Raw genomic sequence first — 57,062 nt, 5'->3', positions numbered from 1 at the left:
CGCGAGGCGGAGGCCGCGCAGATCGCCGCGTCCCTGACCCCGGCGCAGGTCCGCGCCCGTCGGGCCGCCGCCCGGCGCGCGACGGCGCGGCGCCGCAACGTGCTCGGCGCCCTGGTGCTGGTCAACCTCGTCGTCGTCGGCCTCGCCGCCTTCGCGGTCGTCGCCTGGCCGTACGTCGCGATCCCCGCGGTTCTGCTCGTCGCCTGGCTGGTGCTGTGCCGGGTGATGGTCAGGGGTGAGCAGTGCGCGCTCCCCGCCCGGTCCGAGGACCGGACGACGGTCGAGCCGTCGACGGCGCCCACGCCGGTGGAGGCCGAGCACGAGACGGTCGACGAGCCCGACGAGGTGGCCGACGAGCCCGACGAGCCCGACGAGGTCGACCCGATGGAGGACACCTCCGCCGGCATCGCGGCGATCGTCGACCCGGCCATGTGGGACCCGGTCCCGGTCACGCTCCCGACGTACGTCACCAAGCCGGCCGCCACCCGGCGCACGGTCCGCACGATCGACCTCGACTCGACCGGCGTCTGGACGTCCGGTCGCACCGACGCCGACGCCCAGCTTGCCCGCGAGGCCGACGAGGCCGACAAGGCGGCGCGCTCGGGTCGCGACGGTGACGACACGCGCGCGGTCGGCTCTTAGGCCCTAGGCTGCGGGGACATGGACGCCCTCGAGCTCGCCCGCTCGCGCACCTACCCCGTCGGTGTCGCTCGCGCCTTCGACACGCTGCTGCCGCTCCCGCTGCCCCAGCTCTTCGCACGCCGGTACGCTGCGCTGCCCGCCATCCGAGAGGTCCGCGACCACAGCGGCGACCCGGGTGACGCCTGGGGGACCGTGGGGCAGAGCCGCACCATCGTGCTCGCCGACCGGAGCACGATGCGCGAGACCCTGACCTCGGTCGAACGGCCGGACTCGTTCGGCTACCGGATCGACCAGGTCCACGGACCGCTGCGCCCCCTCGCGTCGTCGATCGACGGTCGCTGGAGCTTCGAGAAGGCCGGCACCGGCGTACGCATCACCTGGACGTGGTCGGTGCGCCCGACCTCGGCCGCGACGGCGCTGCTGATGCCGTCGTTCGGCCGGATGTGGCAGGGCTACGCCCGTCAGGCACTCGAGCGCCTGGAGGACCTCCTGCTCACCTGAGGGTCGATTCGGTGACGGCCGTGAGCGGGTGCTAACGTTTCCCACCGCGTCCTCGGACGCGACAACCTGGGGCTGTGGCGCAGTTGGTAGCGCGTCTCGTTCGCAATGAGAAGGTCAGGGGTTCGAATCCCCTCAGCTCCACCAAAATCGCAGGTCAGACGGCAACTCCAAGCTCCTCCCCGAGGAGACAGAGTGAAAAGTCGGCACAAACTCGGCACTTCAGCCATCCACGGCCCGGCGCCTCGGCGTCGGCCGGATTGGTCTCGGCGTCTCTCGGCAGGGCTCGCGCACCTGAGGGTCATGGAGACCACCAACGCGAACCCCGCCCTCGAAGCCGTCCTGTCTATCTCGGAGCTGGCCGCTGACCTCGGCGTCAGCGTCCAGGCGATCTACGACCTGCGCAGCCAGGGCCGCGGACCGCGCGGGTTCCGGGTCGGCCGGCAGCTCCGGTTCCGGATCAGCGAGGTCGAGGCCTGGCTCACCGGGCTTGAGGAGGCCGACCAGCGGCGGCATCCGCGCCGGAGCGCGCTATGAGCGGCGGCCGGCCGCGGACGTCGATCGGCACCTACGGCGAGATCTACGTAATGACCCGCCGGGACCGGTGCGTGGCCGAGACCCGCATCCGCGACGCGGACGGTCGGCTGCGCAAGGTCACCGCTACTGCCGGCTCCCATCGGGCTGCCACGGCCCGCCTCAAGGAGCGGCTGCTCGAGCGGCCCTCCCGCGGGGTGAACGGCGCGCTGAGCCCGTCGACTCCGTTCCCCGCGCTTGCCCAGCTGTGGCTGGCCGACCTCGACCGGCGAGACCTGGCCGAAACCACCAAGAACGGATACCGCGACCACCTGCGCCTGCACATCGGGCCGGCCCTGGAACACTTCACTCTCGGTGAGATCACCACCGGCCGGGTCGAGTGGTTCTTGAAGTCCCAGGCGGCGGTCTCGACCGCGATGGCCCGGCGGTCTCGCACCCTGCTGAATCTGCTGTTCGGGTTCGCGCTCCGCCACGACGCCCTCGCCCGCAATCCGGTCGAGGGCACGTCCCCGCTGCCGTCGATCAAACGCGCCCCTCAGGCGCTCACCCTCGACCAGATCGCGGCGATCCGCGCCGCGGCCGCTTCCTGGCGGACCGTGCCGGGCCTTCCCGGCCCGAAGAGTGACGGCAACGTCCGGGACATCATCGAGGTGCTCCTCGGCACCGCGATGCGCCCCGGTGAGGCGCTGGCGCTGCGTCCCTGCGACGTCGCAGACAGCGACCGCGGGATGGTCGTGCACGTCACCGGCACGGTCGTCTACACACGGGCATCCGGCACCTACCGTCAGCCGCATCCCAAGACCCACGCATCGGCACGCAGCATCCCGGTCCCCGACTTCGCGGCCGAGGTGCTGCGTCGCCGACTGGCCGCGATCGGCCCGGAGGAGTCGGAGCGGACGATCTTCGCGAACCGGGTCGGCGGGCCGTTGAGCCCGTACAACGTGCGCCGTACCTTCCGTGACTTCCTCAAGCTGGCGGGCCTGGACGAGACGGGCATCAGCCTGCGCTGGTACCGCCGCACCGGCGCGACCGTGGTCGCCCGGGGAATGGGTAGCGAGGCCGCGGCCACCTTCCTCGGCCACACCTCGAGCGCGATCACCGAGGGCCACTACATCGAGAAGGACCTCAGCGTCGACCTCACCCCCGCCACGCACTTGCAACGGACGCTGCGCCCGCTCGGACCCGACGGCACCCTGCTCGACCGCCCCGCCGCCCGTGGCGAGGCCGACCTCTTGAAATTCGTCGACCAGGAGACCGACGAGGTGGCGTAGCGGAACCCCGCGATTGAACGAGATCGCCCGAGATGGCCCGAGGAACTGCTACTGGTGCCACGTGATCCTTGCCCCGCTTACTTGAGGCAGGATTGGCCGTTTCGCGCTCAAATTGGTCCTGATTTGGGCCGTTACAAGATGCGGATTGACATCGTTGGTCGCGGATTTCCGCGCCTCGTGTATCACTCTCGTGTATCACTCAGGCAGGGACAGATGGGGTCTGCTGCCTGCTGATCGGCGTCGGATGCCAGGGCCGTCTGCGGGGAAGCGTAGTTGTGAGGCTGGCGGTCAGGTGGATCGGCGACCTGGTCGCTTCGATGGCGGCAGGAGATTCGCCAGCTTCTCGTGCCGAGGCTCGCCTCCCGCCGCATCGGCTGAGGAAATCCTGCGTTCTTCCCATGCCATGAGCTGGTCCAAGCGCCAGCGGTCGGGATGGGTGACTGCAGGCGGGGGCACCTGATTGCGGTCCTTCAGGTTTCGGTAGCCCCTCGTCTTGCCCCATCCGTAGCGTTGCATCACCGCGCTTGCGTCGAGGAAAACGTGCCTAGGATCGGGCCCCGCAGAAGGATCGATATCCCGGAGATCGGCGGGGGTGCTGTTCACGGCCTTGCCTCCATGCGTTCGTGCTCGCCCATCGGGTCAGAGGCTCAGGTCGCTCGTACGGCGCTCAGGTCGATGGATGAGCGCTGAGTGGACCTCGGCCCGTGTCACGCCTGGGGTCGTGATCGTCTGGCTCTGACGAGGGATCAAGTCGCGGATGGTGCCGATCAGGCCGCGGTTGTCTGTGGGGTCGACCGGGGTCATCTGGTCCCGCGCCTTGGCGGCGAGGTCGTCTGTCTCGGCGGGGCGGGGGAGTCGGGTTCGCTGTGCGAACGCGCCGTGGTTCACTCCGTCTTCGACCAGGTCGACGATGTGCTGATCGAGTCGGTCGAACAGCAGTTGCAGACCGCCCAGGACCCGGGGTTCCACGATGGTGTCGACCGGCAGGCGTCGGAGCCGGTCGACGGCGTTGGCCCCTTCTGCGGCCGCCGCGCCGCCGCCGGTGCCGAGGAGTCCGCTGATGCTGCGGAAGTGGCGCTGGAGCTCGGCGTAGACGTCAGCGCGGGTGTTCCAGCGGGTAGCCAGCCGGTCGTCGAGCCTGTTCGCGAAGGGCACGAGGTGCCGCGAAAGGAGCCGTTGGGAATCGATCACGTAGCGCAGGTTGATGGTGCTCGGCAGGGATGACCCGAGCTTGACGACGAGGTTGTGCTCGGCTTGCAGCACCCCAAGGGCGCCCGGCCTTGCGGGCCCGGCGATGGGCTTGACCGGAGGGCGCCACCCGAGCCGGTCAACGGTGTAGTCCGGTCGCCCGAGGTGCACGTCGAGTGCCGCGGCCAGTGCTGCCCACCCGAGTCGAGCGCTGTGGGTTAGGTGTTCCCACTCGGGAGTGTTGCTATGGCGTTGGTCGAGGACGACCAGGGCTTGGACGATCGCGGCGACGTCCGCCACGACCATTTGAGCCTGTGGTGCCGTCATGATCGAGGCAACCGCCGGTGCCGTGTCGTGCTCGGCCAGTGCGGCCGCCCGAGCGACCTGACGCCACAGATCGACGTGCGGGTGACCGGCCGGAGTGGTGAGCTGCTCGAGTGAGGCGCCCGGAGCCGAGTCGCCGGTGAGGGCGAGATGGACCGAGCGGGCGAGCTCGCCAGCCGGCGTCGTGCCGCCGCCGGCGGCGGCCAGGCGGAAGGGGTTGGCCGGGACGGTCGGCTGGTTGGAGAACGTCAGCGGACTGACCGCGTACAGAGCTTGGCCACACCAGCTGAGGACGGTGTGGCGATACTGACGGATCTGCTGTCCGGCCGCGGCACGCTGCGTCGGCGAGTCGCCGAGGCGCCGTTGTACCCGGTGCTGCCGCAAGAGTTCGGCAAGCGGAGCGCGCATCGCGGCGCCGGTCTCGGCGTACATCAGCCGCGTTGCCCGGCGTCTGCGGCGTGGGCGTCGAGAAGCATCCAACAGATCAGCTCGACGCTGAGCGGCTCGACCCCATGCCGGGTCAGGTTCGCGATCGCCACGATGGCGAGCTCGAACCACAGATCGCGGTCGACGTCGGCGGCGTCGACGGCGAGGTCGGGGCTCTGGTCGTCGTGGAGACGGTCGAGCTCGATGAGGACGTGTTCGTAGGCCGAGGCCGCGTCCTCGGCGGCGGCGTGGTCGGCGAGGGCGGCCACGTAGGCGCGGCCGAGAGCCAAGGATCGAGCGTGTTCCAGTTGCATGGTGGCCTCCGGAGAAGTGCTTGCATGTTCAGGAGGATCGCTTCCGACCGCGCACGCCGCACGGCCGTCCTGTGGACAGGTAGCGCCGGTGCAGGCGTGGACGCGACGGTGGAGTCAGCCCAGGAGCTGCTGATCGACGACGGCCTGGATGCGTCGCCGACTGGCTACGTCGGCACGGACGAACTCCTCGAAGTCGGCCGGCCGGTCCTCGATCATCACCTCACCGCCCGACGGTTCGCCAGCCTCGCCCGGCCAGACGCTCTGCCTGCTAGGGCGGTCACGGTCGAGCCGCGTCCCGCAGGCGGACACCCATTCCCGCAGGCGGTGCCGAGCATCGGCGAAGTCGCGCATCCACGCAATCGGTGCCGACGGCGACGCCACCTCGTCGAAGCAGGCCAGGAAGTGCAGGTGAAGTGCGGAGAGCTCCCATATCAGCTCGTCGTGACGGTGCCAGTACGGCGGCACGATCGCCGGCGAGAGCCCGAACGCGGTCTTGAGCCACATCACGAACCGGTCGAGGTCTCGCCACTCCGCCTCAGCCTGGTCGGCGTCGAGGAGGTTCCAGTTGATCGGCCCGGGCGGTTCGTCGCGGCCCATTGCGCTCGACATCACTGACACCGGACGTCAGAAACCGATCGCCGGATCGGCAGGCTTAGTGGCTGGCGACGAAGCATCGGGCGCGAGCCGGCGGCGCTGAACCTCGTAGGCGGTCTTGTTGACGTTGTGTCCGATCTTCCGAGCCACGAACTCCTCCTTGACCACGCTGCCGCCGTCGCGCTCGACCTCGTACTCGTGCACGTAGCCGCTTGCCACGAACGAGTCGCCCTTGCGGAACCTCGCGTGGAGCTCCCTGGCGGTGCTCTCGAAGGCGACCATGTCGTGGAACGTCGGATCGAGCTTGGTCAAGCTCCCGTCGACCGGCTCCTTGCGCCACTGCTCGACCCCGACTCGCAGGCGGACGTACTCCGCGCCGGCGGTGGTGAAGTGAAGGTCCGCATCGGACGCGATGAAACCGGCCAGGCTCATCTGGGTGGGAATGGACATGGGAACTCCCGATCTCTCGCGGCTCCTGCATGGCGCCGCTCCTGTCCCTTCAGGTGCGAGCGCCTCGACAGCGCGGAAGAAGCAGCGCGACGACGGCTCTGATCGGCCGGGCTACTCCCTCGAACGGCTGAACGGCATGATCACGCGCAATCGGGGTAGGACTGCCCTATCAACCTGCCCTCTCGGGAGATCCCATGCGAGTGTCAGTTCCTGGCCGCCGGTTTTCGATCATGCTGTTGACGTCGGTATGTCTAGTGTTCTCGTCCTTTGAGCCTGCCGTTGCCGCTGATCCCGTGGGCCCGAGGGCGACCGTCAAGGGCAACGTGGCCGGTTCGGTCCGGGTCACCGTCCGCCTGCTCGACACCGACTCGGTCCGGCTGTGTCTGAAAGGTCCAGGGGTAGCTGACGGGGTCGCACTTTGGAAGACAGACGGTGCCACTGGGAAACATCGACGTAGCGCGTACCCAGGCACCGGTTGTTCGCGCTTCCACCACACATTCGGGTCGGGGACCGCCGTGCACTACCGAGCTTGCTTCGCGGATCCGCGGCAGCCTCGCAAGCTCTATTGCGGCCAATGGCGTCGAACCTCCGCGACGTAAGGCGATCGCGGTGGTGCGTCCCTGACGAGGAATGACCGACCTCAGGCCGCGCGACTCGCGGCAGACGAGATGCTCGGCCGCGATTGCGTGCCGCTGCCGCCATCTGTCGGGCACCAGCCAGTTGACGAGCCTTCGCTGTTTCAACCTCAAGCAGGCTGGGCATCCCTCCGGCATGACCGAATGGGTCACGCAAGCACGCGCCGCCGATCTCGTTCGGTGCTCCGTCAAAGCCGTCGAGTACGCGGTCGCACAGGGCGCGATCCGACACCGGCCGCACCACGGGCCACAACCGACCGTCGCTCTCGATTCGGCACTCGCCTGGGGCAAGGCCAGGGAACACGCGCGTGCGGCGGTAGCAGCCCGCCGCGAAGCTCAGCCGGAACCCGAGCCGATGGATCCGCCCGAGGACGGCGATGTCTGGCTCGATGTCGCCACCGTCGGTGTCCTCCTCGGATGCTCCGCGCAGTACGTCGGCCGCCTCGCGAAGGAGGGACGTGTTCCCGCTGTTCGTCGCGGACGGCGCTGGTGGATCCGTCGTCGCCACGCTGAGCAGGCCGCAGCCGCGAGAGCATTCACCTTCCGCCGGAACGCGGTCTAGTGATGCCTGACTACGCCCAGTGGATCCTCCTTCTCGCCGGGTTCGCCGTCGGTTGCTCCCTGCTTAACTCCTGGCGTCGGGATCGCCGATAGGACGGGGCGGTCGCCCATCGTCGGATCCGATAACTCAGTTGCGCCGGCAGGCGGCGAAATGACGCTTCCGGAGGTTGCACTACAAACGACGGCAACACCTCGGACGCTGACGCGCTCCGCGCCTAACCAGTCGGCCGGGTCTGCAGTGAGCAGGCCTCCGGCAGGATCCCAATATGACCACGCCCGCCACTCAGACGGCCTAGCGCGAGCTGTCACCCGTTCGTGCAGCAATCCCCACGTAATTGGGACGTCGGGAAGCCGCGTTGAGACCTACGATCGCGCCTGTGGCTCTTCCGCTCACCGCGAGACACCGCCTCACTGAGCCGATTCGGCGCGGCTTGTCAGATCGCCGCTGGCTGGTAGGCAGCGATCACACCCTGCCCATCGAGCCCAGGGTCTGGGCGGCCTATGCCGATGCCGTCAAGCTGCTCATCGGTCAACTGAGTAAGGCGATGTCTCCGCCTCTGTTCGGCCCGGAACGCGGGTTTGATGATCTGCGACGCTCGATGGAAAGCCTCCTTGAAATACGGGACGAGCTTGCGGCGCTCATTGTGGCGCTGACGCCCTTCCAGCCATTTCCGGCTCCTCTCGCACTCGAGTTGGGTGAAGCGGTGGATGCCTCCATCGAGCTGGTGCTGAGCGCGGTCGAAGCTGGCGAGCAGCTCCACCGGGAGCCGGACTTGACGAACTCGGTCGCGCAATGGCCAATGCAGGCTGCAACGGTCGAAGGACACGCCCTCCGCGACACCTTCGTGATGACCCGGGACCCGGTTGACGACGCGCAGGACTTCAGCCCGTCTCGTGTGCTGGAGGCCTACAAGTATGGGTCCAATGGGGGACTACTCCGCGTCTTACTTCCGCACATAGCTTCGCTCGGGATCGAGCCGGTCGACGACGTCCTGACTCTGGTGTGCGTGTGTGGATGGATCGCTGCTTCGCCGAACCCGGTGCAGTCGTACATCGTCATGATGTCGATGCGCGCTCGGCTCGCGGCCGCCTCTGCGCAGGGTTACGTCGAGGTCATCGATGCCATCTTCGAACGCTTGGACGTTCGCGACGAGGCGCTCCGGCAGAGCCGTCGGCGCGCCTACGCTTCGCTGAAGGCCGCGGTAGCCGAACGGGACGCCGAAGCCCAGGCGCATCTGCGCGTAGAGGCGTACAAGCGCCTTCTCGAGGGAGCCGTCCGGGAGTACGTCTGGATGATGCGCGCGCTTCGCCAGGGCACTTGGAGTACGCCACCCACACTCGGCCCGCTGCGGGACGCGGTTGTTGCAGATCGAGACTGGCTGAGCCGGCTCGTCGAGCCAATCCTGTTGACGAAGGTCCGAAACGGTCAGGCCCATGAGGCGCTCGAGTGGGATGGGCGGCGAGGGACCTACGTTGTCGAGCGCGAGACCGTTTCGCCGAGTGAAGTGCGCGAGGCCACGATAGGCGCGGCTGCGCTTGCAAGGGGTTGCGAGGCAGCACTGGCCCACCACCTTGGAAGCACCGTGAAGCCGACGGCTGCACTGCCCATGCCTGGTGAGGTCGGGAGGATGCAGGGTTGGCGCCGGGCCGAAGCGTTCATGGGGACCAACGGCCTTCGCGTGGATCACTTCGGATTCAACTCAAACAGGATCGAGTTGCGTCTGGAGCGCTTCGACCAAGAGGACATCAATCCCTGTTTCGCGGCCATGCTGCTGACGAACCGCGTCCTCCCCGGGTTCGATGAGTTCGAGGTCTACCGGACCGGTGAAGATGACGCAGTGGTCCGGGTCAGCCGTGAAGCGCTCGACCTGACCGACCCTGCTTGGAGCAAGGCCGTGACCTCCTTCGCTGCCCTCCCACTGGGAACATTTTTGCCCGCCAACCTGGATGCTCGGCGACGGCTAGAGACCGAGTCCGTGGCGGTTCGGTCCGTTGCTTGGATGGGAGCGGACGACGTTCTGTCTGCGATCGACGGCGCACCAGTGCTTTGGGACCGAGACACGCTCGAATTGGTACGCGGGCGTGTGAGCGTCGCGGCACTCGCTATCGAGGGATGCCGCATCGCTGCGCCCTCCCAGACAAGGCTCCGAGTACTCGCTGAAACGGTGCACCAGCTCGAAGTTGATCTCGCCGCGCTGGGTCCAACCACGACCTGCTACAGCGTCGATGCCTTTGCCTCCACGGAGCGCATCAGGACCTTCTGGGAGACCTGGGGACCTGTTCTGAGACTTCCGAACGTCTTGACGGCTCGCCGAGAAATCGCACCCGAAGATGACCCCCAGCCCTCGTTGAAGGCCTCGGGAGTGCCGAGGTGGAGCACACTGTAGGCAACCTTCGGGCGAGACCTGGTGAAGGGCAGTGAGACGCTACCGGCCCGGCGGGCCCATCCTTCGTGCGAAGGATGTCCTTCAGGGCCGGTCGACTGGCACGATGAACCCGTGTCGCTCAAGTCCGTTCGCCCGCGTGAAACCTTACACGCGCGCCGGACCAGGGACGGTCAGGCGCTGGACCGAGACGGCGAGGTCTTCGTCCTGATCAACGAGCTGTGTAACCGGGACGGGACCGCATCGCTCGAGGTCATGTTTGAGGATGGCGTCTGGATGCTTGTGGATCGGGCGGACCTTGACATGCTCGATGCCCATTGAAGGTTCGGACACACACCGGCCGATATAGGGTTGGCGTGCGCGCCGTACGGCGCGTCGCATCCCAGATTGAGTGCCTGTGTCCGTACTCTGAACACGAACTTCTTCCCTGTCGGAAGCCTCTGGCAGACTCTGACCGTTCGAACAAGTGTTCGACTCGAAAAGGAGCCTACCGTGCCCAACCTGACCTGCGTCGAAATCTGTGCTGGCGCCGGCGGACAGTCAGTTGGTCTCGAGATGGCAGGCTTTGATCACACTGCGGCAGTCGAGATCGACGCCGACGCGTGTGCGACCCTTCGGCTGAACCGTCCGAAGTGGAACGTCATCGAGAAGGACGTCAAGGACTTCGACATCACGCCCTACGCCGCTGGCCTCGATCTGCTCGCTGGCGGCGTGCCCTGCCCGCCGTTCTCGATTGCTGGGAAGCAGCTTGGGGCGGATGACGAGCGGGATCTGTTCCCCGAGGCCATGCGCCTGGTGCGCGAGGGCGAGCCGAAGGCGGTCATGCTCGAGAACGTCAGGGGCCTGGCGAGTTCTCGCTTCGATAACTACCGAGAGTCGATCCTCGATGAGCTCAGGGGTATGGACTACGAGCCCCAGTGGCAGCTCTTTCACTCGAGTGAGTTTGGCGTTCCGCAGTTGCGCCCTCGATTCATTCTGGTTGCGCTCCAGAAGGACGTAGCAAAGCATTTCTCGTGGCCGACCGCAGTCAAGTCGCCGATGACGGTTGGCGAGGCTCTGCACGACCTAATGGCTGCCGATGGCTGGCCGGGGGCCGAGGAGTGGGCGACCAAGCGAGCAATCGGGATTGGGCCGACGATCGTCGGGGGATCTCGCAAGCACGGCGGTCCCGACCTTGGGCCGACGCGGGCACGCGCGTCCTGGGCCGCGCTAGGTGTTGACGGGCGCGGCATCGCCGATGCCCCGCCCACTGCGAGCGATCCGATTGATCACATGCCGCGTCTCACGCGCGAGATGGCAGCCCGAATTCAGGGCTTCGATCCGGACTGGAAGTTCTACGGCAAGAAGACGGCTGCTTATCGGCAGATCGGCAACGCCTTCCCGCCGCCTGTTGCTGCAGCCATCGGTGGCAGCATCGCAAGCGCGATCCGCGCAGCGAACAAGGCAGACAAGGGAAAGTCGAAGTTGCGCGCAGTCGCAAGCTGACTAGGAACGATTCAGCCGGGCGGCCTGCTCGGCGTCACGGGTCCAGTGCGTCGGCAGTGCGGTCTTTCCGTGCCGCACGTCGTCGGTCTGCCTCCGCTTTGATGGCCGCATGGATGTTCACGGGCCAGGGCGCGGCCTTCACGAAGCGGTAGTACGCCCAGGTGCGCGATCCTTCGGTCTTGCGGTTTTGGTGTTCGTAGTCCCAGCCCAGGAAGCGAAGATCGCGTAGCCGTCGGTTCCAGTCATCCTGGTACTCCTTGGCCGAGGCGACCGCCTCAAGGAGATCGGCGCGGACCCACGCCGGCGACATCACTCGCAGGAATTCGCCGAGCCGCATCCGCGGGTCGGCATGGTTGACGGCGAGCGCGATCTGATCAGCCAGGTGGTCCCACCGCTGGAAGTACTGCTGGCGGCCGGTCGCACAGTCCTCGCATAGCGGTTCCAGGTTCTCCCGCGTTGCCTGGCCTCCCCACCTCATCGGGATGCGCTGAGCGGGCCGGAGTCGCGCTCCGTCAGGGATGGGCCGATCGCCGCACTGAGCGCAGCACTGTGGTGCCAGGACTTCTGCTCGCAGCCGGAGGTCGATCGGCTGAAAGACGGCGCCCTGCTCAATGTGAAGCCACCCAGTCAGGAAGTAGCGAGCGGGCTCGTCATCCGTTGCCACGACCGCGAAGTGCGCTCGGAGCGGAGCCAGGGCGCGGTCAACGTCTTCGGCGTCCTCACCCGCGACGTTCTGAAGGAAGTACCCGATCTCCGTCGCCGTGGGTGGATTCTGTCGACGCCGAAAAAGCAGTCCGTAGAGAGCGATCGAGCGTCCGCCGCTGAGTAGGCCAAGCAGCGTTTCGCTGTCAGGCTCTGGGAGTGGTCGGTCGTCCACCATGGCTGGAACGTAGCCGGCACCATGGCCAGTCAGTTGTCACGCCGCTACCTAGTGGTTCTCGGCAGTTTTGGAGCCGGTTCCGTGATGGATTCACCTGGTCGGGCTACTCGCCACAGGCGACCGTCTAGCTCCACGGTCATCTTGTCGCTCGGGTTGGCAGGCACAACCTGAAAGCTCACTATCTCGCCATCGCGTGGGACTGGCTGACCGAGCTGGCGAGCGACGGCACGGTGGACCTCGTAGTCACCACCGGGAATCAAGTAGCCCTCTGGTCGAAGTGTTGTCCTGGCGCCTCCGTTGTCCCTTGTGCGCGCCATGTAGTCGTCTTGCTGGGCAACCGTTGCCACGGTGTTGCGACCTATGATGCGGCCGGTGACCAGGCGGCAGAGCTCCCTGATCCGTGCCGCTCCATGTCGCGAAGCAAAGATGCGGTCGATCGTGGCTGTGTCGAGTGACAGCAGGATGTTCGGCGGCAACTGTGCATCTCGAAATAGCCATTGAATCTGAGATGTCCCGCGCGGGTTGAGCTGGGTCTTCTTGTCACGGTTGCCCTTCTCGCGTCTGTTTTCGTCGCTTGCGCGCACGACGCCCAGACTCCAGGTGCCCCGCTGGTCGTTGGACGTGGCGACTAGGAGCAGGTGGCCGAAGCACTCTGGCGGGAGCATCCACTGGTTCATGGTTTGCGAGTACTTGCAGTCGATGTCGTGTCCGAGGACTCGGTAGTCCAATGGGCTGTCGTCATCCGGGACATCGTCGATGACATCGTTGAAGGCCCGGCGGAGGTTGATCTCGAACATGCTGCCGTAGTGGGTCTTCTCGGTCTTCATGAGCTGATCCCACCGATACCGTCCGGTGTGCTGCCCGTCGTAGAGCAGGTCGAAGGTCTCGCGGAAGACGTCGGCCAGGCGCTCGCCTGTAGGGTCCGCGCGCAGGAATGCGTTCGCGATCTCGTCGCGTGCCGGGTCAAGGTCGAGCCCTGCGTTGCTGATGCCTGGCAGCTGTTCGTCGGTCACAGGCTGAAGATAGGTGGCTGCGGCCTTGCGGGGGATGTCAGGGTGTCTTGGCCCGCGCCACGGCCTCGACGATGGTGGCCGCCACGGCGTCGGGGTCCTCGTGCTCCCAGAAGCGGAGGACTTGCCAACCGGATGCTGTCAGCTGGTTGGTCGTGTCAACGTCCCGCGCTCGGTTCTTGCTGATCTTGTCTGGCCAGTACTCGACATTGTGCTGCCACTCCCGGCGGCCGTGCTCCGGGCAGCCGTGCCAGAAGCAGCCGTCAACGAACACCGCAATCTTGCTCTTCGTGAAGATGATGTCCGCCTTGCGACGAAAGCTGGCGACCGGTCGAGTCGCTACGCGATAGCGGAGCCCGGCCGCGTGGAGACGCTTACGCACGGCCAGTTCGGGGGCAGTGTCCCGGGATCGGTTCGCCTGCATGTTCCGGCGCCGCCCTGGTGACGAAGCCCAGGAGCCGGCATCGTCTTGGTCTGACGTCACGAGCCGATGATATGTCGGCGTTGCTCGTGTCCTTCTGAACCTTCCTGCGCATCGGACGTCGCGTCTCCTAATGTGAGCGCCATGACGAGCAGCGAGGCGGGCGCCGAGGATTTCGTAGAGGTCGAGGTCGACGATGAGAGCATCGAGGACGACGAGGGACTCTATGAGATGGGCGAGTCGTCTCTTACGTACTTGGGCGCCGACCTTGATGTTCGTGGGCTCGTTCGGCGCCTTGAGGACCGAGACATCTTTGTCCCGCGGTTCGATCCGGACGAGTCCGACGGGTCGACAATCGCCGGCTTCCAGCGTCAAAAGGTCTGGAACAAGCCGAGGATGGAGCGTTTCATCGAGTCACTTCTTCTCGGTTGGCCGGTGCCTAGCATCTTCCTCGTCCTTGACGTCGACCAGCGGTACCTGGTGCTCGATGGTCAGCAGCGTCTGACGGCCCTTCAAGCCTTCTATGACGGGTTGTACCCCGATGGCACCCCGTTCGTGCTTAACGATGTAGCCGAGCACCTGAAGGGTGCCACCTACGAGACCCTCAAGCCGGAGAGCCGACGGCGCCTGGATAACACGTTCATTCAAGCGACGATCATTGAGCCGAAGGGAGAGGACGGTCCGGACTCGGTGTACCGCCTCTTCGGCCGGCTGAACAGCGGCGGCATGATCCTGACGCCACAGGAGGTCCGGGTGGCCCTCTTTAGAGGTGCCGTTCAAGACTTCATTCGAAAGTTGAACCACGACGAAAACTGGCGCAGGTTGTTCGGCGCGCTCCACCCTAGATTGAAGGATCACGAGCTGATCCTCCGCGCGCTCGCCCTTCGGGACGTTGTCGAGACTCTCGATGGCGATTGGACCAACACCGACCTGCGACGCGATGCGTACCGCCCGCCGATGTCAGACTTTCTCAACAGCTACCTACAGCGGAACAGGGAACTGAAGGGCAAGCCGGCTAAGGCCCTCGAGCTTGCCTTCAAAGCGGCGACGCACGCACTCTTCGCTGCGGACGGCGCCGACGCCCTGCGATACGACGGTCGGCTAAACGCAGCGCACGTGGACGCAACCTTGGCGTCGCTGATGTGGCTCAGCCAGCAGGACGCGCTTCCGGCCACAACGTCGTTGCGACGCAATCTCGGCACGCTTCGGAAGTCGAAGACGTACGGACCATTGGTCACGCAGAGCACGTCACACCGCGAGAGCGTCTTCGGTCGACTCGAAGAGGCGCGACGAACGCTAGGCCGGAAGTGACGGGACACTGGGGCGCTCGATCCGAGGCGCTTTCACTGTGGCGGGGACTCGACGCTGAGTACAAGCGTTATCAAGAGGGCGTCAAGATCATCCCAATGGACCAGCTGAGGCTTCAGGATGACTTGCGGCGTTACCTCTGCTTGCGGTGTGCGGGTTTTCTCGAGCAGGTCACCTTTGTCGTAGTCCACGACTACCTCGCCCAGCACGGCCATGGCCCTACGCTGGCGTTCGCGAAGTCGTGGTTCGAGCACGCCCCGAACCTCGGTGCGAGTGCCTTCATCAAACTGGTTGGACGCTTCGGTAGCACTTACCAAACCTCGTTTGAGACCTTCCTAACGCCCGTGAGGAAGGCGACGTTGAGCGATCTTCTTGACGTGCGCAACGACGTCGCGCACGGCAAGCACTTTGCGGGCCAGAAGCTCAATCCGGATCGATACGTCCGGCTCTGCGAGGAGATCTATGACTGGCTCATCGAAACGTTCTTCGGAGACAGTGTCGAAGTCTTGGACGACGAAGGGGTCGAGGTCGTCGGGTACGAGCGGACGCGGAGCTGACGGACCTAGATCATCTCCGTCGAAGATGGCGCGTCGATCTCGGCGATGAGGAAGCCTGCTCCGTTTAGCGCAGCGTCGAGGTAGGAAGACACGTTCATCAGCGCTTGGTGGAAGGCTGCCGCGTCGATCCCTCTGAAGTTGGACAGTGTGCGCTTGCCGTTTTGATGCGTGGCGTAGCGGAAGTGCTGCGCATCGGGGTCGAGCGTTGAGAGCTGGCTTAGGACTCGACCAACGACCGCACGGTCCTTGTCATCCTCTGGAAAGACCTGCGCGATCTTGGGGCCGACGGCGGCCCACAGCTTCGTGAGCGAGTGCTGATAGATCGAGGGATCTGAGATCTCCTCGCCAAGAAGTTGCTCAAGATCCGGAAGAAGCACCTTGAGCTGCAGTTCGAGGTGGTGGCGCCACAGACTTGCGAACGGATACAGGAGGCGCTCATCGACGCGCTCACCCTCGATCAGACGTTCGCCTACGATCTGGGCGGCGGCGCGAAAGCCTTCAATACGGGCGAAGTCTCCGGAGAATTGAGTTTGGATAGGAGCCACCAGCCCGCGGGTGCCGGGCGCTGGTATAAGGGTGTCAGCGTTGCTCGGCCAAGACAGATCTAGGTCTGTAAGACATTCAAGGCCTTCCGGCCGGTCCCGATCCATGCCGTTGAGCCTATGGCGCGCACCATGAGCTCCCTAAGGGTTATCGACCGGCCATCTGCCGTGCCGATCTCAGCTAGATGGCATGCCAGTCATGTGGACCCCGCATCGCGACACCACGCCGCTTTAGGTGGTTGTGGATCGTGCTTAGTCGAAGCCGAGGCGGTCGCCGATCCGTGCTGCTGACACACCGGAGGCATAGAGCTGGACTGCCTCGTCGACCTGAGGCTCGGAGATGGTGCGGAGGTTCCGAATGGTCACGCCTTCCCGGCGTAGCAGCTTGCTGATTGCTTCCCTACGGACGTCGTGCTGACAGGCCAGGCTGGCCATCCGTGGCGCCGGCTTCGTAAGCCTCGGCGATCGCCTGCCGCTGAGAATCCGTGAAGCGGAAGCCGCGGGCCGACGTCCGGACGGGTGCCGTCCGACGAGCGACCGGACCAGCGGACGGAACGGAGGCCAAGGTGTTGACAAGCGTCAAATTTGTTTCGAACGTTGTCCCGTTAGGGCCACCTGAGCGGACAACCACCGACGACGGGAGGTCGCGCCAGCGTGTCAGACGGCGTGATCCGACGCTGCATCTATCTGGGATGAGGCGGCGCATCTGGGCTGCCTGTGTTAGTGCGTTGCTAGCGGTAGGTCCATCGCCGGAGCTTGGTGATGATCGGCGGAGCGGTCCGGAGGAGGACGAGGCCGGTGCCGAACGGGAGGGTGCGGATGCGTTCGGGCGGCATGATCGGGACCCGACGGGTGGAGCGCTGAAGCGAGCGGGAACCGTAGTCGCCGATGGTGGTGGTGTCGGTGCGCTCGTCGCGGTCGCCGATGAGGGTGGAGAGTTCCTGGAGGTCTTTGGAGGCGGAGGTGCCGCCGAGGATGACCTTGACGATGGAGGCGTCCCAGATGGCGCTTGCGGCGTGGTCACCCCAGCGGTTGCGTGCCTGAGACAGCGATTGGAGGACCGGCATGGTGGTGATGCCGGTGCCGCCGCCTTCGGCCATGAGCATCGGCAACGAGGGGAGGGGGGCGAGGTTGCCGATCTCGTCGAGGGCGAGGAGGAGTGGTGGGTCGAGTCGGGCGCCTGGTGACGATGCGGCCAGGTGGCGGGCGGTCTCGGTGAGGTCTTCGACGAAAGCGGCGACCAGGGGCCATGCGGCGCTCGCGCCGGCTCCGGTGGCGAGTAGGTAGAGGGTGCCGTTGTTGGTCAGGAAATGAGTGGGATCGAACTCTTCGCCCGGGGGCGGGCTGACGGCGTCGAGCACTTGAGGGTCCGCGAGGCATGCCATGGCCTGAGAGACGGCCATCCAGATGGAGTCGCGGGTTCTTGGGTCGCTCTCGATCATGCCGCGCAGTGAGTCGGCCCAGCCGGGCGCGGCGCCTGTGTGGCTGGCGAGGATGCCGACGGCGTCCATGGCAGCTGTCGCCGAGAGCGACCATTCGAACAGGACCCGGGTGGGGGGCCGGTCGAGCGCTGCTGCGTGGAGGAGGGCCTGGATGGCGGCGCGGGCTCGGCCCTCCCAGAATCCGCCGGAGTCGGTGCCGCCTGCTGTGAGTCCGGTGGATGAGGCGAGGCCGGTGGCCCTGATCATCGCGGTGAGCGGGTCCTCGCAGCCGCGGATCGGTGACCACCGGACGGCAGCGCCTTCGACCGCCCCGAGGCCGGCGGTGAGGCGCTGCGGGTCGAATACCGCGACCGGACCTCTCGCCCGGCGTGCCGCGATGGTCGTAGCGATGTTGTCCGGCCTGGTGGAGGTGGTTACGACGGCGCCGGGGGCGTCGAGGATGGAGTTGATGACCAGGTGGAGTCCTTTGCCGGAGCGTGGTGGGCCGATGACGAGGATCGAGTCCTCGACCGAGGCCCAGATTTCGCGCCCGTGGCTGGTGCCGATCAGGTAGCCGACGTCTTCGGGTTCGGCGCGGCTGAGGGATGGGCGCAGGGTGCCTGCTCGCTGCAGGAGCGCCTTGCGCGAGGCGGTGGAGTCGATGTCCCTGCGGTCGGCGGTGCCGGCGATGCGGCGGGGATCGTGTCTGCTGCGGTGCCGTGCCCGCGCGAGGACTGTCCAACCGGCGCAGGCGAGCGCTGCCAGCGCGGCGACGAGAATGATCAGGGTCGCCCAGTAGGCGACCGGGGAGATACCGCTGGCGCCTAGTGCCGCACCTGGCGAGCTCGGCTGGGCTAGGACCCCCAACCCTGCGGCGAGACCGCCGGAGGGCTGCGGGGACCGCGTGGTGAACGCGGCGATCGACCCGGCCGCGCGGAGGAGGCACGCGACGACGAAGGCGCCACAGATGAGGGCCAGTGCGGCGTTGGTGAGCTCGTTGTCGACCGACTGGCCGCGGGCACTCATGTCGGCTCGACCGCCGAGACCTCCTGGACCTCGGCGATGGCCGCAGAGGTCATCCCGACTAGCAGCATCTTGATCCCCGACCTGGCCAGAAGTGCGGGTGGCAGCTGGACGGCTGTCAGCCCGTCGGCGCTGGCTGTCTGGGTGCACACCACGTAGGCGACAGCGACCACCTCGCCGGGCCGGAACCCGGCACCACTGAGACCGGGTGCGCTGGACGCTGCGAGTGTCGTTTCGGGCGCCAGGGCTGGCGTCAGGTCTGGCGTCCGGTCTGGCGGTGGGGTGGTGTCTGCTGCCGGGGGCAGGGCGATGTCGGAGTACGTCGTCCCGTCGTGCTCGCGGACCTCGATACGGACCGGGCCGCCGAGCTCGGTCGTGATCTCGTCGAGAAGGGACCGGAGGTCGCTACGGGCACACTCCCGCCCGGCGCGATGCGGCTCCCCGTCGACGTCGATCTCCAGGTGACCATGGGCGTCGATGGTGACGTAGACGGTGCGGAGCACGGCGGGGATCTTCATAGCGTGACCGCTGTCTGCTCGCGTTGCATCCGTGCGGCGACCGTGGCGACTGGTGGCGTAGTGGTCTGGTGGCCGGGTGCGTCGCGGTCGAGTCCGGGCGGGTTGCCGTCGCCGATCTTCGCTGTGTCGAGCTGTTCGAGGACGCCGAGCGCGGTGGCGCGGACACGGTCGGCGGTCGTGGCGATGACCTCAGCTGGCGTCTTGCCGGGCACGGTGGCTGCCCAGGTCGAGACGTAGGGGACGGTATAGGCAGACGTGTCCAGGCCGTGGGCGGCGCCGACCATCAGCGCGACCGACTCGGCCTCGACCTCGGCGATGCCGCGGTGCAGGGCCGCGTCCGCGGCGACGTCGGTGGTGGCCGCTGCTGTGACGCCGCTCGCGCCCCCGCCCTGGGCAGGCGCGTGGAGGAGGATGTGGCCGAACTCGTGCGCGAGGGTCTTGACCTGGGCGGCGTCGTCCATGTCCATCCGGATCGAGACCTCGCGGGTGAGGAAGTCCGTCACTCCGTTGGCTCCGCCGATGGGTTCCGCCGTCGAGACGAGTCTGAGCTCGTATCCGCGGGCGGTGATCTGGTCGGCGAGTCCGTCCCACAGACCGGTGGGTGCTTGTCCCTGAAGGGGGGTCGGGTGGGGGAGCTCGGGGAGTGGTTCGCCGGTGGTCTGGGAGACGTCCCACACGTGGGTGGGTTTGAGCCCGACCAATTTTGACCTCACGGTCTCACCCGCACCGGGTTTCTCGCCGCGCGCGAGGCGGTGCCACGACCCGGGGTCGGACGGGGTGCGGGAGGCGAACCGGGCGGTGACGGGCGCGAGGATCCCGTACCCGTGCTGTCCTTTCTCGACGTGACGGCCCAGCGAGCGCCACTGGTGGAAGCCGGCGACGTAGGTCGGGGCCGGGTCGGGAACACGGCCTTCCTGGTGGGCGGCGTAGTGCTGGGCGTAGATCAGCATGGTGTTGTTGAAGCTGCGTGCGCGGAACTGCGCGGCGAAGGTCAGCGCACGCTTCCAGTCCTCGCCGGTGACGAGCGCGGCGACGGACTCGGACAGCTGCTGATGGAGGGCCTCGAGTTTGGCCTCGCGTGAGGGCCGCACCTGGTTGTCGGTGTTCATAGGGACGGTCCTCCCGTCATCTGGCCGCCTGTCTGGCCAGCTGCCTGGCTGGTTGTCTGGCCGGTCATGCGACCGGTGGTGTCGAAGAGGTCGAGCTCGGCGGGGTGCATCTGGTGCTGGACGACGAAGGAGCGGTGCTTGATCCGCCACAGGCCTTGGCCCGTGCCGAGGCTGGGGATGAGGGCCTGCTCTGTGCCGGTGAGCCCGAGGGCTGCGGCGGTGGCGCCGAGCTGGTCGGACTCCTGGCGGTACACGATCCGGGTCTCGGCGTTCGCCAGCAGCGAGGAGGCCAGCGCACGCATCGCAGAGCCTGAGTCGCCGACGCTGTCGAGGTCGGTGAGCTTGTGGAAGATCAGCATGTTCGCGATGCCGTAGTGCCGCGCCAGGCGCCAGTGGGCGTCCATGCGTCGCAGCAGGGCGGGGTGGGACATGAGCCGCCAGGCCTCGTCGTAGACCACCCAGCGTTGGCCTCCGGCGGGGTCGAGGAGCGCGGACTCCATCCACGCCGACGCGCAGGTCATCAGCACCGAGATCAGGGTGGCGTTCTCGGTGACGCGGGACAGGTCGAGGGAGATCATCGGCAGCGTCGGGTCGAACGTGACGGTGGAGGCTCCGTCGAAGAGGCCGGCGAGGTCGCCGGCGACAAGACGTCGTAGTGCGTGGCCGACGAGTCGCCCGTCCTCGGCAAGCCGCCCATCCGGGTCGTCTGCCGGCTCGGGGGTGAGGATGCGGTTGACAACCATGGGGAGGACGGGTACGTCGGCGGTGCGGACGGTGCGGTCGATGGCGATGTCGACGGCCGTGTGCTCCAACGGTGTCAGGCGCCGGTCGAGGACGGTCTCGGCGAGCGCGCCGACGAGGTCGCGGCGCCGGGAGGAGATCTGGCTCGCCCATTGGGCGTCGTCGAGACCGGAGGGCCGGTGGCCCTCGTCGAGGGGGTTGAGCCTGTTCGGCATCCCGTGGCCCAGGGCGATGGCGCGCCCGCCGACGGCCTCGGCGACGGCGGTGTGCTCGCCCTTGGGGTCGCCAGGTACGTAGACCCGGCGACCGAACGGGATCGACCGGGTGTACAGGCTCTTGGCCAGGCAGGACTTTCCCGATCCGACGATGCCGGCGAGGACGACGTTGGGTGCGGTGATGTGGCCGCGGGCGTAGAGGATCCAGGGGTCGTAGACGAACGAGGAGCCGGAGTAGAGGTCCTGGCCGACGAAGACTCCCTCGCTGCCGAGCCCGCCCTCGGCGAGGAACGGGTAGGCGCCCGACAGCGTGGCCGAGGTGTCCTGGTGCCGGGGGATCCGCAATCGTCCCGGAGTGCGCAGCGCGGCCGGACCCGCCTCTCCTCCGCGGGGGAGCATGACTGTCGCCTGCTTCTCGGCGGTGAGCTCATCGGCCAGGAGTCGAGCCTGGGTGCGTCGTGCCTCGCGATCCTCTGCTGTCCTGGCCCGCGCTGCCTCCCTGCGCTGCTTGCGGTCCTTGCGCCGTTCCCGGCTCGGGGCGACGAGCACGGCCGAGTGCAACCGGGTGTCTCGACCGTTCACAGCGAGATCCCGCGGTCGCGGACTGAGCCGGGCGAACCCACGGGCTCGCCTGTGCGCCGGCCGGGGAGCGGCCGGTGGGGTGATTGCTCGAGCTGTTGGGCGGGGGACTCGTAGGCGATGGTGGCCTCGATCTCGCGAGCCCGGTCCACCGCGGTGGCGACCTGGTGTGCCATTTCGGCGGCACGGTGGAGCTCCCAGGCCACCCGGTAGGAGGACGCGGCGTCGGCTCGGGAGTCTCCGTTGATCCAGGCGTTTCTGATCGACGGGCCGTCGTGGAGGTCGCCCAGCTGGTGCAGGCTCTGGGTCAGCGAGGCGAGCGCTGCGCTGATCGAGCCGAGGACCGGGTAGATCGTGGTCGGATCGGCGACCGACCGGGTTGCGTGGGCCAGGCCGCGGATCGCCTCCCGGGCTTCGTCGGCGTCTGCGATCGGATCGGTAAAGGTTGACATCGTTGGCTCCAGTCGTGGTTGGGGGACCCCTGGTGTTGTTGACGAGGTGCGCCGCTCTTGCCCGCGGCAGGCTTCTCGCGATGCGCTGGTTCAGAGGGCTCGGCACAGCGGGAGCGCCGCGGTCGCGAAGGCCTGAGCCTGCTGGCCCCACAGCCGCCGGGTCTCACACGAGGCCTGGATCGCGGCCTGCTCGACGGCCGCGACGGATCGTTCGAGCTCGTCGGGATCGGCCGCGGTGACCACGACCATGCCGGTGGTGCGTAGGACGCCGTGCCCGGCGGTCAGGTCCGCCTCCTGCTGCAGGACGTCGTGGTACTCCGCGGTCTGCTGGGCGTCCTCGATCTGCCCGATCTTCTGCCGCTGGGCGGCATCGGAGATGTACTCGGTCTTCTTCTTGCGGATGTCGCGGGCGGCCCGATCGGTGCGCATCGGCGTGTACAGGAGCGTGAAGGTCCGCCGGATCCCCGAGGACAGCAGCAGCGGTGCGAGGAAGCCAGGGAAAACCAGCGACCTGGGCCACTCGCTGATCCAGAGCACGCAGTGGTGCGCCGAGTCGCTACGCAGGCTGGCCCACGACTCGGTCACCGCGACCGGGCCCGCGATCGCCAGGTCGCGGCCGAGGTCGCCGTGGCGCTCCAAGACGCCCGCGACGACCGGGTCATAGGCGGCACGCAGGACCAAGGCCAGATCGCCAGGGGCGAGCCAGTCGGACGGGGAGAGGTCGGCCGCGCGGAGGGCGGCCGTCGTCGTGGCCATCTCCTGGCGCAGGACCGCGGCCGCACCACGATTGCCACCGCCGGCCGCACGGATCGCCCGCCTGGCAGCCTTGAGATCTAGCGAGATCGAGATCGTGCTCGCGTGCCGCTCACCGGCGGGACCGGCGCGATCGACGAGCTCCTCATAGGTCGACGCGGCCCACGACCCGGCGGGGCCACCGGCCTGGTTCCCCTGCTGGTTCCCCCAGTGGTTCCCGTGCTGGGCCCACCAGTCCGCGAGGCCCTTGCCGGAGTCCGGCAAGGTGCGTTCCGTGACCTGGACCGATGCCAGTCGTCCGGACCTGCAGGCCGTGGCCAACACCCGTCCCCAGCCGACGACCCGCCGCTCCTGCTCGGCCGGGTCGAGAAGCACGAACGCCGGGTGGGCCACCCCGACGACGGCGGTGAGGGTGGCCGCGTGTGGGTCGTGGACCATCACCGCGCCGGTCTCGGAGTCCACCCACTGCCGCAGCCGTGCCGCGTCGCCGGGTAGCGCCAGGGTGCCGGCCGGTCGAGGCTTGAGGATCCGGCGACGGAAGCGCAGCTGACCGCCGGCCGCTCGCCACAGCCATCGGGCGCCGATCGGAGCCCACTCGACCAGCTTGCGGCCACCGACTCCGACGAACCCGAACGCAAGGACGAGGAGAATGACCGGCAACGCCACCAGGACCGTGCCGAGATAGAGGCCGAGGATCAGCGTGCCAGCCGCGCAGCTCGCCATCATCAGCTGCGGACCGGAGAGTCCCAGGAGGATTCCACGCCGAGACAGCCGGGAGAACTTGACGGGAGTCAGGGCTGTCTCGGTGCTCGACGGCGTACCCATGCCCAATCACTTCCGACCGGCGGGCCGGGTCAACGCCGGCTCAGGAACGGGAGGCGCAACCGGGGGTGCCACCGGGGCCGGAGCCGCTGCCGGGGACGGTGGGGACTCGTGAGCCTGGGCGTGCCCGGTTGCCTGGCTCGCAACGAGGCCGCCCAGGCGCGGCCCGGCTGCCGCGGCCTCCTTCGCCACCACCGCACCGGCCGCGACGGCCCCGCCAGCGGCGGCCGCACCCCCCGCGGCACCCCCGGCGGCACCCCCTGCTGCCCCGCGGCCTGCCGCGGCTCCGCCGGACCCGCCGGCCGGGGTCGCTGGTGCAGGCGACGCGCCCGCAGCGCCGCCCGCGGATCCGCCGGCAGGCCCGCCGGCGGGGTTGGCGCCACCGGTGCCGTGGTTCCCGAGGATCTTGGCGGGCTCGCTACCGCCGCTGAGGCTCTTGTGTCCGAGGGGGAGGGGTATCGGTCGGTTGAGCGCGCCCTTGGCCTCCTGCTCGGCTGACATCGCGTGGTGCATGTCGAAGCCCATGAACGCGATGGCCTTGTAGGTCAGGTAGGGCGCGAACCCGGCCAGCAGCATCAACACGACGCCGGCCATCGGCTGACTCACTGATTCCAGGTCAGCGTCGATCGGGGCCGAGACCTGGGCGGTGGCGAGCAGGAAGATGACGACGAGGACGACCTTGGACAAGATCATCGCGATCACGAACGTCGCCCACCGGCTGAGCCAGGACCGGGTGTGGTCCCAGCTGGACCCGGCCAGAGCGATCGGGGCGAACACGATCGCGATCAGCAAGAGCGCCTTGCGCATCAGCAGGCTGATCCACACCACCATCGCGCCGACGATGGCGAGACTGGCGAGGAAGATCGTCAGGATCGCTCCGGCGCCGGGGGCGCCGACATTGATCGTGCCGAGTCCGACGGCGAGGACCGCGAGCTTGTCGCCCATCTGGTTCATGTTCGTTCCGGCTGCGTTGACGATGCCGACACAGAGCTGGTCGGTGACCTCGAGGGCGGTGCCGAGCAGTGCCAGGGCGACGAAGGACCCGAGGATCGACTTCGCCAGCCCGAGCGCACCACGCGACAGGGCAGCGGGTTCGCGGCGGATCATGGCGCCGATGACCTGGAACATGAAGAACCCGAGCGCCACGATCACGCCGATGCCGAACATGATGCTGTAGACGCCTCGGTACTGCCCGCTGGTCACGTCGACGAAGGTCGTGGTGTCGATGACCTTCCAGACCGAGGTGAACATCCACTCTGCGGCTCCGGCCATGGATTGGGCGAGCCAGTCGAACGGCGCGGTGACCACGGCGCCGGCGGCGTCGCCAGCTTCGTTGCAGACCTGATGGATGACCGGGACGTCGCAGACTCCCATGGCGGATCGCCTCAGACCTGCTGGCCGACGTGCCAGAAGAAGTTCACCAACGTCACCGAGGCGCCGCACACGATCGCGGCACCGAGGGCGACCAGGACGCCCATCTTCCCGCGCCCAGCCAGGTGCGGGTTGGAGGAGTTCGCGCCGAGTGCCCACACGACGGCGGAGATGATCAGCGCGAGGACGGCGAGTATCAGCCCGATCGTCATCGATGCGCCCACGATGTTGCGGAGCTGTTGGATACCGGGCAGGCCGTTGGAGTTCGGGCTGATGTTGATGTCGAGGGGGAGCAGGAGGGCGGTTGCCGGAAGGTGCATCGGAGGACTCCAAGGAGCTAGCAGGGTTCGAAGGTGACTGGGAACAGAGGCGCGACGCCTGACGTGGTGGCGACTAGAGGTGTGCGCCGAGCTGCAACAGCCAGTTGGTCCAGGCGAGGGCGGCGCCAGTGAGGGTGGCGCCGCCGATCGCGACGAAGCAGCCGGCCTTGGCCTTCTGGGCGGTGTGCCAGGACCCGGACCCCGACGCGATCGCCCAGGTCGTCGCCGAGACGATCAGCATTAGGACCGCGACGATCAGCCCGTAGGTCAGCAGCGCACCCACGATGGCGCGCAGCTGGCCGGAGCCACCGACGGCACCGAAATTGGGACCGACCGTGCTCGCGGCAAGAACAGATCTGGACACAAAGCCCAGGTACGAGCGGCGCGCCAATTGGACATGCCCGCTCAGGTTCAGCCGAGGCGACGGACCGTCATCACCTGGCCGGCGAACTCGCCGATCGTGCCGTATCGGACGACGTCGCCGGTGTGGGGCGCGTGCAGGATCCGGTCACCGCCGACATAGATCGCGACGTGGTGGGGGCCGCCGGCGCCGCGGTAGCTGAAAAAGATCAAGTCCCCCGGCCGCTTGTCGCCCCAGCCGATGCCTCGGCCGGCGTGGATCTGTGAGCCGCTGTAGTGCGGGAGTCGGATCCGTTCGTCCGAGGCTTGGTAGGCGGCGTAGAGCACGAGGCCTGAGCAGTCGAAGCCGCCACCGGTCGGACCGGTGAAGTTGCCGCCGCCCCACACGTAGGGCGTGCCGCGTTGGGAAGCAGCCGCTGCGATGAGCGCGCCGGGAAAGCCGGGCGGAAGATCCCCAGGCAGATCCCCAGGCAGATCACCGGTGCCGGTCAGCTGGTCGCAGGCGAGTCCGCCATCGCCTCCCGCGTTGAGGGTAACGCCGCTCAGCGTGCCGAGGATCTTCTCGGCTATGGGTCGGTTCACGGCGTAGCGGTCGGGATAGGCGGAGACCTGTACCGCTTGGGCTGCGGCGCCAGGGTCCATGTCCTGCCAGCCGTCGATGTCGAGGAGTCCGCGGGGAGAGCCGTGGTTGGGTCCGGCTGGACCGCCGTAGAACGCACGCGTCGACCAGACGGGGTCCATCAGGTGCTCGACGCTGCCCCAGCCCGCGGCGGGACGTTGCTGGAACATGCCGACGGAGTCGTGATCGCCGCCGTCGCCGTCGTTTGGCAGCTGGGCGGACTGCGGGTAGGCGCTGTCGTTCGAGAGGACCCGCAGCGAGGACTCCGTGATCGCGGTCATCACCGCGATCAACTGGCCACGAGGCGGGATCTGTTCGCGGGCGCCGACGGCGATGATCGTGGCGGCCCGGACAAGCTGCTGATGGTTGAGGGTGATGCTCGCCCCGGCGGTGTTGGTCGCGGTCAGAGCCGGCGGGACCGTTCCGGCGACCTCGATGCTGCCGGCTGCGGGGTCGTCCCACAGGCAGCTCGCCGACCCTGCGGCTGCAGGTCCGACCAGCGTGCCGACGCCGAGCATCACGCCACCGGGCGCGAACAGGACCGCTATGGCGACGCCGGCGACCAACTTCATCCCCACCGGTGAGTCACCTCAGCGGGTTGTCGAGCTCGGAGAGACGCAGAACGTGGCAGCGGGGGAACGACGGCGCGCACGCGACGAAGACCGTGAACGACACCGGTGACGTGGACTCGGCAGGACTGCCCTCCCAGATCCCGCTGCGCTGGCGGGTGCCGGTGATAGTCACCGCAGTGGTGCCGGGCCGGAGCTGTCCGGTGGCCTGGGTCTCGGCAGCTGCCCACGAGTCTGGGATGAAGACGTCATCGACGACCAGCGACTGCTTGACCTCCATAGCGCCGAGGTCGAGCCACTGCTCGAGGGTGGGGACGTAGGTGGCGACGTCCGTGAGCAGCCCGGGGGTCTCCTCGCCGGAGGGATCCCCATCGGCCAGCACTGGTGCGGTGTAGTCGGCGGGGAGGAACCCGGTGCTGGTGTCCCAGTCGAATAGCAGCGCGGCTACGGCCTGCGCGTACGCGATCGGGTCACCGGTGTGGGGGAGCGACCGGTCCTGGGGTGACGGAGCTGGTGGCTGTTCGGCGATCTCCACTGGCCTAGACCCCGGGTCGTCCACCAGCGGCGTCGCCACTGCTGTCGGTCGGGTAGACCCGCCTGGTCCTCTCACCAGTCCGTATACGCCGGCCGCGAGTGCGGCGAGGGCGATGGCGCCCGCGAGGACGAGCAGGATCTGGCGGCCGGTGAGGTGTGACATCGCATGCTCCGGTGGCGAAGGGCGTAGACGTCCCCCAGGTGCGCCGTCTACGCCAACGAGCCCTCGGAGCCGTTGCTCGCGTCGGCGTCGCGTCGAGCGGCGATGAGCTGGTCGCGGAATGCGATGGTGGCGGTGACGACGCGGTCGAACCGCTCCCAGTCGGCAGGGGTGAGCTGAGCGGCGAGGGCATCGACGTCGTACATCTCGGTCCACCCGTCGAGCTCGGTCCAGGTCAGGTTGAACGAGCGGACGCTTCGGAAGTGTCGCGACGGGCCCTGGTTTCGTTTGAGGCCTTTACGGTCCTTCATGCCCTCGATGCGCGCGAGCGCCTCGCGGGCCAGCCGTGCGACCTCGGTCTCGAGGTCCGGCGATGGCTCCTGGGTCTTGTCGTAGGCGGCCTTGACCTCGCGGTAGAGCGGCTTGATCGGCTCGCCCTCCTCGATCCTGCGCAGTGCTTCGTTGGCCATCGCTCGGATCTCGGGCGGGGTGGCCTTTCGGGAGGCCCAGTCCATGAGGGCGCAGACCCGCTCGTGGGTGTTGTAGGACCCCTTGCCGGTGACCGCCATCGCTGCTTGCCGTCGGGAGTCGCCCGTCTCTGCCGGTCCCGCACCGGGTGCGGGACCGTAGGCTCCGCCATCGACCTGGGCTCCGAACTGGGTCGCCTGCTTGCGCCGCTCGCCTTCCTCGGCATAGACCTGCTTGAGCTCGCGGTAGAGCGTGGCTTGCTCGATCTCGTTCAGCGGTTTGTGGAGCTCGTTGTCGTCCTGTTGGGCCATGAGGGCCTCAAGTTGCCCGGAGATGCCGGATCGCACCCAGACATTCATCGAGCGCCAGCCGAGCCGCCGCACTGCCTCGAGGCGCCGCCATCCGCAGATCAGCACGCCATCGGGAGTGATCGTGACCGGTTGCAGCAGGCCGATCTGGCTGATCGAGTCCATGAGCTTGTTGAGGTCGCCGGGGTCTTTGCGGTACCGGTTGCCGACGACGATCGAGTCGAGGGTCCGGTCGAGCTCGATACGGCCCCGCGTCTCGGGGCGGGCATCAGGTCGGGTCTGGGACATCGACCCTGGCCTCTCTGCGCGGTGCGGTCTCGCGGATGTCGAAGACCAGCAGGTCGTCGTCCATTAGCTCGCTGACGTGGTGCCCAATGAGCAGCCGCAGCAAGATCCCGTGACCGTCGCTCGTGTAGGCCTCATCGGGGTTCGGGTTGCCGAGGATGATGCGCAGCACGGTCGACCACACCCCTTGGTCGATGTCGAGCAGGGCTCGGGCGGACTCGTCGCGTCGCAGAGCGGCGTGGGTCTGCGGCCGGGAACCGGACTCGACCAGACGGGCGCCGATGTAGTCGAGGAGGCAGGTGGCGGTGTCGACGGGCCAGCCCAGCTCGGTGAAGACTGCGATGGCTGCATCCACCGCCTCGAAGGCGCCGGTCGGTCGGACTTCGTCTGGGTGCTGCGGGATGACTGGTTCCACGGCGAGCTGGGGCAGAAGGTTGGGGAGGTCAGCGTCGGTGTCGCTGAACCGTCGTACGTCGTGGTGGGAGGAGAACTCGGTGCGCCGTGCCTGATCGACTGAGCACAGCAGGCCCGTGGCGCGCTCCTCGGCGATCAGGGAGACCTTGACCGCCATCGTGACGACCGCCCAGGGGTCCACGGCAGTGCGGACCGCGTAGGTGCGCATCGCCTCGAACGCGGCTGCGGCAGCGGTGGTCGGGTCGCATCGGTGCTTGAGTGCGAGTGCCTGGTACTTGCCGATGCAGTAGGCCATGAGCTCGCGGGCCTCGGGATCGTTCTCCCACGCGCGGGGTCCGGAGACGCGAAGGCGGATCAACAGGCGGCGCAGACCCTTCGAGGTCTCGAATGTTCGGCTCACAGTGATGGTCCTTCCGTGTCGGCCACCGGCGGCGCCGGTGCTGGGGCTGGTGGTGAGGTCGGTCGCGGTCTTGCTACGGGTGTCGCTGTGGGGCGTCCGACGGGGGGTGGGAGTGCCCGGGCGGCGGACGTGGGCGCACGCCGTGCCCGCCGGATCAGATCGGCTTCCAGATCGATCCCGCGGCCGACGATCGGCGCGGCGTACGCGGCGAGCTCGGTCGGCCGCACCCAGGTGGCCCCGGGGATGGCGGGCGGCGCCGCCCGCGTCGGCGCGAGCGACGGGTCTCGGTGGTGAGCCAGATGGCTGGCCGCACGGTCGGGGACTGGTGCGGAGTGGTCGGGGACGGAGTGGGGCACGGTGTGATTGGGGGCCACGGGGGTGGGTGACCGGTAGCTGTGACGGTGATACTCGACCTGGGTGTTCACAGCTGGACCGCCTCACTGGACGGGGTGGTCAGCGGGGTAGGGCCTAGGCGGCTCCCAGGGCCATGGGCGGGAGAGAGTCGAGAGGCGACCCGGTAGGCCGAGTCGATCGTCGACTCGATCTCTCGGTCGGGGAGTCCGGCGTGCTGAGCGGCCGGCGTCAGGTATCCCCGGGCGCTGTCGCGGGACTGGCCGGCCTCGACCATCCGGCACGACGCCCAGAACAGCGCGCGGTTGCGGCCGCCTTCGGGCGTGAGCGCGACCACCCGCGCCAGCGCCTCGGGTCGACACCCGCCCGTGGACAGTCCTGGAGCGAGCCCAGCGGCCGGGACTGGAGGTGTCCGACGGGAAGGCTCGAGGAACTCGCGGAGGCGACCGGCATCGATGGTCTCTGGGGGTCGAGTCGAGGTCGCGATGACCTGGTAGGACCTGGATGCGCCGTCGACTGTGATGCGCGATGGGGGAGCGATGATGTAGCCGCCGTCGCCGCGGAAGTCGATGTGCGCGGAGGGGATCTGCCAGGAGCGCTGCTCCCGATTGGGCGTGGTCGGGTAGTAGGCGTGGATCCCGCCTGAGGGCGTGCGGACCATCCAACCCCAGCCTTCGGCGAGCCCCTCGGCCCGGGCACGCTCGAAGGCAGCGAACCCGCTGCCGCCGACATGGCGGTCGACATCGACCACCATCACGCCGGTTCGCGCGCCGGTAGGGAGGCCAATGTTCGCCTCAGGCGCGCGCTGCCACCAGTCGTGGACGATGCGGGCTGCGGCGGTCGCGTCGTGAAACCCGTTCGGGGTGAGCGGCTGCTTACCGCCCGGCACGCACGGGAAGACCGGGATGCCGAGGTTCGCGAAGCGGAGCGCTGTGGCCGCCAGCGTCGGCTCGGCCGCGATCCGCCGCATCGTCGAGACGGTCCACTGAGGGATCGGGTTGGTGGGATCGAACATGCGCCAGAGCGTGACGCAGGGGCGTTACCGGAATCCGGTAACGACGAGGGGGAACGTTGGGGGGAACGTTGGGGGGAACGTTGCGTTTATGCAGGTCAGACAGCGTTCCCTAAGAAATCCAGATGAGAGCTTGTCGGACCCGGTCTGCAGCTCCAGGAGGCGTCCTCCGACTCTCCGTTGTCTACCGGGGAGCCGTTCGCGGGAGCGCTCACCTCATCCCGCAGCCTGATCCGAGCCCTGGTTGGAGCCCGAAGTGTGGGCCAGGCCATTGGCGTCCTCGTAGTCCCACAGCGCCCACTCGTAGCCGGCGATGAAGGCGAGATCCAGCTCGGCGGTGCCGTTGTGCTCGGCGAGCCAGCGATGGCCGGCGGCCGACGAGCCGGTCTGGAGTGCGAGGGTCCGGCCGGCGTCGTAGCCGGCCATGTACCGCTGCTCACCGGCTGTCAGCTTGGCTCTCGGTCTGGGTGTCGTCCCCACGAACCTAGTCGAACAGATGTTCGATCATGGGTCAAGATTGGACTGTGTCCTCCAACCCGCCGAAGCGCGACGCTTGGCCCGAGCCGAGGCATTGGCGGCACTGCTGGGTACGGTTCGGACGAGGCAACTACCCGCCGCCGGCGCCGGGTCTGGTCCTGGACTTGCGCCGCGAGGGAGCACGATGGTTCGCCTGGGTGGTCTGGCTCGACAACACGCACCTGCGCGACACCGTCCAGCAGGGGTGGCTGCCCGCCTCGGTGATCCGCCCGGCCGAGAGCGAGATCAACATCTGGAACGACGGCCCCTGGCGCTAACGGTCTCCGGTGAGGACCGCAGGGAGCGCGCGCGGGTGACGCAGTCGCAGCTTCGGTGGGCACTGCCGCCACCGAGTCAGCCGGTGCGCCGGGGGCGCGACCCCGGTGTGCTCCAGCTCTTGGAGTCGATGATCTGGGTGCTGCGGCTCGGCACACCGATGGGTGCCATGTCGTCGTCGCGTCGGTTGAATACCTTCTCCGTGAGGTCTTGGTCGGCCTGCTCATCGCCGCCGTGGGCCTTCTCGGCCGCGATGATGTCGAGCTGGGCGACCTCGTCGAAGGGGGATGCGCTGTAGGCGACCTGGGCTGCCCACAAGGCGAGGTCGTGGTCGTCGGCGGCGAGTGCGTGGGTGGTGACGATGTGGCCGACGTCGACGATGGCGGCGCTCATGATGTGGTCCCATCGTTCGCCGTCGAGCAGCCAGTTCCAGTGGTGCTCGCGCAGGTGGGTGAACGGCTCGCCGGTGACCAGGCGCAGTGCGCGGATCAGGTCGTTGATCCCTTCCGCGCCGCGGCTCTGCGCGCGAGCGCGCAGTCGGCGGAATAGGTCGAGGTCGGACAGGACTCCTTGCACCTTGTAGACGGCCGGTGAGTCTGGGCCCAAGGCGGGCTCCGCCTTGGGCAGGTAGGGCTCCCCGGTGCGGGGGTCGTTGCCGAGCCAGCGACGCAGTTGGCTGATGTCGACCCGCACCCGATCGGGCTTGAGGCCGAAAGCGTCCGCGACCTCCGCGGCTTGGACGCCGCGCGGATTCAGGGCGAGGAAGGCGAGCAGTTCGATGTAGAACGGGCGACGGTGGGCTGTCGCCTTGGCATCGCCGGTGGCGCGGGCGTCGACGGGGCCGAGCAGGATCAGCTTGGCCGATGCGCGCGTGGAGGACTCCCAGCGGGCCAGGTCCTCGTCCAGGTCCGGGTCTGCGGCAGCCACGGCTGCCCGGGCCTCCGGGACCGCGCGGGGGGCGAGCACCTCGACGTCCTCGGTCGTGGTCGCCGCTGCATCGGCGTACGCCTGCGCCGCCAAGGGCAGCAGCGACGCCTCGCCAGCAGGCCCTTGCGGCCGAGGGGTAGTGAACTCGTCGGTCAGCGCTCCGCCCAGATCGCTGACCGCCTCGGCGTCGTCGGGCGACGGGGCGTGGGGTGGGGTTGGAACTGCGACTGGGGCCGGGACTGGGACGGTGGTCTGGTCGAGGGTGAGGTCGAGCAGCAGTGCGCTGGCTCGCGCCTCGTCAGCGCTGAGCCCGGCGGCGAGTACGTCCACCCCGAGTCGCGACTCGGTCAGTCGCCCGTCCGGGCTCACCTCCAGGTGAGCTCCGGCGGTCTGGGGGTCCGCGCGGAGGTCGATGAGCGCTGCCGATGATCGGCCCGGGATGGACTCGATGACCTCGGTGAGCAGGTCGAGGTCGGCAGCGGGCCGCTCAGCGGTCGCGATGATGGCCGCGTAGAAGTCGTCGCGAGCAGATGGCTCGGGGAGTGCGTACAGCTCGCGCGCAAGGTCGGCGATGAACCCGGTGTCGCCGGTGGGGTGGGTGCGGACGCGGCCGAGGTTGAACGAGGCAAGGTCTGCCCCGAGTCCGAGTAGGTCGACGGTGGTGACGCTGGACCACGGGTTGACCGCCAGCTCCGCGGCAAGATGGCGCGCGAAGGCCTCCGCTTGTTGGGGGTCGCCGGTGAGAGCGACGGTGCGGAGTTCCTCGAGGTTGAGGAAGACGAACGCTCCGTCGGTGGTCCGTCCGACACTGGCCAGGAGCGGGTACGGCGGGAAGGAGTCCTCGGGTCGGTCGGGAACCTCGGCGAGCCTGATCTCCCATGCGGTGCCGGAGCCGTCCCAGGGCGCGGGCAGGTCGTCCGGGGTGCGGAGCGTCAGCGAGATCACCTCAGCCTCGAGCTCCACGGTCAGGAGTCGAAGGTGCCGAGGCAGTGAGCGCAGTGCCGTGTCGAGCAGGTCGATCCGTGGTGCGACCACCGATGCCGTGGCGCAGGCGGTCTTCTCGAACGGAAGCAGTTCAGCGGGCGCCGGCGCGATGACCGTGCCCGGCCGGCGGTACCGCAGCTGGGTGCGTCGTTTCGCCCGCAGCGCCAGCCATAGGGCGCCGCCCAGGATCGACCCGGCGCCCGCCAGGCCCGACACGAGCCATGACGGATCGGCGGCGCCGTCCCCGGCGTCGTTCCCGGCGTCGACCGAGCCAGGCGGCTCTGCCGCACGCTCAGCAGCGACTTCTGGCGGCGCGACCTCAGACGGCGTGACCTGCGGCGGCGTTGCCTCCGCGGGTGTCGGGTCGGGAGGCGCGGTCGTGGCGGGGGAGTCGGGAGGTCGGGTCGCCCCGGTGCCGTCGTGGCTGGTGACGTGACCGGTGTCGTGGTCGGTGTTGTGGTGGGGCTTGATGTGCCGGGGTCCCGGCGGGGCCTCGGAGGTTTCTGTTCCGGGGATCGTCAGTTCCCAGCCCGGCAAGATCAGGTCGGGGTCGGTGAGCCGTCCACCCTCGGGTTGGGCGGTGTCGTGTGATGCGCTGAAGATCGCGGGGTAGGCGTCGGAGTCTCCGAGTTCCGCCTCGGCGATCTGCGACAGCGTGTCGCCGGGTTGCACGACATAGTTCTGCGTCCCTACAGGTCCATCGGTCGGCTCGGTGTCGGGCGGTGCGGTTGCGGGGACACGGAGCACGGTGCCGGGGAGCAGGAAGCCTGGGCGGCCGTCGAGGATGGTCTCGTTCAGCTCGACCAGCTCGACGTACCGCGCGCCGTCGCCGAGACGTTGTTCTGCAATGCGCCACAGGCTGTCGCCGCGCTTGACGGTGTACCGCTCGAGGTGCGGCTCGTGCTTGTCGAGGCCTGGCCGGGCTGGAGCTGTGCGTGCGTCTGGCTGGTCGGCGCCTTCGGTCGCAGCCGGTACCGAGGAGGTGGCCCGAGCGGTGGCGTTGTGGTCGGCTTCGGAGACGGTCGGTACCACCGTCGCAGTGGCTTCAGCCGGGGAATGGGGGAGGAGAGCGGCGGCGGAGGGCACCGCGACGAAGAGTAGGGCTGCGGCTGCGACGAGACGGTCGGCGGCGAGTTGGGGGACGACGAGGCCGGGTAGTCGGGGCGAGCGGATCCCGCGGATCTGGGATGTGATCGAGACGATCAGTTGGCAGGTGAAGATCGCCCAGGCGATCCAGCAGACCGCGGTCATGATCTCCAGCGCGAGGGTGCCGTCGTCGGGTGCGGTCAGCTGCGACCACGAGAACGCGGACGGGTTCGGGATGGCTCCGATCGCGACCAGAACGGCGGGCACGCCGGCGACGAAGAGCAGCAGTGTCAGCGTGGCCGCCAGGCCGCGTAACCGCGAATGGTGGGTGGTCATTGCTCGCTACCTCCGAGGGTGCGGATGAGGCGGGCCGTTGCCGTGCCCGTGACGTCGAGGCGGTGGATCCCGATCAGGCCCAGGAACTGGGGGTCGTAGGAGTCGTGGACGGTCACGGTGAGCGTGTCGCCGGTGATGGTCACGGTGCCGCTGACGCCGGCGGCGTCCAGGTACCGCTGGGCGGCGACGCGTGCGGCGGCGGGGCTGATGGTCAAGGCGTGTCCTTGGATGGCGGCCGCGCCGTGAACCTCTTCTCCGCCGGCGCGGGCCGCTTGGGCGGCCACGTCGTGAGCTCGCTCGTGGGTGTGGACCTGGCCGCCGAGATCGACCGCCAGGCCCAGGAGGAAGATCATCGCGAAGCTCGACAGTGCCATCCAGACCGTGATCGAGCCGTGCTCGTCGCGCCGCCTCTTACCGGTCCGTTTGGGCGCGGGTCGGATCATGGTGCCTCCCGCCAGGTGTCGATGGGGCTGGACATGGAGGCGCGCATGAGCCGCGAGCCCGGGACGCCCGGCACCGAGAGGTCGGAGAGCGCGAGGCGACACGAGACCGTGACCGCGACCGAACCAGGAACGCCGGGCTGCTTGGCGAAGTCGCCGGTATCGACGGTGACCTCCACCGCCGAGCAGCCGATGTCTTGGTTGGCGATGCTCGCGACCGCGGCTTCGCGTGCCTGGGCGCGTGCCGTCTGTGCGTCGCGAGCCAGCGAGGCGGACCGAGCACCCTCGGCCGCAGCGGCCTGCAGCGCCTCGTCGGTGCTGGCAGCGCGGCCACCGAAGATGATCAAGCCGACGAACAGCCCGAATGCCGGGACGCCGATGACTGCCTCGATCGCCGCGGAACCCCGCTCGTTCCTGCGCCTAAGGTCTCGCTTTGCGCTTCGTGTCATGGGGACCCCGCTGTCGTGGGGGCAGTCAGCTGCTCGACCGGGACGGTGGCGCTCTGGGTGATGCGGACGTTCCATCCGGGAATCACGCTCAGACTGAATCCGGTGACGGTGACGGTCGCCTCGGTCTCAGTGCGGTCGGCGCTCGCGGCGGCCGCACTGAGGACGTCGTGGCCGCCGGCCTCGTCGATGAAGTCGTTGGCGGCCTTGACCCCGTCGGCCTCGCGGCCGTGCTCCGCGCCGGCCGCCCGGGCACCTTCTTGCGCGGCGGCGATGGCGACGGTCCGGGCGTGGTAGTACAGCGCCGCCTGCATGCCCACGAACAAGACGGCGAACAGCGCAGGCAGCAAGATCACGAGCTGGATCGAGGCTGACCCGCGCTCGTCGCGCTCCCTACCCAGGCGGGAGCGGCTACTTGATCTTGCCGGACTGCGCTTGGACATAGGCCGTGACCGCGGCGACGACGATGCCGACGATGGCGATCACCGCCACCGCCCAAAGCACGTACTCGGTAGTGACCGAACCACGCTCGTCGCGCCGAGCCGCGTGCTGGTGGTCATCGATGCCGAGGACTGCCAGGTGCAGCAGGACCAGGACTTTCAACTGCAGATCCAACATGGGGACTCCTTCTGGTGGGGTGCGTTCGGGTCAGGTGCTGGTGAGCATCCGGAGGAGGGACGGGGTCACCAGCAGGGCCATGAAGATGACGCCGAGCAGCGAGCCGGGGATGGTCATGCGCTCGCCGACGGCGTTTGCTTCGGCGATCTCGTCATGGAGCATCGCCGTGCGCATGGCGGCTGATCGGGCGCGCAGCGTGGCGTAGACGCTTGCTCCTTCCTCGCCGGACAGGCGCATGATGTCGGCGAAGTCATCGAGCTCGGGGAGTCCGAGCTCCGCTGCCAAGGTGTGCAGCGCGTCCCAGGGCGGCAGGCCGGACCAGCGGGAGCGGGTCAGCTCCTCGGAGAGGCGGGTGAAGACCCAGGAATCGCCGACCCCGGCAGCGGACTCCATGGCCTGTCGGGCGCCGATGCCGTTGTGGCGTTCGAGGGCGACCAGGTCGATGTAGGCGCCGAGTGCTCGGGAGAACTCGACGCGAGCTTTGCGGGCCTCGTCGAGGGCGTTGTAGTTCGGGATGAAGAACATGACGGCAGCCAGGACGATCGAGGCGAGTGCGGGGATCTGGAGTGGGATGCCGAGCCCGAGGGTGTTAAACAGCGTGGTGAGGAATGCCGGGATGAGGAGACCGAGTCCGGCGAAGGTGAGCTTCTCGCCGTAGAACTGCGCGAGGGGGATCCGCAGGAGGGCGAGCTCGCGGGCCGGAGTGCGTGCCCACAACCCGGGCGGAAGCGCACGCAGTCCCCACAAGCCGAGCCTTTCCTTCCCGGCCCTGGCCGTCGTCGATGACGCCGTCGACCGGGCGCGGTTCGTCGACACACGTTCCAAGGCGTCGGCGAGATCTGGTTCTGCGGGCAGTAGTCGCGCCACGACCAGGCAGAGTCCGAGCCCGACCAGTCCGCCGGCCAGGATCGCGAGCTGAAGTCCGGTGATCACGACGACACCGCCGCTGCGTCTCGTGACTCGATGGTGGACTGATCGCTGCGTGGCTTCAGGAACCGGGGCAGGGGACGGCCGCTCGCCATCCGCCGCATCCAGATCAGGGTGGCGACGTAGGCCGAGAGCAGGACCACCAGGATCACCTGACCGATCGGGCTGGCGTACGGCTCGACGTACTGCCCTGAGATCGCCAGGACGACGAGCACGGTGGCGCTGATGAGCGTGACCCACCGGGCGGTCGAGCGTGGCTTGGCACGGTCGGCCTCCACCTGACGACGTGCGCGGACATCGGCCGCGACGGACTCCGCGAGTCCGTCCAGGACGCTTGCCAGTCCGGCGCCACGGCGGCGGGCGCCGAGGATCAGGTTCGCGGCGATCAGGTCACCGGTGGCGTCGTCGAGCTCGTCGGCGAAGGCCCGCAGGGCAGTCTCGGTGTCCCACCTGGCTCGGAGCCGGGCGACGAGGCGGGTGACCTCCGCGCTGATCGGCGCCGGCGCGGAGCGCAGGGTCGCCACCAGCGCCTGCTCGAGTCCGATCCCGACGGTGAGAACGCCGGCAAGGGAACGGGTCCACTCCTCCATCGCCTCGAGCCGGGTGATCTGCGCAGCCGCCGGCGGAGCGGCGAGCAGTGCGGGCAGCCCGATGACCGCGACCGGGGCGATGACGACGGCGAGGACCCATCCGGTGACCACCCACCCGAAGAGACCGAGCCCGAACCCGGCCAAGAGCAGCGCTCGGGTCCGCCTGGTGATGCCAGTTGGCCGACCCCGGCCAGGTCGTCGACCGGGTCGTCGGCTGGGTCGTCGGCTGTCTCGTTGGGCTCGAGGTGGGTCGTGGGTCGGGACCAGGCCCACGACGATCCCGAGGACGCCGAGGGCGATCAACCCTCCCGCAAGGGCGGCCGCCAACGGGTTCACGATGCCACCCCGTTCGCGTGGGTCGGGTGGGGCTGAGCGGCCAGGTACCCGGCGAGGTCGAACCCGTGCTGGACCAGCGCCCGGTACTCGTCGGGCAGAACCGCGGGCTGCGCGGCCCCCGAGGCGTCGGCGCGGAACACATGGGTAGTGGCGTAGCCGACCTCCTTCTCGCCGGGTGTCAGAGCGATCACCTCGGCTACCCGGCGGGTCCGTTGCGCGCCACCGGAGACGGTGGTGGTGTCCATGCTCAGCTGGACGATGACGTCGACGGTGGCGGCAAGCTTGCTAGTCGCCAACCCTTGGGTGACGTGGGGACCGGCCTCCATGGCGCAGGTGACAAGCTTGCGGACCGCGGCCACCGCGTCGGCGGCGTGGGTGGTGGAGATGGACCCGGTCCCGGACTCCATCGCTTTGATCATCGCCCAGATCTCCTTGCCGCGGACCTCGCCGACGATCTGGCGCGACAGGTTGAACCGGAACGAGTCGACCAGTGCTTCGTCGAGGGTGAACTCGCCGGCCTGGCGACCGTCCGCGCCACGTTCGCCGGATCCCGGGCGGGCCTCCCAAGCGTGCACGATCTTGTGCCGGCCGAGCTCGTGGAGGTGGAGCTCGTACTCGGTCTCGAAGGTGCCGATCGCCTCCAGGGCGTCGATCTCGGCACACAGCGCCCGGACGAGCGTCGTCTTGCCCGCTCCCTGAGCTCCCGCGACCACGATCGATCGGCGTGCCCGCACCGCTGCGCGCAGGAACGATGCCACCACCGGGGTCATCATCTGCCTAGCGACCAGATCGTCGAGGGTGACCTGCATCAGTCGGTGCCGTCGGATGACGACTGAGGGCCGTGGTGTCACCCAGGCGGCGGCCGCCAGACGCGAGCCGCCATCGAGACGGAGGTGGAGCCGAGGCTGTGCCTCGGAGAACGAGCGCGCGTTGACCTCGGATCTCGAGGCGAGGAAGACCAGGAAGTCGATCAGCTCCTGATCGGAATCGGCAACCGGCGAGCCCTCGACCAGGGTGCCGTCGACGAGCTCGAGGAGCACGTTGTCGTGGCCGACGATCACGATGTTCTCGATGTCGTCGTTGTCGACCAGCGGCTGGAGGCGACCGAGCCGGAAGAGTGAGTCGAAGACCGCCTGCGCCGTCGCCTGCTGTCGTGCCGGACTCCACGTTCCGCGGCCCTTGTCGACGTCCTCTGCCATCGTCGACTCGACGAGGTCGAGGACGATGGACCGGCCGAGCTCCTGCTGCGCCTCGCGGTCCAACCGGCTCCGATCGGAGGCGACGGCTTGGCTCAGCTGCTCCGAAGCTCGGGCGCGCAGCTCGGCCACGACCAACCAGTCGACTTCGGGACTGGCGACTGGGGGAGCGGCTGCCGGGGTCGCGAGGGAGGCCACCGCCGGCGCCGAGCCTCCGGCGGACGGGCCGGTCATTTGTTTGGTTGGTTGGGTGAACAGCGGCAGGCGGGAGAGGTCGCCGTACTCGTGGAGGAAGCGAGACGCCTCACTCATCGCGCGACCTCGTCGACGAGGGCGAACCTGCCTCGAGCCACGTGCGCCTGAATCGCCTGAGCCGCGGCCCGCAGGTTGCGAACGTACGACCCGGTCTCGAAGCGGCGCGGCGGAGGTGCTCCGCGGTAATAGACCGCGGCGGAGACCGGGTCGTCAGGGAGATCGGCCACCATGGGCATTCCGAGCACCTTGGACACCTCGGTATCTCGGTAGGGCTGACCTTCGCCGATCAGCAGCAGGCCGGGATGTCGCCAACCCGTGCCGGGCTGACGGATCGTCTCGGCCCAGGACCGGGCTGCGGAGATCGACGGCAGGCTCGTGCGCGTAAGGAGAAGGGTCGAGTCCGCCGACTCCAGCAGCGGTGTCGGTGATCCCGCGAGTCCGAGACGACCGGCATCGACGATGACGTCCTGTCCGCTGGCCTCTAGGTCGACCAGCGCCGGTGCGAGGGACTCCCACACGTCACGCAGAGCCGCTGCCTGGCCGTGCGTTCGGGTGCCGGCGACCAACGAGACATGGGGACTCAGAGGCCGCACGACCTCCCGCAGCGCATCTGCCGCGCTCAATGGAGAGAGCGCGATCTCGACCAGCCCACCGTCGTAGGTCGCAGTGCCCTTCAGGAAGCCGGCGAGGACTCCGGAGCCACCGGTTGGATCGGCCTCGACCAGGAGTACCGGCCGCGGCCAGCAGAACGCCAGGCCGACTGCCGTGGTGGTCACCCCCGGTGACCCGGACGCCGAGGCCAGGCAGATCACGGCCATCACTCGACCCCCGGACTCTGGGCGGAGTCCAGCACCAGTGCGACGTTGCCGGATGCCGCTCGTGCGGCGAGGACTCCAGCGTCGGCGTAGGGCACCAACACGTTGACGACCGTGTTGCCCGTGGTCTCGTCCATGGACGTGTCGACCACCTCCCCGACCGTGAACTGCGGCGAGCCGGCCGGCGCGTTGCCGCTCTGGCCGGGGGTGACGACGATCCGAACACGGTCGCCGCCGTAGAGCGGCATGCCGGGTACCTGCGCAGGCGTCAACGAGATCCCGACCACCGACTGACCCTCCGCGGGGATCGGCTCAGCTGCGGTTGCCTCGCTGGTGAGCAGCCCGCCCGCGGCGATGTCGAGCGCCGCCCGCGAGCCGACCACGTCGTCGTACGCCGATGCCGACAGAGGGGAGAGGGCAGGGTCGCCGCTGATGCGGACCCGCTCGATGTCCCCGGCCTCGATGACCTCGCCGCGGTGGATCGTGTCCCGTGCAGCCAGCACCTCGCGCGTGTCCGTAGTCGCGCTCCACGCCCACGCACCGAGCAGGCAGCCCAGCGCGGTCACGATCACCGCGGCCACGACCATCGCCGGGCGCCTGCGCAGCTTGGGCGGCGGCACGAGACTGGCGTTGGTGTCCGGCGCGGCCGGGTGAGGGCCGGTTCTCCGGTCCTCTCGGGCAGATGTGGACATTCCTCGTACCTCCCGCGCAACTCGTCAGTTCACGAGCACCTGCGCCTCGCCGATCCGGATCTGGGTGGAGCGCGTCAGCCCGTCGAGCCGGATCGTCCCGGTCTGCCCGGCTCCGGCCCAGGTGATCACCCAGCTCGAGGTGGCAGTGACGGTGTAGGCGTCATCGGCTTGGAGTGCGCTCGACGTCTTGTAGGTGTGACCGCAGTCCGGCGAGTCCTTCCGCCCGTAGGACGGCTGGTACGGCGTGCCAGCTGAGTCGCAGACAACCGCGGTGCCATCGCCCATGTCCCACGTCAGATCCAAGACATTGGCGGTCGCGGTGATCGTGATGCCACCAGCCGAGGCAGTGGCCGTGATCGGCCCGAACGTGTGCTCGTTCGGCGCCTTCGCCCACATCCAGACCGGCATACCGACCAGGCCGATGCTGTCCGGACCGGGTTCGGGAACGATGCCGATGTCGATGGCGGACAGATGCATCTGGTCGATCGCGAGCTGTGCGACCTCCCGGGGCGTCGGTCCGGTGCCAGAACCAGGTGGCGGATCCTGAGCCCACACGTAGATGAACATCGCTGTTTGCGGCTGGTAGCACTCATAGACGGCTCCGTCGCCGGGATCGTGTCCCTGCCACGCGGGATCGTCGGCCGGTGGCGGGGGATCAACCGGAGAGATGTAGCAGTTGTACGTGTTGGACCAGTAGCCGGACGCCGTGGTGCACGGCACAGGACCGGCCGGCGGACCAGGAACCCCCTGTTTGCTCGGATCCCAGTAGCACGACGCTCCGGAGCCGGCATCCGTCGGCCCACCGTCGTCGCCTCCCCCCGGCCCGCCGGGATGCCCGGGCACCTCCACCCAGATGATGCAGGTACCCGTCGCAGGGTCGGCCTGCTGGCAGACGGTGTCCGCGGACGCAGCGCTGAGGAGAACGACGCTGGCGAGGCCAGTGGCGACAAGGAGCGCGACGGCGACTCTTACGAGGGGTCGCATGGCTTCTGGTCGAGATCTTGGCCAGTCGCGATCCGCCAGCTGCCCGTGGGATCCTTCGACCATCGGTAGTTCGCGACTGTGTATCGCGTCCATCCGACAGGATTCCTGTCCGGGCTCACCACAGACTTTCCACCCTCGTCGGCAATGTCGACGTCTCTGACATTCCAGCAAACGTCGACCGTGACGGTTGGCACCTTGCCGGCGGACGGGTCGGAGTTGTCGAGGTTCACTGATTGCACGGTCAGCTCAGCGACCTGCGTGGTGCCGACCTGACGGAGGCCTTGGTCGCGCTCCGTGGCGAGCAGCCGCTTCTGTGCCGCCAGTTGTGTGCTCGTCGCAACGGACGCCAGTTGTCCCAGGGGCCTCGACGGGTCCTGTCGGAGGCCATCGAGCACGGTGAAGTAACGCCGTACGACGTCCTCAGCCGCGGCCGAAGCGAGCTCGGAGTTGGAGCTCGGCGATGGGGACGGCGATGTCGCTGTCGGCGAAGACGAGCTGCTCGTCGCCGGGGGAGACGGGTCGGCGTTCGAGGCCGAGTTGGCGCAGCCGGTCAGCGCGGCCAACACCGCAGTGCTGGTCGCCCATGCCTTCACCCCGAGTGAGCTGGTCATGTGCGGTTTCCTGCTTCCTCTTGCCGTTCGGCTCGAGGCGCAGACGACGCCGCGCTGGCGGTGCGTGCATCGTCTGTTCCTCATCGTAAGCCCGATCTCCGTCCTGTGGCCCTGCGTGATGCCAGGTCCTTTCACTCGCTTAGGTGCTCGCTTCTCCCCAGCCCGCTCGCCGGATCGCCGACTGCCGACGGTGTCGCGACCTACCACCGGTGCCGTCGTCTCTTCGATTCCACCCTCCTCGGCTTCACACGGTGTGCAGATCGAGGGGTGCTGTGGAGAGGAACGCGTACCTGACCCGTGTGGAAGGAAAGCGGCGATGACGATCTCGATCCGGCGGATGTCCGCAGGCAGCGGGTATCGGTATCTGCTGCGCAGCGTGGCTACCGGTGACGGGAAGCGTGCGTTGTCGACACCACTGACCCGCTACTACGCCGAGGTCGGCACGCCGCCAGGTCGGTGGATGGGCACCGGGCTCGGTGCCTTCGGTGCCGGGCAGATTCGGGCGGGGATGCAGGTCACCGAGCAGCAGCTCGCACTCCTGGTCGGCATGGGACGCGACCCGATCACCGGCGACCAGCTGGGTAGGGCCTACCCGGAGTACCGGCGCCTGGCCGCCCGTATCGACGATCGGGTCGCCGCGCTCGACCCCGAGATGGCCGCCGAGGACTGGGCTGCGGAGAAGGCGCGGATCGAGGCCGAGGAGATCGCGGCGGGTGGTCGGCACGCGGTAGCTGGGTTCGATTTGACGTTCAGTGTTCCGAAGTCGGTCTCGGTGCTGTGGGGTGTGGCCGACCCCGGCATCCAGGAGCGGATCGTGACCGCGCACCATGCCGCGGTCGCCGACGTGCTCGACCTATTCGAGCGCGAGGTCGCCGCCACCCGGACGGGGTTCTCCGACCGTGACGGCGCGGTCGCCCAGGTGGGCGTGGCTGGTGTCGCCGCGGTCGCATACGACCACTTCGACTCCCGCGCCGGTGACCCGCAGCTCCACACGCACGTTGTCTTGGCCAATCGGGTCAAGACCAACCTGGATGGCCGGTGGCGCAGCCTCGACGGTCGCCCGGTTTTCGCCTCTCGCACCGGCCTTTCAGAGCACTACAACGCCCTGCTCGCGGACCGGCTCGCCCAGGAGGTCGGAGTCCTGTGGGAGCCGCGCCAGCGGGGCGCCGACCGGCACCCGCGATGGGAGATCGTCGGGATCAACGACGAGCTCCTCAGCGAGTTCTCCAGCCGCACCCGCGAGATCGAAATCGCTAAGGACCGGCTGATCGCCGAATACCGCGCCACACACGGCCGGACCCCATCGGCGAAGACCATCATCGAGCTTCGCGCCCAAGCCACCCTCGCCACCCGCGCACCCAAGAAGATCCGGTCACTCGCCGACCTCACCGCCAACTGGCGCCATCGCGCGTCCACGTTGCTCGATACCGACGCCACCGCCTGGGCATCTGGTCTCATCAATCAGCCAGGCCGGCCGCTCGCCGCTGCCGAGGTGCCCGTGTCCGCCATCGGGGCGATCGCCGCCGAGGTCGTGGCATCGGTCGAGGTGAAGCGGCCGACGTGGAGCCACTGGAATCTGATGGCCGAGGCATCCAAGCAGACGATGGATCTCCGCTTCGCCACCACCGGAGACCGGGAGAAGGTCGTCGCGATGATCGTCGACGCAGCACAGGCCAAGTCCGTGCGCCTGACCCCACCCGAGCTCGCGCCCAGCCCGCTCCGGTTGCAGCGCAAGGACGGCACCAGCGTGTTCCGACCCCGGCACGCGGCAAAGTACACATCGCAGCTGATCCTCCAAGCCGAGGCTAGGCTCCTCGACCGCGCCGCAGCCACCACCGCCCCAACCGCCGGGTCAGCGAGCGGACAGGCATGGCGCCGCGACACTTTGTTGGATGCCCAGCAGCGGCTGGCAGTGGAGTCCATCGCGACGTCGGGTCGACTCGTCGACCTGCTCGTCGGCCCCGCCGGCGCCGGCAAGACCACCGCTATGCGGTCACTCCACACGGTCTGGACCGTCAAGCACGGGCGGGGGAGTGTCATCGGCCTCGCCCCATCCGCGGCCGCGGCGCAAGCACTTGCCGACGACCTCGGCATCGGCTGCGACAACACCGCCAAGTGGCTCCACGAGTGCGACCACGGACGCGCCGAGCTTCGCCCGGGGCAGCTGGTGATCATCGACGAAGCAACCCTCGCCGACACCATCACCCTCGACCGGATCACCTCGATCGCCGCGCGCTCAAAGGCGAAAGTCCTGCTCGTCGGCGACCCCCACCAGCTGCAGTCGGTCGACGCCGGCGGCGCCTTCGCCCTGCTCGTCCATCGCCGCCCCGACACCCCCGAGCTCCGCGAGATCCACCGCTTCACCCACGACTGGGAGAAGGAAGCCTCCCTCGCGCTGAGTCGCGGCGACGCCGAGGTCCTCTCCCTCTACGCCCGGAACGACCGAATTCGCGAAGGCCCAACCGACGAAATGCTCAATGCTGCCTACTCGGCCTGGCAGGAAGACAACAGAGATGGCTTGGCCAGCATCCTCGTCACCGACTCCAGCCAAGCTGTCCGCGTCCTCAACGAACGTGCCCGCGCCGAACGGCTCCTTCACGCCGGCGCCACCAACGGTCACGAGGTCCAGCTCGCCGACGACGCCCGAGCCTGCGTCGGAGACAACGTGATCAGCCGACGCAACGACCGAACCCTGGCAACAACGCACGGTGGATGGGTGAAGAACGGCGATCGCTGGCGCATTACCGACATCCGCACAGACGGCTCCCTCGTCGTCGACCGCCTCGACCCCCGACGCCACGGCACCACTTTGCTGCCGGCCGCCTACGTCGGCGAATACCTCGACCTCGGCTACGCCATCACCGCCCACCGCTCCCAAGGCATCACCGTCGACACCGCCCACGTCCTCGTCTCCGCCTCGACCACCCGCGAGAACCTTTACGTCTCCATGACCCGCGGCCGGAAATCGAACGTCGCCTACGTCGCCCTCGACCAGCCCGACGACATCCATTCGACCCCCGAGCCTGACGACGTCACCGCACGCACCGTCCTCTACGGAGTACTCCAGCACTCCGGTGCAACCCTGTCCGCCCACCAGACCATCCAGGTCGAGCACGAACTCCACACCGGCATCGCCCGCCTGGCTGCCGAGCTCGAGACCATCGCCGCCGATGCCCAACGCGACCGGTTCGTCGACCTCCTCCGGCGATCCGGACTCACCGACGAGCAGCGCGCCGCCGTCATCGACTCGCCCGCATTCGGCCCATTCACTGCGGCTCTGCGCCGAGCGGAGGCTCACCACCACGACCTCAACAGCCTCGTGCCTCGCGTCGTGCGGCAGCACCAGCTCGATGACGCCGATGACGTCGCTGCGGTCCTACGCCGGCGCATCGACCAGCATGCCAACACCACCCCCCACGGCTGCCGCCTCCGCCCGAGACTGATCGCCGGACTCATCCCCGAACCCCTCGGCCCTATGTCCGCCGAGGACCGCTACGCGATCGACCAGCGCGCCACACTCATCGAGACAGCCGCCAACGCACTCGCCGACGAAGCCATCCAAACTCGACCCGCCTGGATACGAGGATTGGGGTCCCCACCCAGTGCCCCATCTGCTTATGCGGAATGGCGGTCGGACGTAGCCACGGTCGCTGCCTATCGCAGTCGATACGCGCTCGCGACCGACCTCCCGGTTGGGGGTTCGGCGGCCACTGGCGCGCAAGAGGCGGAGCGTCAACGAGCCCGTCAAGCCGTCCGCCGCGCGGCAGCCCGCGCCAGCAGCAACGCGGCACTTGCCATCGGCACCACTCCGGTCGGCCGGACGATCCTGACGCCATAAGAGAGTCAAGCCGGCGGTCCTCCACAGGCCCACCGGTCCGACTTCCTAGGACCTGCAGCTTGAACTACCTAGGTGACGACGCCACCAAGAATCGGAAGGACACCCATGCTGATGTTCCTCATCGCGCCAGTCGCCCTTCTCGCCACACTCGTCCACCGCCTGGTCCAGGTATACGCACCATCCAACCTGCTCATCCGCAGGGCCCACCGAACGCGCCCAACTATCCCACCAGGCGGGACGCCCAGCTTGGTTGCGGTGGCGGTGCGCGCGTCCTCGTCGATGAGGAGGTTCAACGGGATGTTGAACCCATGAGGACCGAAGAGCTTGATGATTGCGCCCATGTCGCCTGCGCCGTCGGTCGCGATGAGGGAGACGCCGAGTCGGTCGAGGTTCCGGTCGGTTAGGTCGGCGGCCTGCTGAACGATGATTCGGTCGGAGATGCCCTCCACAGCGAGTACGCGGTTGGCAGTCAGCGGCTCGAGTTTGTCTCTCACCCATTAGCGGACAACCATCTTCTCGTCGGACGACAAGAATCCGACCTTCGGTTGCACCAGGTGACCGCCGGCACGGACGGAGACGATGCACTCCGGCGAGAACGCACTCACAATGTCCGGTGAATGCGTTGCTAGGAACTTCTGGCTCGGCCCGTCCTGGAGAAGCCTCGCCAGGCTCCGCTGGCTGGTGGGGTGCAGGTGAATCTCCGGCTCGTCGACGCCGACCATGTTCGCGCGCACGGAGACCAGGTCGTACAGGGCGAGTGCGTACAACGCGCGCAGCCCATCGGACTGCTCCCTAATCTCCTTCAGAACGCCGCCTCGAAGAACGCGCAGCCGGACGTCAGCGAGCACGTCGCCGTCAGCCATGGCTGCCGTTGCGAACTCGAGTGCGTCCTTATCGACTGTTTCTGGGAGCGCCTTTGACAGCTGGTTGGCGGGGTCTTGTCGGAGCCCTTCGAGGACCTTCGAGTCCTTCAGCTCGACCTGGATCTGGTCGATGAGTGCGTCGAGGCCAGCCTTCTCCGCGCCAAGGTCGACGCGCTGGAGGATCTCGGTCAGCGCGGTGCGCCGGTCTTCGCGAAGGTCGCGCGTAAGGGAAGTGGCGCCGAGCAAGGTCCAGCCGAGGACGGCAAGCTGGTCACGTGAGAGCTGCCGGTTGGTTCCAGCCTGCGGGGCTCGGCGGTCGATGCCGAGCGTACCGTTCGGATCGATCGTCGCTTCTAGCCGACCGTCAAGGACACCGACCCAGTCGCGGGGTCGACGGTGCATTCGTCAGGGAACCATCCCTCGTCGATCGTGCTCAGGTCATCCGGTTGGGCCTCGATAATGAGCATCTGCGTCGCATCGCTGAAGTCATCGGCTGTGAGCCGGTTGTAGAGCTGAGCCGTGCTTGCCCCGAGCAGCATGTCCAGGCATCGCCAGGTGTCGCATCTCATGAGGTTGTTGACGCCTTCGGGCGCGGGCATCGACCAAGTTGCGTCATTCCGCCGCGACAGCGGCAACATCGCTCCGCCGCGGAGCGGCAGAATCACTCCGCCGCGAGCTTGGCGCAAGGACTTCCCAAGAGGTGGAGTCGCTCAGGCAGCCGCTTCGGTGCCGCTAGTCCAGAAGCCGGATGCCGTTGTCCAAGATCTCGACAGCGGCGAGCTTGACCCGTTCGTCTGGGGTCTCGTTCGGCCAGTGGAAGACGAGACGGTGGACCCCCGAAAGGTCGGTGAAGATCATGCCGTGGCCGCCGTTGCGGGCCCAAAGGGGCTCCTGCCGCTGTGCCCAAGGGCCGGTAACGAGACCGGTCGCCGACGTAGCGACGCCCATCGCGTATCCCTCCTCGCCGAAGCTCGACCAGAGCAGGTGCAGGGTGCCGCCCTCGGAGCGGACGAAGTAGGGCCCGTCGGTAAACAACGGATCCTTAGCCAGATTCAGCTGCGCCGGCGGCTCGACCCCGTCGGGGAACGTCAGCGGCTTGCTCCACGGCGCGGCCGATGCGGTGAACAACAAGACCGGATCCGCGGCCGCGGCTTTAAGATCCGCCGAGAGCCGTACGGCGTACATCTCGCCGTCAGCCGGACCGGGCGCACCGCCCGGGACTCCCTCGGCTCCCCTGCTGTAGACGAGCCAGGGTGCCCCGTCCTGGTCGACAAACAGGGTCCCGTCGAGGCACGGAACGTCGCGCGGTGTGATCGGACCGTCGCTCCACGGCTCGAAGGGCCCGGTCGGCTCGTCCGCAACCAGGACCTGCACCCCTCGGGGGCCGTCGGCCAGGTTGGAGCTCGCGAACGTGGCGAGCATGACGAAGCGACCGTCGAATGCGTGAACCTCAGGTGCCCAGAACTGGGTGTCCGCCCAGAACCCCTGCGGCGGACGGAAGGCGGAGAACGGGCCGTCCCACGTCTCGAGGTCATCGCTGGTGTAGCAGTCGAATCCAGTCGCAGGCCCGGCCCACACGTTCTTGTCCGTCGTGCCGAACAGCACGTAACCGCCAGAGGGCACGTCAAGGATGTACGGATCCCGCATCCGGATGTCACCCAAGCGCCTGCTCATCCCAGCTCCCTCGCCTTGAGGCCGTCTCGCGCGGCTACGCCGGCTACCACGGCACTCGCCATTGCTCGAGACGCACGCTAGACGGCTGAGCCGCAGCCAGAGAAAGCGCCAACACGGATGCCTGCCATCCGGATCTGCTGCGGCGGACGAGCGTCACTCAGCCGCAACTACGGCGGCGCTCGCCAACACACGGATCTTCCCGGACTGCGTCCAAAGCAACGCCACCGAGAGAAACCTCCTCACGGCCGAGGCGGTGCGGGATTGCCAGCTCGCCGCCGTCCCGGACAGTCGACGACATGACCCTGACCACCGTGTTCAACCTGACCGGAGATGTCCTCCGCAGGATCGTCCTTCTCCCTCCGGCCCGAGCGCGCACCGCCTGGAGCACCGCACAGATGCTGTCGCTGTGCGACACGCTCATCGAAGGCCACTCGGCTGGAGTCATCTGGCTCTGGCAGCCCGACCCGGCAGACTCGGACGCGCTCGTCATGGACGGCGCCGAGCGGGTCAGGACGCTGCTCAGGCTGTGCGTTGACCCCCACACCTGCATCACTGGCGACACGACAGCGTCACTTCGATCTGGTTCAGCCCGACGACTAGGCAGTTCATCGCGACTTCGGACTCGGACCACCAGCCCTACGGTCATCCGGAAGCCATCCGCACCAGTGACCTGCTGACTGTCGAACTGGACATCGCAAGGGAACGCATCCGCGAGCACGTCGGGTCGATGAAAGGAACCGAGGATCAGCGACACGAGTGGCACAGTGCCTTCGATGCATTGCTTCGGATTCCCAGCGTCTCCATCGTTACCCCCACCCTGACCGGCGGCCTCCGAGGTGCAATTGAGACGGTGTCTCGCGCCGCCTGACCTGGACGCACGGAACTCCCGGGACGGGGGCTCGGTTAGTACTCCGACATCTAAGGCCGCCAACCAAGTTCGCTGCTGCGTCACGTCGACCGAATAGGAGTGAGTCGGATCCCTCAAACATGACAACGAGATCGCCAAGCACAGACAGAGGTGCATCCGATTGAAGGGGCACTGATGCCCGGCAATGAACCAACTGTCTGGGCCACCCCACGCCAAGCCGTCGCTGTTGAAGGGGCAAGACGACTCTGCACCCGCCGAAGCGGGCGCCGGGTCGTTTGGCGGTCCGGGTCGACCCGGCGGTTCTACGGGGTCACCCGATCAGCGAGCCGAGCGCCAGGCGCGCCACAGTTCGGCGTACGGCCCGGCGCCGGCGGCGAGCTCCGCGGGAGGACCCTCCTCCACGACGCGCCCGTGGTCCAGGACGATGACGCGATCGGCCGCTGCGGCGGTGGTGAGGCGGTGGGCGACCAGCAGCGCCGTGCGGCCCTCGAGCACCCGGGCCATGCAGGTCTCGAGCTCGCGGGCGCCGGCGCTGCCGGCTTCGGCGGTCGCCTCGTCGAGGACGGCGACGTCGGGGTCGCGCAGCACCAGCCGGGCCAGCGCCACCTGCTGGGCCTGGACCGGGGTAAGCGCGCGGCCGCCGGCACCGACCCGGGTGTCGAGGCCCTCGGGCAGCAGGTCGACCCAGGCGCGGGCGCCGGCAGCGTCGAGCGCCGCGTGCAGGTCCTGGTCGGTCGCGTCGTGGCGCGCTAGTCGCAGGTCCTGGGCCAAGGTCCCGGAGAACACGTGTACCTCCTGGGTCACCAGGGACACCCGGCCGGATAGCTCCTCGCGCGGCATATCTCGTACGTCGGAGCCGCCGAGCGAGATCGCGCCGGCGCGCGGGTCGTGTATGCCGGCGACCAGCGCCGCGAGCGTGGTCTTGCCGGCGCCGCTGGCGCCGACCAGCGCGACGTGCTCGCCAGGCCGGATCGCGAGGTCGACGCCGTGCAGGATCTCCGGCCCGTCGTCGTACCTGAAGCGGATGCCGCTCAGGGCGAGCGCCGGCTCGGCGGGCTGAGGCACGCCGGGTCGTCGGTCGAGTGGGACGTGCAGGATGCCGGCCAGGCGGCGCAGCGAGGCCGTCGCGCTCTGCACCTCGTCGAGCAGGTTCACCAGCGCGCCGACCGGGTCGTAGAGCCGGATGAAGTACAGCGCGGCGGCGGTGGCCTGGCCGAGGGTCACGTAGTCGTGGCCGACCAGCCAGGCACCGGCGATCAGCACGGTGGCGGTGCCGATGAACTCGCCGAGGTGGATGCGGGAGAAAAACCAGGCGGTCGTGTCGGCGGTGCGGATGCTGGTAGCGCGCGCGGCTTCGGACGCGGCGTCGACGCGACGCAGGTGGCGCGGCCTGAGCATCAGCGCCTGGATCGTCCGCGCGCCACCGAGGGTCTCGACCAACTGTTGGGAGCGGGCGCCTTCTGCGCGGCGCTCGTCGGCGTACAGCGGGGGCGCGACCACGGTGTAGCCGCGGGCCGCCCACAGGTAGAACGGGAGCGAGACGAGTCCGGCCAGCGCGAAGCGCCAGTCCAGGGCCGCGAGCCCGACGAGGGTGAGGACGACGGTGAGCCCGGACCACAGCAACTCCGGCACGCCCTGGCGCAGCGCGTCGCTGACCGTGTCGACGTCGTTGCTCACCCGCGAGACCAGGTCGCCGGTGCCGCCGCGCTCGAGCTGAGCCTGCGGCAACGACAGGGCATGGCCGAGCACGAGTTCACGCAAAGATGCGAGCGCCTTCTCGCCGACCCGCACGATGAGGAACCAGCCGACGCTCCCGGCCAGCCCCTGCGCCAGAGTTGCTGCGACGAGGACCAGCAGGGGCGCGACCAGGTCGCCGCGGTCGGCGCCGCGGTCGGCGATGTCGACGATGCGGCCGAGCGCGGGCGGGATGAACAGGCCCGCGACCACGGTCACGACCAGGACGGTGAGTGCCAGGAGGGCGGCGGGCCGCTCGGGCCGCAGCACCTTCCACAGCTCGCCGCGCGCCTCCTTCGGCGTGGCGACCGGGAGGGTGTCGGTACGTACGTCGCTCATGCGAGCACCACCGCGGCGTACCGCTCGTCGGCCGCGAGCTCGGTGTGGGTTCCGACGGCGACGGCGCGGCCGTCTTGGACCAGCACGACCCGGTCGGCGACGGCGAGCATGCTGGCGCTCGAGGTGACGAGGACGGTCGTACGCCGGCCGGCCCTGAGCTCGCGCAGTCCGGTGGCGACCGACGCCTCGGTCACCGTGTCGAGAGCGCTCGTCGGCTCGTCGAGCACCAGCACCGGTGGATCGGTGGCCAGTGCCCGCGCCAGCGACAACCGCTGCCGCTGTCCGCCGGACAGGTTGCGGCCGTGGTGCAGCGACCCGTGCGCGCGCACCTGCTCGGCCACGTCCTCGGCCTGGGCTGCGGCCAGCACCGCGCTCGGCTCGTCGCCGACCACGTCGGCGAGCGGCTCGGTGAACAGCGACCCGTTGTGCGGGACCACCGCGACGTGTCGGTGCAAGGTCTCCAGGGGGATGGCATCGGCCGGGAGGCGACCGACCACCACCGCCCCCGAGGGCGCCGGGCGGCGCCTGGCGAGCACGTCGAGCAGCTCTGAGCGTGCCGCGAGGTCGTCGACGACGACCGCGATCAGCTCTCCTTCGCGGACCTCGAGGTCGAGTCCGCGCAGGTGGGTGCCGTCAAGGTTGCGTACCTCGAGCGTTGCCGGGATGGGTTCGACCGGCGCGAGGACGGCGGGGTCGTCGACGGCGTACGGCGTGTCGAGCAGGGTCGCGATGCGCCGCGCGGACGCGCGCACGGTCGCGACCTGCGCGCCGGCGTAGGCGATCCGGCTGACCGGGCCGACGAGGAACTGGGCGAGGCCGACCCCGGCGACCAGCTGGCCCGGGGTGAGGTCGCCGTCGATGACGAGCAGCGCTCCCGCGGCGGCGACCGCGATCAGCAGGAAGCCGCCGATGACGCTGGTGACGCCCTCGAACACCGACTCCGCCGCGCCTGCGCGGACCCGCGCGCGCCGCGACAGCTGGCTCATCTCGCGGTAGCGCCCGACCGCGTTGCGCTGGGCGCCGAGGCCGCTAAGGACCCGGACTCCCTCGACCATGTCGACAGCGACGCCGGCCGCGTCGGCGGCGGCCTCCTGCTGCACGGCGCTGCGCTGCTGCAGGGGTCGCGCGAGCAGTGGGGCGACGAAGACGACCAGCAGCACCGAGACCAGAGCGACAACCCCGAGGGTCACCGAGGTCAGGAACAGCGCCACCGTCGCGACCGCCAGCGCGGCCAGTCCGCTGACCCCGGACGCGAGGGCGTGCACGCCATTGCCCACCTCGGATGCGTCGGAGCTCGCGAGGCTCAACGCCTCGCCGGTCGGCCGCTCCTGTGCCATGCCACGAGGGTCGAGCACTCGCTCGACGACCGCCTGGCGTACGTCGTGCTCGGCGCGGGTGGCGGCTCGGTAGCCGACCGGGCCGGCGCCGTTGCCGCACAGCGAGAGGACGGCGTACACGCCTCCGAGCAGCGCGATCCACTTCCACGCTCCCGCCACCGAGCCCTCCGCGACCGCGTCGTCGAGCGCGAGCCCCACGATCACCGGCGTTGTCGCCTCGCAGACCTGGTGAACGCTGACCATCAGCGCGGTCAGCAGCGCGCTGGTGCGACAGCGGCGGAAGGCGAGCCGCACCACAGTTCCGGCGGAGTCCACAGGTACTGGGGCGGAGTAGGCGGCATGGAGCATGTCGAGATCTTCCTAAAGCGTCCGGATATGGACCCGGTGGCCCGCGATCCCGCACTGATTCTAAGGTATGCCTAACCTAACTTGATCGAGCATCGTGCCTCTAAACACCCGCCTCCGGCGCCTTGCCGCCGGCGCCGCCACCGGACTGCTCGCGCTCGCCGTCAGCGCGGGAGCGCAGGCGCCAGCGCTCGCGTTGGGGTCTACAGCCTGCAGCTGAGCATGGTCGGTGATCGGATGAGGTGCGAGGTGCCGCAGATCGTGACGAAGACAGACTGGTTCGGGTCGTACTGGTGGGTGGCGCCACGGGCCCTGACGATGCCATTCGGGTCGTCCGGCACCCCGCCGATGGGTAAGCCCCGGCCCCGACGGTGCTGAGTCCCGCCCACGAAGCGACGGATCGATCAACTGTCTCGGTGTGCAGTGCGCTCGCACCTGGCTTCGAGCGACACCGTGGAGGCCGCGTCGACCGTGCGTGTAGGGATGCAATCGAGCAGGTGCCTCGGGTCCAGGCCGTACAGCCGCTTCCAACTTCTATGACGCGGGGCGCGCAAGATGGAGCCAGGTGTTCACGACGGAGTCGGGGTTGAGCGATATAGAGGAAATGCCTCGTTGCATCAGCCACTCGGCGAGCTCTGGGTAGTCGGACGGCCCCTGGCCGCAGATTCCGACGTACTTGCCCTGGTCACGGCATGCCTGGATCGCAAGGTCGAGCATGTGGAGGACGGCGGGGTCACGCTCATCGAACCCCTCAGCCACAAGCCCCGAGTCCCGGTCAAGTCCTAGCGTCAGTTGGGTCATGTCGTTGGACCCAATAGAGAATCCGTCGAAGTACTCCAGGAACTGATCAGCCAGGATTGCGTTCGAGGGCAGCTCGCACATCATGATCACCTCAAGGCCATTCTTGCCTCGTTCGAGGCCATTCTCGGCCAAGAGATCGGTGACTCGCCGGGCCTCGTCGAGCGTGCGAACGAACGGGATCATGACCTTGATGTTCGTTAGCCCCATGTCGTCGCGAACGTGGCGCACAGCTTCGCACTCGAGCGCGAAGCACTCGGCGAAGCCCTCGGCGAGGTAGCGCGTGGCTCCCCGGTATCCGAGCATCGGGTTCTCTTCAGAGGGCTCGTACGTACTTCCGCCCACGAGGTTCGCGTACTCGTTGGACTTGAAGTCGCTCATGCGAACGATCACCGGACGAGGTGCGAACGGGGCCGCGATAGTGGCCACCCCTTCAGCGAGTCTTTGCACGAAGAACTCCTGGGGGCCGGGGTATGCCGCGATCGCGGTCTGGATCTCGTCTCGCAGGCCATCTTCAAAGGACGCCGTGCCGTCAGCGAGTTCAAGGAGCGCCTTCGGATGGATCCCGATCTGGCGATTGATGATGAACTCGAGACGGGCCAAGCCAACACCGTGGCTCGGAATGCGCGAGAAGGCGAATGCCTGATCCGGAGTCGCGACGTTCATCATGATGTCCATCGGAATGGCCGGCATCTTGTCGAGCTCGGTTAGCTCGACCTCGAAGTCGAGCAGACCGCTGTAAACAAGGCCAGTGTCGCCGGCGGCGCACGTGACGGTAACTTCTTGGCCTTCGATTAGGGACTTGGTGGCGCGTTCAGTGCCGACCACCGCGGGGATGCCGAGTTCTCGGGCGATGATCGCTGCGTGGCAGGTCCGACCTCCACGGTTGGTCACGATGGCTGACGCGCGCTTCATGATCGGCTCCCAGTCCGGATCCGTCATGTCGGCGACGAGAACCTCGCCGGCCTGGAACTTGTGCATGTCGTTCGTGGAGGCCAAAACGCGCACCGAGCCTGAGCCGATTCGTTGGCCGATCGCTCGGCCTTCGACCAGAACTTCAGGCGGTGCGTCGTGCGTTAGTCGGTAGCGCTTTAGCGCGCCCGTTCGTCGAGACTGCACAGTTTCTGGGCGTGCCTGAAGGATGTAGAGCTGCCCGCTGGTGCCGTCCTTGCCCCACTCGATATCCATGGGACGCCTATAGTGCTCCTCGATCAGGAGGGCTTGACTTGCGAGAGCCTCCACGTCGGCGTCCGTGATGCTCAGGGCCCGGGACTCGTGCGGGTCGACCGGGACGAACTCGGTGGTACTACCGATCGTGGTGTTGTCGGTGTAGACCATCTTTGTCGCTTTTGTTCCGACACCTCGCTTGAGGATGGCCGGGCGACCGGCCTGCAGGGACGGCTTGTACACATAGAACTCATCTGGATTCACAGCACCCTGCACCACGCCCTCACCCAATCCGTAGGCCGAAGTGATGAAGACGGCGTCGGTGAATCCGGACTCGGTGTCCATGGTGAACATGACGCCCGACGATCCAAGATCGGATCGCACCATGCGTTGGATTCCTGCGGAGACAGCGACATCGACGTGGGCGAATCCGTGATGCGCTCGATACGCGATGGCCCGGTCGTTGTAGAGAGATGCGAAGACCTGACGGACCGCGTCAAGGACTGCATCGACGCCACGCACGTTCAGAAACGTCTCCTGCTGCCCGGCGAAGGACGCATCGGGTAGGTCCTCTGCCGTCGCCGAGGAGCGAACCGCGAAGCTAGTATCGGGTCCGGCTTCGTCGGCCAAGACCTGGTAGGCGGCCCGGATGTCTGCCTCCAGGTCCTTCGGAAACGACTGGGCAATGACGGCGGTACGGACGTCTCGTCCCACGTCCGCCAACCGGCGCACGTCCTCGACGTCCAGGGTGTCGAGGAGCTCGGTGATGTACGAGGCGAGTCCTGCGCCGCCGAGGAAGCGGTGGAACGCCGACGCCGTGGTCGCGAATCCGTTGGGCACGTGAACCCCTACCTGCGTCAGGTTGGTGACCATCTCACCCAGCGAGGCGTTCTTCCCTCCGACGTCCTCGAGATCATCCAGCCCGATCTCGGCGAACCAGCGGACGTTGAGACCAGGCATAGGGGGTTCCCTTCGTGGTGCCGGCGGCGTGCTCTTGCGTTGCGGACGATGGGCCGACGGATGATCTCCACGGGCAGCCCCTCGTCACACGGAACGTATCGGTCCGACGACTTGGGGTCTACCAATCTCATCATTTGACTGATTGATTTAGTTCGGGCGCCCTGACGTGCACCTCCCAAGCGGTCGGGACTAAGCAAAGGTCCCTACAAACATCGGGGAAGGCTCCACGGATTGGTGTAGCAATACGGAGTGAAGTGTTGCGCGGGCGAGGATTGG

The 57,062-nt window shown here is 68.2% G+C and carries 54 protein-coding genes and 1 tRNA gene (1 of these 55 cut by a window edge); 13 read left to right on the top strand and 42 right to left on the bottom strand.

From position 1 onward, the window contains the following. From PZ894_RS20260 to PZ894_RS20240, 5 genes are all read left to right on the top strand, one after another. Positions 1-642, top strand: the 3' portion of a protein-coding gene (locus PZ894_RS20260; protein ID WP_275747588.1) for a hypothetical protein. 282 nt of this gene lie to the left of the window's left edge; the window shows 642 of its 924 coding nt (coding positions 283-924); its start codon lies off the left edge, out of view; the stop codon is at positions 640-642. Between the two features lie 18 nt (positions 643-660). Next, a complete protein-coding gene (locus PZ894_RS20255; protein WP_275747586.1) occupies positions 661-1,143 on the top strand; it encodes an SRPBCC family protein in 483 nt (160 codons plus the stop codon). A gap of 68 nt (positions 1,144-1,211) precedes the next feature. After that, positions 1,212-1,287 (top strand) — tRNA-Ala (locus PZ894_RS20250). A gap of 156 nt (positions 1,288-1,443) precedes the next feature. After that, a complete protein-coding gene (locus PZ894_RS20245) occupies positions 1,444-1,677 on the top strand; it encodes a helix-turn-helix domain-containing protein (RefSeq protein WP_275747585.1) in 234 nt (77 codons plus the stop codon). Continuing rightward, positions 1,674-2,945 carry a tyrosine-type recombinase/integrase gene (locus tag PZ894_RS20240; protein WP_275747583.1) on the top strand — a complete coding sequence of 424 codons (1,272 nt, stop codon included), beginning with the start codon at positions 1,674-1,676 and terminating at the stop codon, positions 2,943-2,945. Before PZ894_RS20245 ends, PZ894_RS20240 begins: the two co-directional genes overlap by 4 nt. 639 nt (positions 2,946-3,584) lie before the next feature. On the opposite strand, the gene PZ894_RS20235 is transcribed toward PZ894_RS20240, so the two are convergent. The 4 genes from PZ894_RS20235 to PZ894_RS20220 form a co-directional block, all read right to left on the bottom strand. Further along, positions 3,585-4,889, bottom strand: coding sequence for a hypothetical protein (locus tag PZ894_RS20235; RefSeq protein ID WP_275747582.1), 1,305 nt, complete (start codon positions 4,887-4,889; stop codon positions 3,585-3,587). Next, the gene (locus tag PZ894_RS20230) at positions 4,889-5,173 is read right to left on the bottom strand and encodes a hypothetical protein (RefSeq protein ID WP_275747581.1); all 285 of its coding nucleotides are present in this window, start codon (positions 5,171-5,173) and stop codon (positions 4,889-4,891) included. The genes PZ894_RS20235 and PZ894_RS20230 overlap by 1 nt, the downstream gene beginning before the upstream one ends. 138 nt (positions 5,174-5,311) lie before the next feature. Next, positions 5,312-5,806 (bottom strand): hypothetical protein, encoded by a 495-nt coding sequence (locus PZ894_RS20225; RefSeq protein ID WP_275747580.1) that lies wholly within the window; start codon positions 5,804-5,806, stop codon positions 5,312-5,314. 15 nt (positions 5,807-5,821) lie between these two features. Further along, positions 5,822-6,241, bottom strand: a complete 420-nt coding sequence (locus PZ894_RS20220; RefSeq protein ID WP_275747579.1) for a single-stranded DNA-binding protein — start codon at positions 6,239-6,241, stop codon at positions 5,822-5,824. Positions 6,242-6,871: 630 nt separating this feature from the next. Between PZ894_RS20220 and PZ894_RS20215 the strand changes: the two genes are divergently transcribed. From PZ894_RS20215 to PZ894_RS20200, 4 genes are all read left to right on the top strand, one after another. After that, complete coding sequence (locus PZ894_RS20215; protein ID WP_275747578.1) at positions 6,872-7,438, top strand: hypothetical protein; 567 nt, start codon at positions 6,872-6,874, stop codon at positions 7,436-7,438. 376 nt (positions 7,439-7,814) lie between these two features. Then, a complete protein-coding gene (locus PZ894_RS20210) occupies positions 7,815-9,824 on the top strand; it encodes a hypothetical protein (protein WP_275747577.1) in 2,010 nt (669 codons plus the stop codon). Between the two features lie 111 nt (positions 9,825-9,935). Continuing rightward, positions 9,936-10,142, top strand: a complete 207-nt coding sequence (locus tag PZ894_RS20205; protein WP_275747576.1) for a hypothetical protein — start codon at positions 9,936-9,938, stop codon at positions 10,140-10,142. Positions 10,143-10,313: 171 nt separating this feature from the next. Next, positions 10,314-11,306, top strand: a complete 993-nt coding sequence (locus PZ894_RS20200) for a DNA cytosine methyltransferase (RefSeq protein ID WP_275747575.1) — start codon at positions 10,314-10,316, stop codon at positions 11,304-11,306. Between the two features lie 34 nt (positions 11,307-11,340). On the opposite strand, the gene PZ894_RS20195 is transcribed toward PZ894_RS20200, so the two are convergent. From PZ894_RS20195 to PZ894_RS20185, 3 genes are read right to left on the bottom strand one after another with little or no spacing between them, the layout of a single operon-like run. Then, entirely contained in the window at positions 11,341-12,186 is an 846-nt protein-coding gene (locus tag PZ894_RS20195) for a hypothetical protein (protein ID WP_275747573.1), read from the bottom strand. 44 nt (positions 12,187-12,230) lie between these two features. Further along, a complete protein-coding gene (locus tag PZ894_RS20190; RefSeq protein WP_275747571.1) occupies positions 12,231-13,199 on the bottom strand; it encodes a NaeI family type II restriction endonuclease in 969 nt (322 codons plus the stop codon). Between the two features lie 37 nt (positions 13,200-13,236). Continuing rightward, positions 13,237-13,680, bottom strand: coding sequence for a very short patch repair endonuclease (locus PZ894_RS20185; RefSeq protein WP_275747569.1), 444 nt, complete (start codon positions 13,678-13,680; stop codon positions 13,237-13,239). 81 nt (positions 13,681-13,761) lie between these two features. Here PZ894_RS20185 and PZ894_RS20180 point away from each other — a divergent pair, with 81 nt between their 5' ends. Together PZ894_RS20180 and PZ894_RS20175 are read left to right on the top strand one after the other, a co-directional pair. After that, on the top strand, positions 13,762-14,928 hold the full coding sequence (locus PZ894_RS20180; RefSeq protein WP_275747567.1) for a DUF262 domain-containing protein: 1,167 nt from the start codon (positions 13,762-13,764) through the stop codon (positions 14,926-14,928). A 95-nt stretch (positions 14,929-15,023) separates the two neighbouring features. Next, a complete protein-coding gene (locus PZ894_RS20175; protein WP_275747565.1) occupies positions 15,024-15,482 on the top strand; it encodes a hypothetical protein in 459 nt (152 codons plus the stop codon). Positions 15,483-15,487: 5 nt separating this feature from the next. On the opposite strand, the gene PZ894_RS20170 is transcribed toward PZ894_RS20175, so the two are convergent. The 16 genes from PZ894_RS20170 to PZ894_RS20095 form a co-directional block, all read right to left on the bottom strand. Then, positions 15,488-16,132: a hypothetical protein gene (locus PZ894_RS20170; RefSeq protein ID WP_275747563.1), complete on the bottom strand. Its 645-nt coding sequence runs from the start codon at positions 16,130-16,132 to the stop codon at positions 15,488-15,490. A gap of 623 nt (positions 16,133-16,755) precedes the next feature. After that, on the bottom strand, positions 16,756-18,471 hold the full coding sequence (locus PZ894_RS20165) for a type IV secretory system conjugative DNA transfer family protein (protein WP_275747561.1): 1,716 nt from the start codon (positions 18,469-18,471) through the stop codon (positions 16,756-16,758). After that, the gene (locus PZ894_RS20160) at positions 18,468-18,971 is read right to left on the bottom strand and encodes a hypothetical protein (RefSeq protein WP_275747559.1); all 504 of its coding nucleotides are present in this window, start codon (positions 18,969-18,971) and stop codon (positions 18,468-18,470) included. Before PZ894_RS20160 ends, PZ894_RS20165 begins: the two co-directional genes overlap by 4 nt. 11 nt (positions 18,972-18,982) lie before the next feature. After that, a complete protein-coding gene (locus PZ894_RS20155) occupies positions 18,983-20,095 on the bottom strand; it encodes an ArdC family protein (RefSeq protein WP_275747557.1) in 1,113 nt (370 codons plus the stop codon). Continuing rightward, on the bottom strand, positions 20,092-21,450 hold the full coding sequence (locus PZ894_RS20150) for an ATP-binding protein (protein ID WP_275748044.1): 1,359 nt from the start codon (positions 21,448-21,450) through the stop codon (positions 20,092-20,094). Before PZ894_RS20150 ends, PZ894_RS20155 begins: the two co-directional genes overlap by 4 nt. A gap of 179 nt (positions 21,451-21,629) precedes the next feature. Next, positions 21,630-22,082: a hypothetical protein gene (locus PZ894_RS20145; RefSeq protein WP_275747556.1), complete on the bottom strand. Its 453-nt coding sequence runs from the start codon at positions 22,080-22,082 to the stop codon at positions 21,630-21,632. Between the two features lie 90 nt (positions 22,083-22,172). Next, positions 22,173-23,660, bottom strand: coding sequence for an SCO6880 family protein (locus PZ894_RS20140; RefSeq protein ID WP_275747554.1), 1,488 nt, complete (start codon positions 23,658-23,660; stop codon positions 22,173-22,175). A 6-nt stretch (positions 23,661-23,666) separates the two neighbouring features. After that, positions 23,667-25,031 carry a type IV secretion system protein gene (locus PZ894_RS20135; RefSeq protein ID WP_275747553.1) on the bottom strand — a complete coding sequence of 455 codons (1,365 nt, stop codon included), beginning with the start codon at positions 25,029-25,031 and terminating at the stop codon, positions 23,667-23,669. 11 nt (positions 25,032-25,042) lie between these two features. Then, positions 25,043-25,348, bottom strand: coding sequence for a DUF6112 family protein (locus tag PZ894_RS20130; RefSeq protein WP_275747552.1), 306 nt, complete (start codon positions 25,346-25,348; stop codon positions 25,043-25,045). Positions 25,349-25,421: 73 nt separating this feature from the next. Continuing rightward, positions 25,422-25,712: a DUF6112 family protein gene (locus PZ894_RS20125; RefSeq protein WP_275747550.1), complete on the bottom strand. Its 291-nt coding sequence runs from the start codon at positions 25,710-25,712 to the stop codon at positions 25,422-25,424. A gap of 47 nt (positions 25,713-25,759) precedes the next feature. After that, positions 25,760-26,893: a C40 family peptidase gene (locus PZ894_RS20120; RefSeq protein ID WP_275747549.1), complete on the bottom strand. Its 1,134-nt coding sequence runs from the start codon at positions 26,891-26,893 to the stop codon at positions 25,760-25,762. 19 nt (positions 26,894-26,912) lie between these two features. After that, on the bottom strand, positions 26,913-27,593 hold the full coding sequence (locus PZ894_RS20115; protein WP_275747547.1) for a hypothetical protein: 681 nt from the start codon (positions 27,591-27,593) through the stop codon (positions 26,913-26,915). Between the two features lie 47 nt (positions 27,594-27,640). Next, positions 27,641-28,654, bottom strand: a complete 1,014-nt coding sequence (locus PZ894_RS20110) for a ParB N-terminal domain-containing protein (RefSeq protein ID WP_275747545.1) — start codon at positions 28,652-28,654, stop codon at positions 27,641-27,643. Continuing rightward, positions 28,635-29,465, bottom strand: a complete 831-nt coding sequence (locus PZ894_RS20105; RefSeq protein ID WP_275747543.1) for a serine/arginine repetitive matrix protein 2 — start codon at positions 29,463-29,465, stop codon at positions 28,635-28,637. Before PZ894_RS20105 ends, PZ894_RS20110 begins: the two co-directional genes overlap by 20 nt. Positions 29,466-29,886: 421 nt before the next feature. Next, positions 29,887-30,831, bottom strand: coding sequence for a bifunctional DNA primase/polymerase (locus PZ894_RS20100; protein WP_275747541.1), 945 nt, complete (start codon positions 30,829-30,831; stop codon positions 29,887-29,889). 213 nt (positions 30,832-31,044) lie between these two features. Continuing rightward, on the bottom strand, positions 31,045-31,254 hold the full coding sequence (locus tag PZ894_RS20095; RefSeq protein ID WP_275747539.1) for a hypothetical protein: 210 nt from the start codon (positions 31,252-31,254) through the stop codon (positions 31,045-31,047). A 215-nt stretch (positions 31,255-31,469) separates the two neighbouring features. Here PZ894_RS20095 and PZ894_RS20090 point away from each other — a divergent pair, with 215 nt between their 5' ends. Next, a complete protein-coding gene (locus tag PZ894_RS20090) occupies positions 31,470-31,622 on the top strand; it encodes a hypothetical protein (protein WP_275747537.1) in 153 nt (50 codons plus the stop codon). 76 nt (positions 31,623-31,698) lie between these two features. Here the strand turns inward: PZ894_RS20090 and PZ894_RS20085 are convergent, their stop codons facing one another. The 12 genes from PZ894_RS20085 to PZ894_RS20030 all read right to left on the bottom strand — a co-directional run bounded on the left by PZ894_RS20085 (position 31,699) and on the right by PZ894_RS20030 (position 42,837). After that, entirely contained in the window at positions 31,699-34,953 is a 3,255-nt protein-coding gene (locus PZ894_RS20085; protein WP_275747535.1) for a LysM peptidoglycan-binding domain-containing protein, read from the bottom strand. Beyond that, positions 34,950-35,396: a TadE/TadG family type IV pilus assembly protein gene (locus PZ894_RS20080; protein ID WP_275747533.1), complete on the bottom strand. Its 447-nt coding sequence runs from the start codon at positions 35,394-35,396 to the stop codon at positions 34,950-34,952. The genes PZ894_RS20085 and PZ894_RS20080 overlap by 4 nt, the downstream gene beginning before the upstream one ends. Further along, entirely contained in the window at positions 35,393-35,842 is a 450-nt protein-coding gene (locus PZ894_RS20075) for a TadE/TadG family type IV pilus assembly protein (RefSeq protein WP_275747531.1), read from the bottom strand. The genes PZ894_RS20080 and PZ894_RS20075 overlap by 4 nt, the downstream gene beginning before the upstream one ends. Next, positions 35,839-36,282, bottom strand: coding sequence for a TadE/TadG family type IV pilus assembly protein (locus PZ894_RS20070; protein WP_275747529.1), 444 nt, complete (start codon positions 36,280-36,282; stop codon positions 35,839-35,841). The genes PZ894_RS20075 and PZ894_RS20070 overlap by 4 nt, the downstream gene beginning before the upstream one ends. Then, positions 36,251-36,457 (bottom strand): hypothetical protein, encoded by a 207-nt coding sequence (locus PZ894_RS20065; protein WP_275747527.1) that lies wholly within the window; start codon positions 36,455-36,457, stop codon positions 36,251-36,253. The genes PZ894_RS20070 and PZ894_RS20065 overlap by 32 nt, the downstream gene beginning before the upstream one ends. A gap of 30 nt (positions 36,458-36,487) precedes the next feature. Continuing rightward, positions 36,488-37,390, bottom strand: a complete 903-nt coding sequence (locus tag PZ894_RS20060) for a type II secretion system F family protein (RefSeq protein ID WP_275747525.1) — start codon at positions 37,388-37,390, stop codon at positions 36,488-36,490. Further along, positions 37,387-38,085 carry a type II secretion system F family protein gene (locus PZ894_RS20055; protein ID WP_275747523.1) on the bottom strand — a complete coding sequence of 233 codons (699 nt, stop codon included), beginning with the start codon at positions 38,083-38,085 and terminating at the stop codon, positions 37,387-37,389. Before PZ894_RS20055 ends, PZ894_RS20060 begins: the two co-directional genes overlap by 4 nt. 221 nt (positions 38,086-38,306) lie before the next feature. Beyond that, on the bottom strand, positions 38,307-39,818 hold the full coding sequence (locus tag PZ894_RS20050) for an ATPase, T2SS/T4P/T4SS family (protein ID WP_275747521.1): 1,512 nt from the start codon (positions 39,816-39,818) through the stop codon (positions 38,307-38,309). Next, positions 39,815-40,579, bottom strand: coding sequence for a hypothetical protein (locus tag PZ894_RS20045; RefSeq protein ID WP_275747519.1), 765 nt, complete (start codon positions 40,577-40,579; stop codon positions 39,815-39,817). Before PZ894_RS20045 ends, PZ894_RS20050 begins: the two co-directional genes overlap by 4 nt. Further along, positions 40,579-41,196, bottom strand: coding sequence for an SAF domain-containing protein (locus PZ894_RS20040; protein ID WP_275747518.1), 618 nt, complete (start codon positions 41,194-41,196; stop codon positions 40,579-40,581). Before PZ894_RS20040 ends, PZ894_RS20045 begins: the two co-directional genes overlap by 1 nt. A gap of 96 nt (positions 41,197-41,292) precedes the next feature. Beyond that, the gene (locus PZ894_RS20035) at positions 41,293-41,835 is read right to left on the bottom strand and encodes a hypothetical protein (protein WP_275747517.1); all 543 of its coding nucleotides are present in this window, start codon (positions 41,833-41,835) and stop codon (positions 41,293-41,295) included. Between the two features lie 837 nt (positions 41,836-42,672). Further along, on the bottom strand, positions 42,673-42,837 hold the full coding sequence (locus PZ894_RS20030; protein ID WP_275747515.1) for a hypothetical protein: 165 nt from the start codon (positions 42,835-42,837) through the stop codon (positions 42,673-42,675). Positions 42,838-43,179: 342 nt separating this feature from the next. On the opposite strand from PZ894_RS20030, the gene mobF reads away from it, so the two are divergent. After that, a complete protein-coding gene (mobF, locus tag PZ894_RS20025; RefSeq protein WP_275747514.1) occupies positions 43,180-46,701 on the top strand; it encodes a MobF family relaxase in 3,522 nt (1,173 codons plus the stop codon). 68 nt (positions 46,702-46,769) lie between these two features. Here the strand turns inward: mobF and PZ894_RS20020 are convergent, their stop codons facing one another. From PZ894_RS20020 to ppsA, 7 genes are all read right to left on the bottom strand, one after another. Further along, a complete protein-coding gene (locus tag PZ894_RS20020; RefSeq protein ID WP_275747513.1) occupies positions 46,770-47,195 on the bottom strand; it encodes an ATP-dependent endonuclease in 426 nt (141 codons plus the stop codon). 3 nt (positions 47,196-47,198) lie between these two features. Further along, on the bottom strand, positions 47,199-47,966 hold the full coding sequence (locus PZ894_RS20015; RefSeq protein WP_275747512.1) for an AAA family ATPase: 768 nt from the start codon (positions 47,964-47,966) through the stop codon (positions 47,199-47,201). Continuing rightward, entirely contained in the window at positions 47,918-48,229 is a 312-nt protein-coding gene (locus tag PZ894_RS20010; protein ID WP_275747511.1) for a hypothetical protein, read from the bottom strand. Before PZ894_RS20010 ends, PZ894_RS20015 begins: the two co-directional genes overlap by 49 nt. A 67-nt stretch (positions 48,230-48,296) precedes the next feature. Beyond that, on the bottom strand, positions 48,297-49,238 hold the full coding sequence (locus tag PZ894_RS20005; RefSeq protein ID WP_275747510.1) for a glycoside hydrolase family 43 protein: 942 nt from the start codon (positions 49,236-49,238) through the stop codon (positions 48,297-48,299). Between the two features lie 1,186 nt (positions 49,239-50,424). After that, positions 50,425-52,179 (bottom strand): ABC transporter ATP-binding protein, encoded by a 1,755-nt coding sequence (locus PZ894_RS20000; protein WP_275747509.1) that lies wholly within the window; start codon positions 52,177-52,179, stop codon positions 50,425-50,427. After that, positions 52,176-53,864, bottom strand: a complete 1,689-nt coding sequence (locus tag PZ894_RS19995) for an ABC transporter ATP-binding protein (protein WP_275747508.1) — start codon at positions 53,862-53,864, stop codon at positions 52,176-52,178. The genes PZ894_RS20000 and PZ894_RS19995 overlap by 4 nt, the downstream gene beginning before the upstream one ends. A 531-nt stretch (positions 53,865-54,395) precedes the next feature. Then, positions 54,396-56,786: a phosphoenolpyruvate synthase gene (gene ppsA, locus PZ894_RS19990; protein WP_275747506.1), complete on the bottom strand. Its 2,391-nt coding sequence runs from the start codon at positions 56,784-56,786 to the stop codon at positions 54,396-54,398. Positions 56,787-57,062: the final 276 nt, after the last annotated feature.

The organism is Nocardioides sp. YIM 152315 (assembly GCF_029210375.1).
GTDB lineage: Bacteria > Actinomycetota > Actinomycetes > Propionibacteriales > Nocardioidaceae > Nocardioides.
This window is presented reverse-complemented; position numbering and strand designations above follow the sequence as displayed.

Coding starts and splice junctions, on each gene's coding strand:
- PZ894_RS20100 (WP_275747541.1), bottom strand. CDS start 30,831: ATGTTCGATCCCACCAACCCGATCCCTCAGTGGACCGTCTCGACGATG.
- PZ894_RS20130 (WP_275747552.1), bottom strand. CDS start 25,348: ATGCACCTTCCGGCAACCGCCCTCCTGCTCCCCCTCGACATCAACATC.
- PZ894_RS20170 (WP_275747563.1), bottom strand. CDS start 16,132: ATGGATCGGGACCGGCCGGAAGGCCTTGAATGTCTTACAGACCTAGAT.
- PZ894_RS20050 (WP_275747521.1), bottom strand. CDS start 39,818: ATGAGTGAGGCGTCTCGCTTCCTCCACGAGTACGGCGACCTCTCCCGC.
- PZ894_RS20140 (WP_275747554.1), bottom strand. CDS start 23,660: ATGGGTACGCCGTCGAGCACCGAGACAGCCCTGACTCCCGTCAAGTTC.
- PZ894_RS20225 (WP_275747580.1), bottom strand. CDS start 5,806: ATGTCGAGCGCAATGGGCCGCGACGAACCGCCCGGGCCGATCAACTGG.
- PZ894_RS20165 (WP_275747561.1), bottom strand. CDS start 18,471: ATGAGTGCCCGCGGCCAGTCGGTCGACAACGAGCTCACCAACGCCGCA.
- mobF (WP_275747514.1), top strand. CDS start 43,180: ATGACGATCTCGATCCGGCGGATGTCCGCAGGCAGCGGGTATCGGTAT.
- PZ894_RS20085 (WP_275747535.1), bottom strand. CDS start 34,953: ATGACCACCCACCATTCGCGGTTACGCGGCCTGGCGGCCACGCTGACA.
- PZ894_RS20175 (WP_275747565.1), top strand. CDS start 15,024: ATGGACCAGCTGAGGCTTCAGGATGACTTGCGGCGTTACCTCTGCTTG.
- PZ894_RS20215 (WP_275747578.1), top strand. CDS start 6,872: ATGACCGACCTCAGGCCGCGCGACTCGCGGCAGACGAGATGCTCGGCC.
- PZ894_RS20035 (WP_275747517.1), bottom strand. CDS start 41,835: ATGTTCATCTACGTGTGGGCTCAGGATCCGCCACCTGGTTCTGGCACC.
- PZ894_RS20115 (WP_275747547.1), bottom strand. CDS start 27,593: ATGTCACACCTCACCGGCCGCCAGATCCTGCTCGTCCTCGCGGGCGCC.
- PZ894_RS20065 (WP_275747527.1), bottom strand. CDS start 36,457: ATGTTGGATCTGCAGTTGAAAGTCCTGGTCCTGCTGCACCTGGCAGTC.
- PZ894_RS20045 (WP_275747519.1), bottom strand. CDS start 40,579: ATGGCCGTGATCTGCCTGGCCTCGGCGTCCGGGTCACCGGGGGTGACC.
- ppsA (WP_275747506.1), bottom strand. CDS start 56,786: ATGCCTGGTCTCAACGTCCGCTGGTTCGCCGAGATCGGGCTGGATGAT.
- PZ894_RS20000 (WP_275747509.1), bottom strand. CDS start 52,179: ATGAGCGACGTACGTACCGACACCCTCCCGGTCGCCACGCCGAAGGAG.
- PZ894_RS20240 (WP_275747583.1), top strand. CDS start 1,674: ATGAGCGGCGGCCGGCCGCGGACGTCGATCGGCACCTACGGCGAGATC.
- PZ894_RS20135 (WP_275747553.1), bottom strand. CDS start 25,031: ATGGGAGTCTGCGACGTCCCGGTCATCCATCAGGTCTGCAACGAAGCT.
- PZ894_RS20220 (WP_275747579.1), bottom strand. CDS start 6,241: ATGTCCATTCCCACCCAGATGAGCCTGGCCGGTTTCATCGCGTCCGAT.
- PZ894_RS20095 (WP_275747539.1), bottom strand. CDS start 31,254: ATGGCCGGCTACGACGCCGGCCGGACCCTCGCACTCCAGACCGGCTCG.
- PZ894_RS20255 (WP_275747586.1), top strand. CDS start 661: ATGGACGCCCTCGAGCTCGCCCGCTCGCGCACCTACCCCGTCGGTGTC.
- PZ894_RS20195 (WP_275747573.1), bottom strand. CDS start 12,186: ATGGTGGACGACCGACCACTCCCAGAGCCTGACAGCGAAACGCTGCTT.
- PZ894_RS20155 (WP_275747557.1), bottom strand. CDS start 20,095: ATGAACACCGACAACCAGGTGCGGCCCTCACGCGAGGCCAAACTCGAG.
- PZ894_RS20075 (WP_275747531.1), bottom strand. CDS start 35,842: ATGACACGAAGCGCAAAGCGAGACCTTAGGCGCAGGAACGAGCGGGGT.
- PZ894_RS20235 (WP_275747582.1), bottom strand. CDS start 4,889: ATGTACGCCGAGACCGGCGCCGCGATGCGCGCTCCGCTTGCCGAACTC.
- PZ894_RS20070 (WP_275747529.1), bottom strand. CDS start 36,282: ATGTCCAAGCGCAGTCCGGCAAGATCAAGTAGCCGCTCCCGCCTGGGT.
- PZ894_RS19995 (WP_275747508.1), bottom strand. CDS start 53,864: ATGCTCCATGCCGCCTACTCCGCCCCAGTACCTGTGGACTCCGCCGGA.
- PZ894_RS20180 (WP_275747567.1), top strand. CDS start 13,762: ATGACGAGCAGCGAGGCGGGCGCCGAGGATTTCGTAGAGGTCGAGGTC.
- PZ894_RS20145 (WP_275747556.1), bottom strand. CDS start 22,082: ATGTCAACCTTTACCGATCCGATCGCAGACGCCGACGAAGCCCGGGAG.
- PZ894_RS20110 (WP_275747545.1), bottom strand. CDS start 28,654: ATGTCCCAGACCCGACCTGATGCCCGCCCCGAGACGCGGGGCCGTATC.
- PZ894_RS20015 (WP_275747512.1), bottom strand. CDS start 47,966: ATGCACCGTCGACCCCGCGACTGGGTCGGTGTCCTTGACGGTCGGCTA.
- PZ894_RS20030 (WP_275747515.1), bottom strand. CDS start 42,837: ATGGGCGACCAGCACTGCGGTGTTGGCCGCGCTGACCGGCTGCGCCAA.
- PZ894_RS20150 (WP_275748044.1), bottom strand. CDS start 21,450: ATGCTCCCCCGCGGAGGAGAGGCGGGTCCGGCCGCGCTGCGCACTCCG.
- PZ894_RS20245 (WP_275747585.1), top strand. CDS start 1,444: ATGGAGACCACCAACGCGAACCCCGCCCTCGAAGCCGTCCTGTCTATC.
- PZ894_RS20005 (WP_275747510.1), bottom strand. CDS start 49,238: ATGAGCAGGCGCTTGGGTGACATCCGGATGCGGGATCCGTACATCCTT.
- PZ894_RS20080 (WP_275747533.1), bottom strand. CDS start 35,396: ATGATCCGACCCGCGCCCAAACGGACCGGTAAGAGGCGGCGCGACGAG.